At 70.9% G+C, this 56,036-nt stretch carries 56 protein-coding genes and 4 tRNA genes (2 of these 60 only partly in view); 17 read left to right on the top strand and 43 right to left on the bottom strand.

All coding sequences use genetic code 11. The features are described from left to right. A protein-coding gene (locus BLT36_RS12140; RefSeq protein WP_092095846.1) for an ABC transporter ATP-binding protein crosses the window boundary here: on the bottom strand, positions 1–1,516 show its 5' portion. 359 nt of this gene lie to the left of the window's left edge; only the first 1,516 of its 1,875 coding nucleotides appear in the window; its start codon is at positions 1,514–1,516; the stop codon falls past the left edge of the window. Positions 1,517–1,632: 116 nt separating this feature from the next. Between BLT36_RS12140 and BLT36_RS12135 the strand changes: the two genes are divergently transcribed. Together BLT36_RS12135 and BLT36_RS12130 are read left to right on the top strand one after the other, a co-directional pair. Beyond that, entirely contained in the window at positions 1,633–3,057 is a 1,425-nt protein-coding gene (locus BLT36_RS12135; RefSeq protein WP_092095433.1) for an amino acid permease, read from the top strand. Positions 3,058–3,661: 604 nt separating this feature from the next. Next, positions 3,662–4,204, top strand: coding sequence for a hypothetical protein (locus tag BLT36_RS12130; RefSeq protein WP_139166452.1), 543 nt, complete (start codon positions 3,662–3,664; stop codon positions 4,202–4,204). A 180-nt stretch (positions 4,205–4,384) separates the two neighbouring features. On the opposite strand, the gene rplL is transcribed toward BLT36_RS12130, so the two are convergent. From rplL to BLT36_RS12110, 4 genes are all read right to left on the bottom strand, one after another. Continuing rightward, the gene (gene rplL, locus BLT36_RS12125) at positions 4,385–4,768 is read right to left on the bottom strand and encodes a 50S ribosomal protein L7/L12 (RefSeq protein ID WP_071290685.1); all 384 of its coding nucleotides are present in this window, start codon (positions 4,766–4,768) and stop codon (positions 4,385–4,387) included. 51 nt (positions 4,769–4,819) lie between these two features. Next, the gene (gene rplJ / locus BLT36_RS12120; protein WP_017888663.1) at positions 4,820–5,335 is read right to left on the bottom strand and encodes a 50S ribosomal protein L10; all 516 of its coding nucleotides are present in this window, start codon (positions 5,333–5,335) and stop codon (positions 4,820–4,822) included. A 279-nt stretch (positions 5,336–5,614) separates the two neighbouring features. Continuing rightward, positions 5,615–7,162 carry a sensor histidine kinase gene (locus BLT36_RS12115; protein ID WP_092095430.1) on the bottom strand — a complete coding sequence of 516 codons (1,548 nt, stop codon included), beginning with the start codon at positions 7,160–7,162 and terminating at the stop codon, positions 5,615–5,617. Then, a complete protein-coding gene (locus tag BLT36_RS12110) occupies positions 7,159–7,893 on the bottom strand; it encodes a response regulator transcription factor (RefSeq protein ID WP_368086381.1) in 735 nt (244 codons plus the stop codon). The genes BLT36_RS12115 and BLT36_RS12110 overlap by 4 nt, the downstream gene beginning before the upstream one ends. A gap of 110 nt (positions 7,894–8,003) precedes the next feature. On the opposite strand from BLT36_RS12110, the gene BLT36_RS12105 reads away from it, so the two are divergent. The 5 genes from BLT36_RS12105 to BLT36_RS12085 all read left to right on the top strand — a co-directional run bounded on the left by BLT36_RS12105 (position 8,004) and on the right by BLT36_RS12085 (position 13,700). Beyond that, on the top strand, positions 8,004–9,032 hold the full coding sequence (locus BLT36_RS12105) for a hypothetical protein (protein ID WP_092095427.1): 1,029 nt from the start codon (positions 8,004–8,006) through the stop codon (positions 9,030–9,032). Further along, positions 9,026–10,399 (top strand): PIG-L family deacetylase, encoded by a 1,374-nt coding sequence (locus BLT36_RS12100; protein WP_092095425.1) that lies wholly within the window; start codon positions 9,026–9,028, stop codon positions 10,397–10,399. The genes BLT36_RS12105 and BLT36_RS12100 overlap by 7 nt, the downstream gene beginning before the upstream one ends. Continuing rightward, positions 10,396–11,124, top strand: coding sequence for a glycosyltransferase family 2 protein (locus BLT36_RS12095; RefSeq protein ID WP_254787599.1), 729 nt, complete (start codon positions 10,396–10,398; stop codon positions 11,122–11,124). Before BLT36_RS12100 ends, BLT36_RS12095 begins: the two co-directional genes overlap by 4 nt. 132 nt (positions 11,125–11,256) lie before the next feature. Continuing rightward, positions 11,257–12,786, top strand: coding sequence for an ABC transporter permease (locus BLT36_RS12090; protein ID WP_092095424.1), 1,530 nt, complete (start codon positions 11,257–11,259; stop codon positions 12,784–12,786). 182 nt (positions 12,787–12,968) lie between these two features. Then, complete coding sequence (locus tag BLT36_RS12085) at positions 12,969–13,700, top strand: ABC transporter ATP-binding protein (protein WP_254787597.1); 732 nt, start codon at positions 12,969–12,971, stop codon at positions 13,698–13,700. Positions 13,701–13,800: 100 nt separating this feature from the next. Here the strand turns inward: BLT36_RS12085 and BLT36_RS12080 are convergent, their stop codons facing one another. The 6 genes from BLT36_RS12080 to BLT36_RS12055 form a co-directional block, all read right to left on the bottom strand. Then, a complete protein-coding gene (locus tag BLT36_RS12080) occupies positions 13,801–14,817 on the bottom strand; it encodes a TolB family protein (RefSeq protein WP_175529625.1) in 1,017 nt (338 codons plus the stop codon). Positions 14,818–14,963: 146 nt separating this feature from the next. Then, positions 14,964–15,803 (bottom strand): carbohydrate ABC transporter permease, encoded by an 840-nt coding sequence (locus tag BLT36_RS12075; protein ID WP_092095420.1) that lies wholly within the window; start codon positions 15,801–15,803, stop codon positions 14,964–14,966. Beyond that, complete coding sequence (locus BLT36_RS12070; RefSeq protein WP_092095418.1) at positions 15,796–16,791, bottom strand: carbohydrate ABC transporter permease; 996 nt, start codon at positions 16,789–16,791, stop codon at positions 15,796–15,798. The genes BLT36_RS12075 and BLT36_RS12070 overlap by 8 nt, the downstream gene beginning before the upstream one ends. Positions 16,792–16,973: 182 nt before the next feature. Continuing rightward, a complete protein-coding gene (locus BLT36_RS12065) occupies positions 16,974–18,275 on the bottom strand; it encodes an ABC transporter substrate-binding protein (protein ID WP_092095416.1) in 1,302 nt (433 codons plus the stop codon). A 126-nt stretch (positions 18,276–18,401) separates the two neighbouring features. Continuing rightward, a complete protein-coding gene (locus BLT36_RS12060; RefSeq protein WP_092095414.1) occupies positions 18,402–19,553 on the bottom strand; it encodes a Gfo/Idh/MocA family protein in 1,152 nt (383 codons plus the stop codon). Continuing rightward, positions 19,550–20,296: a sugar phosphate isomerase/epimerase family protein gene (locus tag BLT36_RS12055; protein WP_092095412.1), complete on the bottom strand. Its 747-nt coding sequence runs from the start codon at positions 20,294–20,296 to the stop codon at positions 19,550–19,552. Before BLT36_RS12055 ends, BLT36_RS12060 begins: the two co-directional genes overlap by 4 nt. Positions 20,297–20,440: 144 nt before the next feature. Here BLT36_RS12055 and BLT36_RS12050 point away from each other — a divergent pair, with 144 nt between their 5' ends. Together BLT36_RS12050 and BLT36_RS12045 are read left to right on the top strand one after the other, a co-directional pair. Then, positions 20,441–21,652, top strand: coding sequence for an ROK family transcriptional regulator (locus BLT36_RS12050; RefSeq protein ID WP_175529624.1), 1,212 nt, complete (start codon positions 20,441–20,443; stop codon positions 21,650–21,652). Positions 21,653–21,815: 163 nt separating this feature from the next. Further along, positions 21,816–22,415, top strand: a complete 600-nt coding sequence (locus tag BLT36_RS12045; protein WP_254787625.1) for a YqaJ viral recombinase family protein — start codon at positions 21,816–21,818, stop codon at positions 22,413–22,415. Here BLT36_RS12045 and BLT36_RS12040 read toward each other — a convergent pair. The 6 genes from BLT36_RS12040 to BLT36_RS12015 all read right to left on the bottom strand — a co-directional run bounded on the left by BLT36_RS12040 (position 22,412) and on the right by BLT36_RS12015 (position 26,013). After that, a complete protein-coding gene (locus tag BLT36_RS12040) occupies positions 22,412–23,020 on the bottom strand; it encodes a Pr6Pr family membrane protein (RefSeq protein ID WP_092095409.1) in 609 nt (202 codons plus the stop codon). The genes BLT36_RS12045 and BLT36_RS12040 overlap by 4 nt on opposite strands. Positions 23,021–23,106: 86 nt before the next feature. Further along, complete coding sequence (gene rplA / locus BLT36_RS12035) at positions 23,107–23,796, bottom strand: 50S ribosomal protein L1 (RefSeq protein ID WP_070418374.1); 690 nt, start codon at positions 23,794–23,796, stop codon at positions 23,107–23,109. A gap of 89 nt (positions 23,797–23,885) precedes the next feature. After that, positions 23,886–24,317 (bottom strand): 50S ribosomal protein L11, encoded by a 432-nt coding sequence (rplK, locus tag BLT36_RS12030; RefSeq protein ID WP_056118868.1) that lies wholly within the window; start codon positions 24,315–24,317, stop codon positions 23,886–23,888. Positions 24,318–24,460: 143 nt separating this feature from the next. Then, the gene (gene nusG, locus BLT36_RS12025) at positions 24,461–25,510 is read right to left on the bottom strand and encodes a transcription termination/antitermination protein NusG (protein WP_092095407.1); all 1,050 of its coding nucleotides are present in this window, start codon (positions 25,508–25,510) and stop codon (positions 24,461–24,463) included. Between the two features lie 131 nt (positions 25,511–25,641). Continuing rightward, on the bottom strand, positions 25,642–25,920 hold the full coding sequence (gene secE / locus BLT36_RS12020; RefSeq protein WP_071290700.1) for a preprotein translocase subunit SecE: 279 nt from the start codon (positions 25,918–25,920) through the stop codon (positions 25,642–25,644). A gap of 20 nt (positions 25,921–25,940) precedes the next feature. Next, positions 25,941–26,013 (bottom strand) — tRNA-Trp (locus tag BLT36_RS12015). A gap of 196 nt (positions 26,014–26,209) precedes the next feature. On the opposite strand from BLT36_RS12015, the gene BLT36_RS12010 reads away from it, so the two are divergent. Continuing rightward, positions 26,210–27,391, top strand: a complete 1,182-nt coding sequence (locus BLT36_RS12010; RefSeq protein ID WP_092095839.1) for a pyridoxal phosphate-dependent aminotransferase — start codon at positions 26,210–26,212, stop codon at positions 27,389–27,391. A 68-nt stretch (positions 27,392–27,459) separates the two neighbouring features. Here BLT36_RS12010 and BLT36_RS12005 read toward each other — a convergent pair whose 3' ends face one another. From BLT36_RS12005 to BLT36_RS11995, 3 genes are read right to left on the bottom strand one after another with little or no spacing between them, the layout of a single operon-like run. Then, a complete protein-coding gene (locus BLT36_RS12005; protein WP_175529623.1) occupies positions 27,460–28,488 on the bottom strand; it encodes a UDP-N-acetylmuramate dehydrogenase in 1,029 nt (342 codons plus the stop codon). Positions 28,489–28,490: 2 nt separating this feature from the next. Further along, positions 28,491–28,916 (bottom strand): MaoC/PaaZ C-terminal domain-containing protein, encoded by a 426-nt coding sequence (locus BLT36_RS12000; protein ID WP_092095405.1) that lies wholly within the window; start codon positions 28,914–28,916, stop codon positions 28,491–28,493. After that, the gene (locus BLT36_RS11995) at positions 28,913–29,362 is read right to left on the bottom strand and encodes a MaoC family dehydratase N-terminal domain-containing protein (RefSeq protein WP_092095403.1); all 450 of its coding nucleotides are present in this window, start codon (positions 29,360–29,362) and stop codon (positions 28,913–28,915) included. The genes BLT36_RS12000 and BLT36_RS11995 overlap by 4 nt, the downstream gene beginning before the upstream one ends. Positions 29,363–29,519: 157 nt before the next feature. On the opposite strand from BLT36_RS11995, the gene BLT36_RS11990 reads away from it, so the two are divergent. After that, a complete protein-coding gene (locus BLT36_RS11990) occupies positions 29,520–29,909 on the top strand; it encodes a hypothetical protein (protein WP_092095401.1) in 390 nt (129 codons plus the stop codon). 463 nt (positions 29,910–30,372) lie between these two features. Here BLT36_RS11990 and BLT36_RS11980 read toward each other — a convergent pair. The 5 genes from BLT36_RS11980 to BLT36_RS11960 form a co-directional block, all read right to left on the bottom strand. Continuing rightward, positions 30,373–30,446, bottom strand: a tRNA-Met gene (locus BLT36_RS11980). Between the two features lie 32 nt (positions 30,447–30,478). Then, positions 30,479–30,550 (bottom strand) — tRNA-Thr (locus tag BLT36_RS11975). Between the two features lie 90 nt (positions 30,551–30,640). Further along, complete coding sequence (locus BLT36_RS11970) at positions 30,641–31,825, bottom strand: M23 family metallopeptidase (protein ID WP_092095398.1); 1,185 nt, start codon at positions 31,823–31,825, stop codon at positions 30,641–30,643. A 147-nt stretch (positions 31,826–31,972) separates the two neighbouring features. Then, a complete protein-coding gene (locus BLT36_RS11965) occupies positions 31,973–32,794 on the bottom strand; it encodes an inositol monophosphatase family protein (RefSeq protein ID WP_092095396.1) in 822 nt (273 codons plus the stop codon). 146 nt (positions 32,795–32,940) lie between these two features. Next, positions 32,941–33,022 (bottom strand) — tRNA-Tyr (locus BLT36_RS11960). Positions 33,023–33,169: 147 nt separating this feature from the next. On the opposite strand from BLT36_RS11960, the gene BLT36_RS11955 reads away from it, so the two are divergent. Then, positions 33,170–33,658: a YajQ family cyclic di-GMP-binding protein gene (locus BLT36_RS11955; RefSeq protein ID WP_092095394.1), complete on the top strand. Its 489-nt coding sequence runs from the start codon at positions 33,170–33,172 to the stop codon at positions 33,656–33,658. 42 nt (positions 33,659–33,700) lie between these two features. Continuing rightward, positions 33,701–35,161, top strand: a complete 1,461-nt coding sequence (gene cls, locus BLT36_RS11950) for a cardiolipin synthase (protein WP_092095392.1) — start codon at positions 33,701–33,703, stop codon at positions 35,159–35,161. A 44-nt stretch (positions 35,162–35,205) separates the two neighbouring features. Here the strand turns inward: cls and BLT36_RS11945 are convergent, their stop codons facing one another. The 4 genes from BLT36_RS11945 to BLT36_RS11930 form a co-directional block, all read right to left on the bottom strand. Beyond that, complete coding sequence (locus BLT36_RS11945) at positions 35,206–36,330, bottom strand: heparan-alpha-glucosaminide N-acetyltransferase domain-containing protein (RefSeq protein WP_092095391.1); 1,125 nt, start codon at positions 36,328–36,330, stop codon at positions 35,206–35,208. Positions 36,331–36,346: 16 nt separating this feature from the next. Beyond that, positions 36,347–37,717, bottom strand: coding sequence for an FAD-dependent oxidoreductase (locus tag BLT36_RS11940; protein ID WP_092095389.1), 1,371 nt, complete (start codon positions 37,715–37,717; stop codon positions 36,347–36,349). Between the two features lie 119 nt (positions 37,718–37,836). Beyond that, a complete protein-coding gene (locus tag BLT36_RS11935) occupies positions 37,837–38,916 on the bottom strand; it encodes a polyprenyl synthetase family protein (RefSeq protein ID WP_092095387.1) in 1,080 nt (359 codons plus the stop codon). Between the two features lie 30 nt (positions 38,917–38,946). Then, positions 38,947–39,765: a demethylmenaquinone methyltransferase gene (locus BLT36_RS11930; RefSeq protein ID WP_092095386.1), complete on the bottom strand. Its 819-nt coding sequence runs from the start codon at positions 39,763–39,765 to the stop codon at positions 38,947–38,949. Between the two features lie 83 nt (positions 39,766–39,848). Between BLT36_RS11930 and BLT36_RS11925 the strand changes: the two genes are divergently transcribed. Beyond that, positions 39,849–41,108: an isochorismate synthase gene (locus tag BLT36_RS11925; RefSeq protein WP_092095384.1), complete on the top strand. Its 1,260-nt coding sequence runs from the start codon at positions 39,849–39,851 to the stop codon at positions 41,106–41,108. A gap of 127 nt (positions 41,109–41,235) precedes the next feature. Here the strand turns inward: BLT36_RS11925 and menD are convergent, their stop codons facing one another. Further along, positions 41,236–42,930 carry a 2-succinyl-5-enolpyruvyl-6-hydroxy-3-cyclohexene-1-carboxylic-acid synthase gene (gene menD / locus BLT36_RS11920; protein ID WP_368086380.1) on the bottom strand — a complete coding sequence of 565 codons (1,695 nt, stop codon included), beginning with the start codon at positions 42,928–42,930 and terminating at the stop codon, positions 41,236–41,238. 46 nt (positions 42,931–42,976) lie between these two features. Beyond that, positions 42,977–43,375, bottom strand: coding sequence for a PLD nuclease N-terminal domain-containing protein (locus BLT36_RS11915; protein ID WP_175529622.1), 399 nt, complete (start codon positions 43,373–43,375; stop codon positions 42,977–42,979). A gap of 64 nt (positions 43,376–43,439) precedes the next feature. Here BLT36_RS11915 and BLT36_RS11910 point away from each other — a divergent pair, with 64 nt between their 5' ends. Then, positions 43,440–43,763, top strand: coding sequence for a DUF4229 domain-containing protein (locus BLT36_RS11910; RefSeq protein ID WP_092095383.1), 324 nt, complete (start codon positions 43,440–43,442; stop codon positions 43,761–43,763). Positions 43,764–43,773: 10 nt separating this feature from the next. On the opposite strand, the gene BLT36_RS11905 is transcribed toward BLT36_RS11910, so the two are convergent. The 4 genes from BLT36_RS11905 to BLT36_RS11890 are packed head-to-tail and all read right to left on the bottom strand — an operon-like array spanning position 43,774 to position 47,361. Continuing rightward, positions 43,774–44,769, bottom strand: coding sequence for a 1,4-dihydroxy-2-naphthoate polyprenyltransferase (locus BLT36_RS11905; protein WP_092095381.1), 996 nt, complete (start codon positions 44,767–44,769; stop codon positions 43,774–43,776). Between the two features lie 46 nt (positions 44,770–44,815). Beyond that, positions 44,816–45,955, bottom strand: a complete 1,140-nt coding sequence (locus tag BLT36_RS11900; RefSeq protein WP_092095380.1) for an AMP-binding protein — start codon at positions 45,953–45,955, stop codon at positions 44,816–44,818. Between the two features lie 16 nt (positions 45,956–45,971). Further along, positions 45,972–46,901, bottom strand: coding sequence for a 1,4-dihydroxy-2-naphthoyl-CoA synthase (locus tag BLT36_RS11895; RefSeq protein ID WP_092095378.1), 930 nt, complete (start codon positions 46,899–46,901; stop codon positions 45,972–45,974). Positions 46,902–46,923: 22 nt separating this feature from the next. Beyond that, a complete protein-coding gene (locus BLT36_RS11890) occupies positions 46,924–47,361 on the bottom strand; it encodes a hypothetical protein (protein ID WP_139166449.1) in 438 nt (145 codons plus the stop codon). Between the two features lie 281 nt (positions 47,362–47,642). Here BLT36_RS11890 and BLT36_RS11885 point away from each other — a divergent pair, with 281 nt between their 5' ends. Then, on the top strand, positions 47,643–48,623 hold the full coding sequence (locus tag BLT36_RS11885) for an o-succinylbenzoate synthase (protein WP_254787593.1): 981 nt from the start codon (positions 47,643–47,645) through the stop codon (positions 48,621–48,623). A 244-nt stretch (positions 48,624–48,867) separates the two neighbouring features. Here the strand turns inward: BLT36_RS11885 and ccsB are convergent, their stop codons facing one another. From ccsB to BLT36_RS11855, 6 genes are all read right to left on the bottom strand, one after another. Beyond that, a complete protein-coding gene (gene ccsB / locus BLT36_RS11880) occupies positions 48,868–49,863 on the bottom strand; it encodes a c-type cytochrome biogenesis protein CcsB (protein WP_092095833.1) in 996 nt (331 codons plus the stop codon). A gap of 5 nt (positions 49,864–49,868) precedes the next feature. After that, positions 49,869–51,617, bottom strand: coding sequence for a cytochrome c biogenesis protein ResB (locus BLT36_RS11875; protein ID WP_092095373.1), 1,749 nt, complete (start codon positions 51,615–51,617; stop codon positions 49,869–49,871). After that, positions 51,601–52,299 carry a cytochrome c biogenesis CcdA family protein gene (locus BLT36_RS11870; protein ID WP_092095831.1) on the bottom strand — a complete coding sequence of 233 codons (699 nt, stop codon included), beginning with the start codon at positions 52,297–52,299 and terminating at the stop codon, positions 51,601–51,603. Before BLT36_RS11870 ends, BLT36_RS11875 begins: the two co-directional genes overlap by 17 nt. Before the next feature lie 45 nt (positions 52,300–52,344). Continuing rightward, positions 52,345–52,959, bottom strand: a complete 615-nt coding sequence (locus BLT36_RS11865) for a TlpA family protein disulfide reductase (protein ID WP_092095372.1) — start codon at positions 52,957–52,959, stop codon at positions 52,345–52,347. Then, positions 52,956–53,612, bottom strand: coding sequence for a histidine phosphatase family protein (locus BLT36_RS11860; protein WP_092095370.1), 657 nt, complete (start codon positions 53,610–53,612; stop codon positions 52,956–52,958). Before BLT36_RS11860 ends, BLT36_RS11865 begins: the two co-directional genes overlap by 4 nt. A 68-nt stretch (positions 53,613–53,680) precedes the next feature. After that, positions 53,681–55,171: a SulP family inorganic anion transporter gene (locus BLT36_RS11855; protein ID WP_092095369.1), complete on the bottom strand. Its 1,491-nt coding sequence runs from the start codon at positions 55,169–55,171 to the stop codon at positions 53,681–53,683. 53 nt (positions 55,172–55,224) lie between these two features. Between BLT36_RS11855 and BLT36_RS11850 the strand changes: the two genes are divergently transcribed. Beyond that, the gene (locus tag BLT36_RS11850) at positions 55,225–55,599 is read left to right on the top strand and encodes a MerR family transcriptional regulator (RefSeq protein ID WP_092095830.1); all 375 of its coding nucleotides are present in this window, start codon (positions 55,225–55,227) and stop codon (positions 55,597–55,599) included. On the opposite strand, the gene BLT36_RS11845 is transcribed toward BLT36_RS11850, so the two are convergent. Together BLT36_RS11845 and BLT36_RS11840 are read right to left on the bottom strand one after the other, a co-directional pair. Further along, positions 55,576–55,797, bottom strand: coding sequence for a hypothetical protein (locus BLT36_RS11845; RefSeq protein WP_092095367.1), 222 nt, complete (start codon positions 55,795–55,797; stop codon positions 55,576–55,578). The two genes, BLT36_RS11850 and BLT36_RS11845, sit on opposite strands and share 24 nt — an antisense overlap. Continuing rightward, positions 55,794–56,036, bottom strand: the 3' portion of a protein-coding gene (locus tag BLT36_RS11840; RefSeq protein ID WP_092095366.1) for a hypothetical protein. The gene runs 99 nt beyond the window's last position; only the last 243 of its 342 coding nucleotides appear in the window; its start codon lies off the right edge, out of view — the gene reads right to left on this strand; the stop codon is at positions 55,794–55,796. Before BLT36_RS11840 ends, BLT36_RS11845 begins: the two co-directional genes overlap by 4 nt.

Below are 56,036 nucleotides of genomic sequence, written 5' to 3'. Positions count from 1 at the left end.
AGCCGTCCGGGAAGGACGCGATCGTCTCGTGGATGTTCGCCGCCCGCGCCGCCCGCTCGAGCTCCTCGTCGGTGGCGTCCGGCTTGGCGTACCGGAGGTTGTCGCCGATCGTGGCGTGGAACAGGTAGGTCTCCTGGCTGACGATGCCGACGTGCGCCATCAGGTCCTCGTGCACGATGTCGCGGACGTCCTGCCCGGCGAACCGGACCGACCCCGAGGTCGCCTCGTACAGTCGCGGCACCAGGTAGGACACCGTCGTCTTGCCGGCACCGGAGGGCCCGACGAACGCCGCGAACTGGCCGGGCTGCAGCTCGAACGACACCCCGCGGAGGGTCGGCTTGTCCGCCTCGCCGTCCGGGTAGGTGAACGTCACGTCGTCGAAGGCCACGTGCCCGACGCGGGACTCGTCGACCGGTCGCGCCGTCGGGGAGTCGGTGATCGCCGGCTTCAGGTCCATGTACTCGAAGATGCGGGCGAACAGGGCCCCGGAGGTCTGCAGGTCGAGCACCACGCGGAGGAGCCCCACCGTCGGGAACAGCAGGCGGGACTGCACCGTGGTGAAGGCCACGATCGTGCCGGCCGTGATCGGGACGTCGCCGATGATCAGGTACGCGGCGACCACGTAGATGATCGCCGGGATGATCGACAGGAAGATCTGCACGATCGCGAAGAACCACTGGCCGGACATCTGCTGCCGCACCTGCAGCCGGATCTGGTTGCGGTTCTCGTTGCCGTAGCGCTGGGTCTCGCTGCGCTGCTGGTTGAAGCTCTTCGCCAGGAGGATCCCCGAGACGCTCAGCGCCTCCTGCGTGATCGCGGTCATGTCGGACAGCGACTCCTGCGTCTGCGCGGCGATCCGGGCGCGGACCTGCCCGACCCGGCGCTGCGCGATCACGAGGAGCGGCAGCAGCACCACCGCGACGAGGGTCATCTGCCAGCTGAGCAGCAGCATCGCGACGATCGCGGCGATGACGGTGACGGTGTTGCCGAGGACCGACGAGATCGTGTTGTTCAGGACGCTCGCGACACCGCCGACGTCGTTCTGCAGGCGCGACTGGATCACACCCGTCTTCGTGCGGGTGAAGAACGCGAGCTCCATCCGCTGCAGGTGCCCGAACAGCCGCATCCGCATCGAGCCCATGACCTTGTTGCCCACCGTCGCGGTGAGGTAGGTCTGCCAGACGCCGACACCCGCGCTGGCGATCCAGAGCCCCACCATCGCGCCGACGAGTTCGTAGAGCACGGGGAGGTCCGGGCGGCCCGACCCGGGGAACAGCCCGAGGTCGAACGCCTTCTGCGTGAGGAGCGGCGGGATGACCGAGATCGCGGCGCCGACCAGGACGAGCGCCACGGTCAGGATGATCGCGTTGCGGTGCGGGACGAACAGCCCGGAGATGCGCTTGAGGAGGTGCGGGACGGTCGGCGCCTCGGCGTTGGCGGCCTTCTGCGCCGCGAAGTCCCCGCTCGAGATCCTGCCGCCACCGCGGCCGCCACCGCCGTGCATCCCGCCGCCCATGCTCATGGTGCAAACCTAACCCCGCGGGGCGACATCGGCTCCCGCGGCCGTATTTGACCCCGTTCAGGGGCCATGCGACCATGTGCCGTCCCCTTCCCCGCACCACTCGAGGTCCCATGACGTCCGCGCCCACCCGCCCAACGTCCCTCCGCACGCAGCTCGCCCGGCGCAAGCCGATCGAGCAGCTGCAGGCCGAGGCCGCGACGGGCGTCGACGGCGCACCGCTCCGCCGGTCCCTCGGGGTGTGGCACCTCACGATGATCAGTGTCGGCGCGACGCTCGGCACCGGCATCCTCGTGGTGCTCGGCACCGCCGTGCCGCTCGCCGGCCCCGCCGTGTGGATCTCGTTCGTGGTCGCCGGCGTCGCCGCGCTGCTCTCGGCCCTGTCGTACGCCGAGATGGCCGGAGCGGTCCCGACCTCGGGATCGAGCTACTCGTACACCTACGCCACGATGGGCGAGGGCATCGCCTGGGTGTGCGGGTGGTGTCTCGTGCTCGAGTACGCCGTCTCCGTGGCCGCCGTCGCGGTCGGGGCGAGCGAGTACGTCGACGAGACGCTCCGGGTGTTCGGGCTGCACCTGCCCGCCGCGCTGTCCGCTCCTCCCGGCGACGGCGGTGTGGTGAACCTGCCCGCTGCCGTCCTGGTGCTCCTCGCCACCGCGATCCTGCTGCCCGGCGCCCGCGAGAGCGCCTGGGTCAACACGGTCATGGTCATCGTCAAGATCGCCCTGCTCGTGTTCTTCGTCGTCGTGGCGTTCTCGGCGTTCCAGGCGCAGAACTTCGAGCCGCTCGCCCCGATGGGCGCCGCCGGGGTCACCGCCGCGGCGTCCCGCCTGTTCTTCTCGTACATCGGGTTCGACGCCGCCTCGACCGCGGGCGAAGAAGCGAAGAACCCCCGTCGCGACCTGCCCCGCGCCATCATCGGGTCGATCGCGCTCATCACGACGCTCTACATCCTCGTCGCGATCGCCGCGATCGGGGCCCGCTCGTGGACGTCGTTCTCGTCGTCGGAGGCCTCGCTCGTCCGCATCGTCGTCGACGTCACCGGGCAGCCGCTCGTCGCCCTCGTGTTCTCGATCGGCGCCGTGGTCGCCATCGCCAGTGTCGTGCTCACCGTGCTCTACGGGCAGACACGCATCCTGCTGACGATGGCGCGGGACGGGCTGGTGCCGAAGGTGTTCGGCCGGGTCTCGCGGCGGACCGGCACCCCGGTCGCGAACACCCTCATCATCGGGCTCGTCGTGACCGTCGTCGCCGCACTCGTCCCCCTCGGTGAACTCGCGGACGCGACGAGCATCGGCACGCTCGTGGCGTTCGCCCTGGTGAACGTGTCCGTCATCATCCTCCGACGCACCCGGCCCGAGCTCGAGCGGTCCTACCGCGTGCCGCTGTTCCCCGTCGTCCCGATCCTCGGCGCGCTCTGCTGCGTGCTGCTCGCGGTGTTCCTCGGCGTCGGCACCTGGATCGCCTTCGGCATCTGGATGGTCGCCGGCGCCGCGCTCTACCTGGCCTACGGCCGCCGTCACAGCACGCTGCGCTGACGCGCGCGCCGCCCGCCGCGCCCGCGCCGCCCGCCGCCCGCCGCCCGCAGGGCCGAGTCTCGGCCTGAGCGACAGTTCTCGCGCCACGGAGCCCGAGGATCGTCGCTCAGCCCGAGTCTCGGGGCGGACGGGTGAGACTCGTCCACAGCCCTGGAGGCACGGCACACCATCCACAGCTCGCCAGCCTTCGACCACGAGTCTGGTTCATGACCGAGATCCTGCGGGCATGACGACTCGCCACGTACACCTGCTCAGAGCCACGGAACACGATCGGGCAGGAGCGCGGTCCCTCCAACGACGGCACCGTTCCGGTCTGCTCGTGAAGGTGACCGACGGGGTCTTCGTCGATGCCGCAGCGTGGCGCGACCTCGGACCGGCTGAACGACACCTGCTCGTGGCGAGAGCGGTCGCTCCTCGCGTCCGACCCACTGCGGCGTTCTCCCACCGCACCGCTGCCTTGGCGTACGGATGGCCGGTCATCGCGACTCCCCCAGCCCGCGCGCACGTCACCGACGGCGCGACCTTCCGGACCGAACACCGAGCGAACCTCGTCAGACACGCCGGGGCTCCGGAGACGGGCGCTCAGCCGAACACGTTCGCAGGGGTGCCCCTCACCTCGGTCCGACGCACCGCAGTCGACCTCGCCACCACACTCGAACCGGCGCAGGCCGCGGTCGCCGTGGACCATGCGGTGCGGACAGGCACCCTGACGGTGGACGAGTTCATCGCCGCGTTGCCCGAAGGCCCGCGACGAGGTTCGGTCCGGAGCCGGACCGTCGCCGATGCCCTCGATCCCCTCCACGAATCGGTCGGAGAGTCGTACACCTCGATCCGGATGGTCGAACTCGGACTCCCACGTCCGACCGCACAGCACCGGTTCCGCCACGACGACGGGCAGCTGGACCGAGTCGACTTCTGGTTCGAGAGCCTCGGGGTGGTCGTCGAGTTCGACGGGAAGCAGAAGTACACCGACCCGCAGATGCTCGGCGACCGCTCGGCAGGGGATGCCGTCTGGCACGAAAAGCTCCGCGAGGACCGGCTGCGATCCCTGCCCGAGGTCCGCACGGTCGTCCGACCGACCTGGTGGCACCTCGTGGACCCCGACCGACTGAGCGCACTGTTCCGCCAGCACCGAGTCGCGTTGTGAACGATGCGGCCGATCGAGACTCGGGCTGAGCGACATCTCGTGGGCCTCAAGCCGCGAGAAGTGTCGCTCAGCGCGAGACTCGGCCCGGCGACGCTCGGCGAGCCGCCCGGCGCGCCCCGCACGCGACGAAGGCCGCCACCCCCGAGGGGGCAGCGGCCTTCGTGACCGGAACGGTCGAGACTACGCGAGCTCGATCGTGGCGCCGGCGGCCTCGAGGGCCTCCTTCGCCTTGTCGGCCGTCTCCTTGTTGACACCCTCGAGGATCTTGGCGTCGGCGGTCTCGACGAGCGCCTTGGCCTCACCGAGGCCGAGCGACGTCAGGCCACGGACCTCCTTGATGACCTGGATCTTCTTGTCACCGGCCGACTTGAGCACGACGTCGAACTCGGTCTTCTCCTCGACCTCCTCGGCGGGGGCAGCAGCGCCACCGACCGCAGCAGCGGCGACGGGGGCGGCAGCGGTGACCTCGAAGACCTCTTCGAACTTCTTCACGAAGTCCGAGAGCTCGATGAGCGTGAGCTCCTTGAAGGCCTCGATGAGCTCGTCCTGCGAAAGCTTCGCCATGATTTTCTCCTACTACTAGCTAGTACGTGTGGTTGATGAACGCGAGCCTGATCAGGCCGCGGACTCCTGCTTCTCGCGGAGGGCGTCCACCGTGCGGACGGCCTGCGAGAGGGGTGCCTGGAACAGGTACGCAGCACCGAACAGCGAGGCCTTGAGGGCGCCGGCGAGCTTGCCGAGCAGCACTTCACGGGACTCGAGGTCGGCGAGCTTGTCCACCTCGGTCGCGGTGAGCGGGTTACCGTCGAAGTAACCGCCCTTCACCACGAGCTCGGGGTTCGCCTTGGCGAATGCACGCAGCGACTTCGCGACGGCGACGGTGTCACCGTGGACGAAGGCGAGAGCGGACGGACCGGCGAGCTCGTCGTCGAACGACGAGATACCGGCGTTGTTCGCCGCGATCTTGGTCAGCGTGTTCTTCACCACGGCGTACGTGGCGTGCTCACGGATCGAGTTGCGGAGCTCCTTGAGCTGCGCGACCGTGAGACCGCGGTACTCGGTGAGCAGAACGGCGTTCGAGCTACGGAAGGACTCCGTGAGCTCGGCGACCGCAGCTTCCTTGTTCGCCATGGTTCTCCTTGGGGGTCTTGCCGGCAGCCCCAGGTCCACGAACGAGAAAAGCTCCGGCGCAGAGGCTCGGAGCTGCTTCCACCAGGAGGCGGGAGTGGTTCGGAACACCTGCGCGGGATGCCTCACGAGTGAGGACCTTCGGTCACGATGTTCACAAACACGTTGCGAGCAACACGACATCCGGCGGTCTTTGGCTTCGAGAACTGTACCAGACGCGGTGGACGGGACCAAACAGCGGACTGGAGGCGCGTGGCGGGCCCGCCACGCGCCTCCAGTCCGTCAGTCGCGCGGCGCCGGGACCGTCGGTGTCTCCGACCAGTCCTCCGCAGCCGCGGGAGCGGCCGCAGCAGCAGCCGCCGCAGGAGCGGCGGCGGACGCGACAGCCGGCTGCTCGCCGGGCAGGTGCACGGTGAACACGGTGTCCCCCGGCTCGCTCGTGACCTCGACGGACCCGCCGTGCGCCTGCACGACCGCGTCGACGATCGCGAGCCCGAGCCCCGTCGACCCCGCGGTGCGGGAACGCGAGCTGTCCGCACGGGCGAACCGCTCGAACAGCTTCGGCAGGAACTCCGGGTCGATCCCCTGCCCGGTGTCGCGCACGGTGAGGTCCACGCCGGACCCCGACGCCGACGGAGCGATCCCGACGGTGATCCTCGTGCCGTCCGGGGTGTGCGTGCGGGCGTTCGTGACGAGGTTGACGATGACCTGGTGCAGGCGTGCCGCATCCCCGGGGACCACGACGGGTGAGGAGGGGACGTCCACCTCGATCGGGTGGTCGGGCGAGGCCGCGTGCGCGTCGTTCACCGCGTCGAGCACGAGTCCGGTGAGGTCGACGTCGTCGAACTGGATCTCGCGGCCCTCGTCGAGACGGGCGAGGAGCAGCAGGTCCTCGACCATCGACGTCATCCGGATCGACTCCGACTCGATGCGGCTCATCGCGTAGACGACGTCCTTCGGTAGGTCGCCGCCCATCCGGCGGGTGAGCTCGGCGTACCCGCGGACCGAGGCGAGCGGCGTGCGGAGCTCGTGGGAGGCGTCGGCGACGAACTGGCGCACCTTCTGCTCCGACCTCTCACGGGCCTGCATCGCGCTGGCGATGTGCCCGAGCATGCGGTTGAAGGCGCTGCCGACGCGACCGACCTCGGTGCGGGGGTCGGTGTCCGGCACGCGGACGTCCTGCAGCGCATCGCTCCGCTCGAGGGGCATCCGGGCGACGGTCGACGCGGTCTCGGCGACGCGTTCGAGCGGGCGCAGGGACCGGCGGACGACGCCGGCGGCGACCACGGACGCGGCGACGAGGGCGGCCCCGACGACGATGATCACGACCCAGAGCAGCGACCAGACGCTCTCGTAGACGGGCAACATCGGCAGGCCGACGACGAGCACGGCGTTGCCGAGCACCGGGTTGTCGACCTGGACGGCGGCGACGCGGTACTTCCCGAGCGTCCCGCCGAGGTTCATCGTGGCGGGGTCGACGCCGACCTTGACGTCGCCGAGGCGCTTCAGCTGTGCGGCGGTGAGCTGTGCGCGTGACCCGTCCTCCTGCAGGACGAACCCGCCCGCACCGCCCGACACGTAGTAGGTCGTGAGGGTGCCGGCCGCCTGCCCGAGCGGCTGGAGCCAGTCGTCGGCGGGACGCTGCCCGTTGGGTGATCCCTGCCCTTCGCCGAACTTCGTGCTGGCGCGGTCCGTCGCCTTCTGCAGCTGCCCGTCGATCGATGCCGTCTGGATGGACGCGAGCGCGATGATGCTGCCCGCGCCGATCACCGCGCTGACGGCGACGACGAGGGCGACGATGCTCAGGACGAGCCGGCGCCGGAGGGTCACGAGGTGGGCTTGATGACGTACCCGACGCCGCGCACCGTGTGGATCATCGGGGTCTCACCGGCGTCGATCTTCTTGCGCAGGTAGGAGATGTAGATCTCGACGACGGAGGACTTGCCGCCGAAGTCGTACGACCACACGCGGTCGAGGATCTGCGCCTTCGACAACACGCGACGGGGGTTGCGCATCAGGAAGCGCAGCAGCTCGAACTCGGTCGCGGTCAGCTCGATGGGCCGACCCGCCCGGGACACCTCGTACGACTCCTCGTCGAGCACGAGGTCCCCGACGACGATGCGCGAGTCGCCGGCCTCGGAGATCGAGATCTGCGAGCGGCGGATGAGGCCGCGGAGCCGGGCCACGACCTCCTCGAGGGAGAAGGGCTTCGTGACGTAGTCGTCACCGCCGGCGGTGAGGCCGGTGACGCGGTCCTCGACGGAGTCCTTCGCGGTGAGGAACAGCACCGGGGTGTCGTCGTTGTTCTGGCGGAGGCGGCTGAGCACCTGCAGCCCGTCGAGGTCCGGCATCATCACGTCGAGCACCATCGCGTCCGGCTTCCACTCGCGTGCCGTCGTCAGGGCGTCCTGGCCGCCGTTCGCGCTCTTGACGTCCCAGCCCTCGTAGCGGAGCGCCATGGACAGGAGGTCGGTGAGGCTGGCCTCGTCGTCGACGACGAGGATGCGCAACGGGGTTCCGTCGGCACGGGTGAGGCGCGGGGCTGCTGCAGGCTGGGAGATGGTCACGTCTTCGAGTATCGAGAGATTCCTATGAGCCGTCTGTGGAGCGGCCCATGGCGGTCTGTGGATGATCGGCACCAAGATGGTGACGCGTCAGTACCGTCCGGATCATGTTGCGTTCTGCAGGGTGGCCGACGAGTGCGTGGACGGTGGACGTCGCCGCGGTGACGGCGATGGCCGGGAGGCACGGCTCCGCCCCGGCGGACCGGCTCGCGTTCGCGCGGGCGGTCGCCTCCACCACCCCGCCCCTGTCCGCGGGCACGGCCGGCGGGTCCTTCGCGACACTCGCCGCGGTGGCCGCGGCGGACGTCGCGCTCGCCCGCACCGTCGAGCCACACCTCGACGCGCTCGGGATCCTCGCGCAGGCGGGCGTGGCGGTGCCGGAGGGGTCGACCTGGGGTGTGTTCGCGGCGGAGGGGCCCGGGCTGCGGCTGGTGGGGTCGGCCTCCGGTGACGGCATCGTCCTCGACGGGACGAAGCCGTGGTGCTCGCTCGCGTCGACGCTCTCGCACGCGCTCGTCACCGCACACGTCGGCGACGACCGGCAGCTGTTCGCGGTGGACCTCCGCCAGACCGGCGTCACGGTGCACGACGAGGCATGGGTGTCCCGCGGGATGCCGGACGTGCCGAGTGGCCCCGTCGACTTCGCCGCCGTCCTGGTCGAACCGGTCGGCGGCCCCGGCTGGTACCTCCGCCGCCCGGGCTTCGCGTGGGGCGGCATCGGCGTCGCCGCGTGCTGGTGGGGTGGCGCCGTCGGGCTCGCTCGGGTCCTGCGATCGCTGGCTGCCGAGCACCCGGACTCCGAGCTGCTGCAGGCCGCACTCGGTGCCACGGTCACCGACCTCGCCGACGCGGAGGACGCCCTCGCCGATGCCGCGGCACGGATCGACGACCCGGCCGACGACGACGTGGACTGGTCCCTGCTCGCCCAGGTCGTGCGCTCCCGCGTCCGCCGTGCCGTCGACGCCGTGCGGGAGCGGGTGGTCCGGACGATCGGGCCCGCCCCACTGACCTCGGACCCGGCGGTCGCCGCGCGGGTCGCCGACCTCGAGCTGTACGTGCTGCAGGACCACGGCGAGCGGGACCTCGCGCGCATCGGCCGGAAGGTCCTCGCCGACGACGGAGGTGTCGCATGGTGAGCTTCGACCACCGCGAACCGGGCACCGACCCCGCCGCGTGGACGACGTTCCTCGAGTCGGTCGCCGCTGTGCCGCTGTCCCTCGAGGGCGTCGGTTCGGTCGTGGTGGTCGCGCCGCACCCCGACGACGAGACGCTCGGCGCAGGCGGGCTCATCGCCGCTGCGGCGGACGTCGGTATCCCCGTGCACGTGGTGCTCGTCACCCGCGGCGAGGGGTCCCACCCGGACTCGCCGACGACCTCGCCGGAGGCCCTCCGGTCGATCCGCGAGGACGAGTTCCGGCGGGCGCTCCGCGTCCTCGACCCCTCGGCGAGCGCCACGGTCCTCGACGTGCCGGACGGCGGGATCCGCGAGCAGCCCGACGTCCTCCGAACCGCCCTCGCCGAACGCCTCGCCGGCGCTGCTCGCCCGACGCTCGTGGTCGCACCGTGGCGCGGGGACGGGCACCGTGACCACCGCATCGCGGGCGAGGTCGCCGAGGAGGTGGTCGCCGGGAGTCCCGCAGCCCGGCTCGTCGCGTACCCGATCTGGGCCTGGCACTGGGACGCTCCGGACGCGCCCGCGGCGCCGTGGGAGGCCGCCGTGGCGCTGCCGCTGTCCCCGGAGCAGCTCGACCGGAAGCGGCGTGCACTGGACGCGTACGGCTCGCAGACCCGCCCCCTCTCGACGGCGGCCGGGGACGAGGCGATCGTCGACGACCGGCACGCCGCGCACCACCTCCGCCCCACCGAGTGGTTCTTCGAGGTCGCACCGACCGAGGACGGCACCGCGACGTCCCGTTCCCGCGAGTCCTTCGACGCGCACTACGCCCGGAAGCCCGAGGGGTGGGACTTCGAGGGCTCGTGGTACGAGCGCCGGAAGCGTGCCGTCACGGTCGCCGCGCTGCCTCGTGAGCGGTACCGGTCCGCCCTCGAGCTCGGGTGCGCCACCGGGGTGCTCACGGCAGCGCTCACCGAGCGGGCGGACGCGGTGCTCGGCACCGACATCTCCGCCGCACCGCTGGAGCGCGCTCGGCTCCGCGCACCCGCGGCCCGCTTCGTGCAGGCCGCGCTGCCGTCGGAGTGGCCGGACGGTCGGTGGGACCTCGTGGTGATGTCCGAGGTCGGGTACTACCTCTCTCCCGCGGACCTCGACGCCACGATCGACCGGGTGCTCGCGACCCTCGACGACGACGGCGTGCTGGTGTCCTGCCACTGGCGGCACCCCGACGACGAGGCGGTGTCGGACGGCGACACCGTCGACGCCCGGCTCACCGCCCTCTGGCCGCGCCCGGCCGTCGTCCGGCACGTCGAGGAGGACTTCGTGCTGAGCGTGTTCCCCGGCGCCGCTGTCGTCTCGGTCGCCGCGGCCGAGGGATTGACGCCGTGACGCTGCCGATCCGCGTCGACGTGGTCGTCCCCGCGCACGACGAGGAGGACGGCATCGCCGGCTGCGTCGACGCCCTCGCCGCAGCCGTCCGAACGCTGCGCCGGGCCCACCCGGAGGTCGCCGTGTCCGTCACCGTGGTCCTCGACGGCTGCACCGACGACACCGCGACGGTGCTCCGGCAGACGGTGTGCGACGACCCGGTCTGGAACACGGTACCGATTGACGTGGTGGCGACCGAGCACCTCGGCGTCGGACGCGCGAGAGCCGCGGGGACGACGCGCGCGCTCGCCTCCGGGCCGCGGGTCCGGGACCGGTGGCTCGCCCACACCGACGCCGACTCCCGGGTCGACCCGGGGTGGCTCGTGCAGCAGGCCGAAGCGCACGCGGCCGGTGCCCACGTCCTCGTCGGCGCGGTGGTGCCGGACCCGGACGACCTCGACCCGGTGGTGCTCGCGCGGTGGACGCACGCGCACCCGCCGGGCTCGACGCTCGGCCACGTGCACGGCGCCAACCTCGGGCTGCGCGGCGACGTGTCCCTCGCGCTCGGCGGGTTCGACCCGGTGCCCGAGCACGAGGACGTCCGCCTCGTCGAGCGCGCCCGGGCGCTCGGGTTCGCCGTGCAGGCGACGACCGAGCTCCCGGTGGTGACGAGCGGTCGGTTCGACGGCCGGACGCCCGGGGGCTACGCGGCACACCTCCGCCGGACGTACGGCGACGCCAGCTGAGGAACGGTCGCTTAGGCATCTCATAGGAGCGGGCAGTGCTCGGCACAACCGCGCTGCCTAGGTTCTCCCCGTCGGCCCCGCCGTGCGCTCTGCACGGCCGGTGACCCCAGCCGGCCACCACCGAGGAGACCCATGTTCCTGACCTACCTCAGGCGCGAACTCACGAACCGCAAGAAGCAGACCGTCATCATCGCGATCGGCATGGCGCTCGCCATCGCCCTCGTGGTCATCGTGTCGTCGATCGCAGGTGGCGTGAAGGCCGCGCAGGCGAGCGTCCTGCAGTCCGTGTACGGCGTCGGCACCGACATCACCGTGACGAAGACCGAGACGCCGAGCTCCTCGGCGACGGGCCGGCCGAGCTTCGACTTCGGCGGCCAGAGCGGGTCCGGCAGCAGCGGGTCGACCGACCTGTCGCAGTCCCGCCTCGCCGTGTCCCGCGGCGCGAGCACGCTGAGCGCCGCGGATGTCACGACCGTCACCGGCACGAGCGGGGTCAAGGCCGCCACGGGCGTCCTGACGCTCGAGAACACGACCTTCTCGGGCCAGGTGCAGTCCGGCAGCAGCTCGACGAGCAGCAGCAGCAGCGACAGCACGTCCACGCAGCCGGGCCCACCGAGCGGAGGAACGGAGGGCGGCGGCGGCTTCGGAGGCGGCTCGTTCAACGTCGACTCGTTCACCGTCGCGGGGATCCCCGTCACCGGGGACACCGTCGGCCCACTGACGAGCACCGAGATCACGAAGGGGCGCACCTTCACCTCAGCCGACGCCTCGAAGGACGTCGTCGTGCTCGACGCCGCCTACGCGAAGAGCGAGTCGAAGGCCGTCGGCGACACCCTGTCGATCGGTGGCAAGGACTTCGAGGTCATCGGCATCGTCTCGTCGACCGGTTCGTCGTCGACCACCGGCTCGAACACGTACATCCCGCTCGACACCGCCCAGTCGCTGGCGGACCTCGCCGGCAAGGTCACCACCATCTACGTCTCCGCCGACTCCTCGTCCGACGTCAGCACGATCAAGTCGTCGCTCCAGCAGCAGCTCACCAGCGCGACCGTCTCCACCGAGTCCGACCTCGCCTCCAGCGTCTCGGGATCGCTGAGCACCGCGTCGAGCCTCGTCTCGAACCTCGGCACGTGGCTGTCGATCGTCGTGCTCATCGCCGCGTTCCTCATCGCCATCCTCTTCACGATCTCGGGTGTCACCCGGCGCACCCGCGAGTTCGGCACCCTGAAGGCCATCGGCTGGTCGAACGGCCGCATCACCCGGCAGGTCGCCGGCGAATCCCTCGTGCAGGGCATCATCGGCGGCGTCATCGGTGCTGCCGCAGGCCTGATCGGCATCCTCGTGGTGAACGTCATCGCCCCGACCATCTCGGCGAGCGCCACGAGCAGCACGAACCGTGGCTTCGGCGGCGGCGTGCCCGGCGGCGCGGCGACCGCGGCAGCCGGCAGCGGCACGACCGGCGGCGCTCCCGCGGGCGGGTTCGGCGGCGGCGGTGCGAGCACCGCGTCGACGACCGACGTCGTCCTGCACGCCCCGGTGACCGTCGAGGTGATCCTGCTGGCGATCGGCCTCGCGATCCTCGGCGGACTCATCGCCGGTGCCCTCGGTGGCTGGCGTGCTTCGCGCCTCCGCCCGGCCGAGGCACTCCGGAGCGTGGCGTGATGACCGGCCCGAGCACCGGCACGACGCCCGTCGTCGGACCGACCGACGCGTCCACCGCCGCACCGTCACCGACGGCCGCCGCCCCCTCCGCACCCGCACCCGCACCCGCACCCGCACCCGTGAACGCTTCCGCACCCGTGAACGCATCCGCACCCGTGAACGCACCGACGACAGGAACCACCGTGACCAGCACCGAGACCGCACCGTCTTCGGCGGACGCGAGCCGCGCCTCCAGTCCGATCTACCGTCTGCAGAACGTGAGCAAGACGTACAAACAGAAGAACCGGACCGTCACCGCCCTGACGAACGTCGACCTGACGATCCCGCAGGGGCAGCTCGTGGCGATCCAGGGGCCGACCGGCGGCGGGAAGTCGACGCTGCTGCAGATGCTCGGCGCACTCGACCGGCCGAGCGTCGGGTCGATCCACCTCGGCGAGCGCGACGTCGCGAAGCTCGGCGACCGGGCACTGACCGACCTGCGAGCGACCGAGATCGGGTTCGTGTTCCAGAGCTTCAACCTCATCCCGACCCTGACGGCGCTCGAGAACGTCGAGACCGCGTTCGCCGGGTCGCTGGCGAACCGCTCGCGTGCCGACATCCGCTCCCGGGCCACCGCTGCCCTGCAGGAGGTCGGGCTCGGGGAACGCCTCGACCACCTCCCCGCCGAGTTGTCCGGCGGCCAGCAGCAGCGCGTGGCGATCGCCCGGGCGCTCGTGAAGAACCCGAGCGTGCTGCTCGCGGACGAGCCGACCGGCGCGCTCGACGAGGGCACCCGCGACGAGATCATGGGGCTCATCGAGAAGCAGTGGAAGGAGCGCGGGCTGACCGTGGTCATCGTCACGCACGACTCGTGGGTGGCGAAGCGTGCGGAGCGACGGCTGCACCTCAAGCAGGGGCAGGTGCGGGAGCTGTAGACGCGGCGTCGGCGGCAGCTGCTGTTGCTACTGCGGCTGCTGCTGCCGCTGCCGCGCTGCTGCTGCTGCCGCTGCCGCGCTGCTGCTGCGCTGCTGCGCGCTACCGAGCGACCGGGTAGTCGCAGTACGCGAACCAGGTCGAGTCGGGGGCCCACGGGGGCACGTTCACCGTCCCCTGCCCGCCGTCGAGCGCCACGAGGGTCTCCGGTGCGACGGCGATCCGAGCGCCGCGGACGAGGGACCCGGGCAGCAGCCGGAGTTCCACGCGGTGGTCGGCCGGGTGCCCCTGCACGCCGGGCTCGTACGACAGGTAGAGCAGGTGCGAACCGTCCGGCGACAGGTGCGGGAACCAGTTCACCCGGTCGTCGTTCGTGATCCGTACCGGGTCGTCGTGCCCCGGCCAGAGCGTCGCGAGCTGTGCGGTCCCGGGCGTGAAGCGCTCGGTGTTCCAGAGCAGCATCCCGCCCTCGGGGGTGATCGTGCAGCCGTCGTCGGGGTGCTCGTCGCGGGTGAGGAACGTCGTCTCCCCCGTCGTCGGGTCGACGAGGGCGACGTCGGTCGTCCAGACGCCGTCCTCGGAGAGCTCCCCCACGATCGCGGCGAGCGAGGACCCGTCCGGCGCGATGCCGTGCAGGTAGTACTTCCGTTTGACGGGCAGCACCGCGGTCGCGTCGGTGAGCTGCTCGGCCGCACCGCCGGCGGGGAGGGGGACGCGGTAGAGCTCGCCGTTCCGGGCGCTCACCACGATCGACGTGCCGGAGGGGTCGAGCACGTGGTCGTTGTTGATCTCGTCGACGCCCTCCATCGGCACCCGGACGAGGTCGGTCTCGTCGAGGACGGCGGCGGGGGCGGAGGCGCCGCCCGCGGCGGAGGCGGAGGCACCGCCCGCGGCGGGGGCGGGGCCGCCGCCCGCGTCCGGCCCGGCAGCGGGAAGCCGCAGCAGCCAGAGGTCGCCGTCGCCGTTCAGCACGAGCGTCTCGTCGTCGAGGACGTTGGGCGCCTCGACGAGCAGCGTGCTCGACTCGAACACGAGCCGGCTGGTGCGGGCCGCGACGTCGTACACGTGCACGCGGCTGGTCTGGCCGGGCAGGAGCTGGCGGCCTCGGGGTTCGCTCATCGTTCCATCCTGTCGTCCGGGTGGTCGTCGTGCGCGTGGAGGGGTGGGGGCAGCAAAACACCGGTGCTCGTGCACCACACCGCGGGATGCGGGGGTTCGGCGCACGAACACCGGTGTTTTGCGAAGGCGGGTGCGGAGAGACCCGCCTACTTCACCGCACCGGCGGTCAGGCCGGCCACGAACTGGCGCTGCACGATGAGGAACGCGATCACCACGGGGATCGAGACCACGAGCGACGCCGCCATGATCTGGTTCCAGTAGACGTTCGTCTGCGTGGAGTACTGCTGCAGACCGACCGCGAGCGTCTGCCCGTTGCCGTTCGTCATCACCGAGGCGAAGAGGACCTCACCCCAGGCCGTCATGAACGAGTAGATCCCGACGGCGACGAGGCCCGGGCGGGCCGAGGGCAGGATGACCCGGAACAGGGCACCCATCGGGCCGGACCCGTCCACCATCGCGGCCTCGTCGAGCTCCCGGGGGATGGTCTCGAAGTAGCCCGCGAGCATCCAGATCGAGAACGGGAGCGTGAACGTCAGGTACGTGATGATCAGGCCGGTCCAGCTGCCGACGAGCTGGATGCCGAGGCTGTTCCCAAGGTTCGTGAAGATGAGGAACAGCGGGAGCAGGAACAGCACGCCGGGGAACATCTGGGTGGAGAGCACGGCGGTGGTGAAGGTGCTCTTGCCCTTGAAGTTCCAGCGCGAGACACCGTAGGCGGCGAACGTCGCGATGATCAGCGAGAACACCGTCGCGACCGTGCAGACCACGAGCGAGTTGATGAAGTACTGCCCCAGCGGGACGGTCGTCCACATGTCGATGAACGGCTGGAAGGTGATGTTCGTCGGGATCCACGTGAAGTTGTTCTGCACGTCGCCGAGCGGCTTGATCGCCGTGGTGATCATCACGTAGAGCGGGACGACCGTGAACAGCGTCAGGACGACCAGGGTGATGATCTTGAAGGACTTGGCGCCAGTTGTCTCACGCACGGACGGACCTCCGGTTGGTCACGGCGAGGTAGATGCCGGTGACGATGAGCAGGAAGATGAGGAGCAGGACGCTCATCGCGGCACCCGAGCCGAAGTTCCAGGTGATGAACGACGCGTTGTAGATGTGGAAGCTCAGCAGGTCCGCGGCCGGTGGCTGCGCGGTCGAGCCGAACAGCACGAACGGCGTGTTGAAGTCGTTGAACGTCCACAGGAACATCACGAGCACGAGCGTCACGTTGACCGGGCGGACCATCGGCAGCGTGATCGAGCGCCACTGGCGGAACGGCTTCGCACCGTCGACCGAAGCGGCCTCGTACACGTCGTTCGGGACGGACTGCAGACCGGCCATCAGCATGAGGAAGGCGAAGGGCCAGGTCTTCCAGATCGCGACCACGACCACCGCGACGAAGGCGTTGTTGCCGATCAGCCAGAACGGGGCGTTCCCGCCGAACAGGTGCAACTGGTCGACCAGCAGGTGGTTCAGCGCTCCGGAGTCACGCTGGAACATGAACTTCCAGGTGATCACACCGGCGTACATCGGCAGCGCGTAGGGCACGAGGAACAGGGTGCGGAAGAGCCCGCGTCCGGCGAACGGCTTCTGCAGCGCGACCGCTGCGGCCATGCCGAAGGTCCAGGAGAGCCCGACCACGAGCACCGTGAAGGCGCAGGTGATGAGGAACGAGTTGAGGACGCCCTTGCCGATCGCCTGGTTGAAGTCGACGACCACCGAGTAGTTGTGCAGGCCGGCGAACGGCGCGGCACCCCAGTTGGCGATGAAGTACTTGGTGAGCTGGATGAACGAGATCCAGATGCCGGTGAGCATCGGCACGATGTGGATGAGCAGCTCGAACAGGATGGCCGGCGCGACGAGCGCGTAGGGCAGCCAGTGGGTCTTGCGCTTGCGGCCTGGCGGACGGCCCGACGTGGTCGGGGCCTTCGTGTGGCTCAGGTCGATGCGCTCCGAGTCGGGCAGGACCGTCGTGGACATGGGCGGGGCCTTTCGGCAAGAGGAGAGAGCAGGTGCGGTGTGCGCGGGGCCGTGGCAGCGGCCTGGAGGCACGGGGTGCGTGGGGCGTGAGCCTCACGGCCGACGGGTGGTCGGCACTGGAACCGAGGGGGCGGAGGCCCGAGGCGCGTCCGTGGGACGCGACCCCGGGCCTCCAGGGTGGATCAACCGGCGGCCTGGGACACCTGGTCCTGGGCGGTCTGGAGCGCCGACTTGATGTCGGAGTCCGAGATGGTCGAACCGGTCGCGATCTTGGCGAACATGTCGTTCATCGCCTTGCCGACCGTGGACTCGAACTGGTCCTCGGCGGGCACCAGCGGGAGCGGCTTCGCCTTGTTGTTGTAGATGTCGAGGAACGTCTTCGTCTGCTCGTCGGTGACCGAGTCAGCAGCGGCGGCGAGCACCGGCAGGGCCGAGTACGGCTTGTCGAGCGTCGTCTGCGTGTCCATGCTCGTCATGTACTTGACGAACTTGAGCGCGCCGTCCTTGTTCTTCGTGTTCTTGAAGATCGACAGGTTGATGCCGGCCGGGAAGCTCGCGATGTCCTTCGCGCCGGTCGGGGCGGGCAGTGCGACCACGCCGTACTCGTCCGACTTCATCCCGAGGGAGTCGATCGTCGCGTTGGCGTTGTTCTGGTTGAGGATGAACGCGGCCTTCTTGTTCGCGAAGTCCGTCACCGACTGCGTCGCGTTGTCGTACTGCGCGTTCGACGGGTTCGCGACCTTGGAGACCTGCATCAGGTCGAGGTAGCGCTTGATGCCGTCGACGTTCGCCTTCGACGTGAACGTGGGCTTGCCGCTCTTGTCGAACCACTCGCCACCGTTCTGCGCCGAGTTGATGAACGCGAAGTGCGAGTTCTCGGTGTACGAACCGCCCGCGAGGCTGAACCCGTAGGTGCTGCCGGTCGTCAGCTTCTTGGCGTCCGCGACCAGGTCCTCCCACGTGGTGGGCGGGGTGATCCCGGCGTCCGAGAGCATCTTCTTGTTGTAGTACAGGCCGTAGGCGAGGCCGTAGAGCGGGACGCTCGTGACGGTCTTGCCGGGCGCGCCACCGGTGGAGAGTGCGACCTTGCCGAACTTGTCGGAGCCGCCGATCGCCTTCATCTCCGAGGAGCCGAACTCCTGGAAGGCACCGGTGGCCTGGAGCGAGGTCGCCCAGGTGTTGCCGATGTTGACGACGTCCGGGCCCTGGCCCGAGGTGACGGCGGTCTGGATCTTGTTCTGCAGGTCGTTCCAGCCGATGACCTGGAGGTTGACCTTGATCCCGGTCTCCTTGGTGAACTTCTTGAGGACGGGGGTGAGCACCTCCTTGTCGTTCTGGAGCGAGGTGCCCTGGTTGGACGCCCAGTAGGTGAGCGTCTTGGAGTCTCCGCCGGAGCCGGAGGACCCGGAGGAGCAGGCTGCGAGGCCGGTCACGGTGAGTGCCGCGGCCGCGGTGATGGCCAGTGCGCGGATGGCAGTGCGCATGACTCTCTACTTTCTCGTCGTTGAGATGGTGCAGGGGATGGAACTGTCGGGTGCTGCTGTGGTGGTGCTGGTGCAGTGCTGGTGCGGTGTCCGCTCCCGGTCGTCACCGACCGGGAGCGCCGTCCGTCAGGACAGGGTCGACGCCGCGGGGTCCCAACCCTCGGGGAGGGTCGGGGAGGGTGCGACGGTGCTCTCGACGAGCACTGCCTCACCACGTTCGGCTGCCTCGGCGATGGAGACCATCACGTCGAGGACGTGGAAGGCGAGGGCACCGGGGACCCGGTTCTCCTCACCGGCGCGGAGGGCACGGGCGAGGTCGACCACGCCCGTTCCGCGCGAGTACGTGGACCCCACGGCGGGGATCGTCTCGGGCTCCTCGGCGCCGAGCGCGTAGAGCTCGGTGTCGCCGTCGAAGTTGTTCGGGTCCGGGAACACGACGGTGCCGGTCTCACCCGCGATCTCGACGAAGCCGGTGCGGCCACGGTCGGACTCGAACGAGAAGACGCTCTGCGCGCTGCCGCCGTTCTCGAACTCGATGAGGGCCGAGTGGTTCGTCGGGACCTCGACGGGGAACTCGGTGCCCGCCTTCGGGCCGGAGCCGATCGTGCGCGTGGCACGGGACTTCGACGCGGTGGCGGTGACCTTCTTCACCGGGCCGAACGTCTGCACGAGGGTGGTGATGTAGTACGGGCCGATGTCGAACAGGGGGCCGGCGCCGTACGCGAAGAGGAACTCGGGGCTCGGGTGCCACGACTCCGGGCCGGGGCTCTGGAAGAGCGTCAGGCCGTTCAGGGGCTTGCCGATGCGGCCGTCGCGGATCGTGCGGAGGGCCGTCTGGAGGCCGGCGCCAAGGAACGTGTCCGGGGCGACGCTGACCGTCTTGCCGGCGGCGGCCGCGGCGTCGCGGAGCTGCGCGGCGCTGTCGCGGTCGAGGGCGTAGGGCTTCTCGCCCCAGACGTGCTTGCCGGCGGCGAGGGCCTGCAGGGCGACCTCGACGTGGGCGGCCGGGATGGTGAGGTTCACGACGATCTCGATGTCGTCGTCCGCCAGCAGCTCCTCGACGGTGCCGGACCCGGCGACGCCCCACTTCTCGGCCTGCGCGGCGGCGCGCGGCAGGTCGATGTCCGCGATGAAGCGGACGGTGACGTCGGGGAAGACGGTGAGGTTCGAGAGGTACTGGTCCGAGATGACCCCGGCGCCGATGACGCCGACGCCGACCGGGCCGGTGCGCTTGGTGTCGTCGGCGGTGGCCTGGGTGGTGGTCGTGGTGTCGGTCATGCGCGGGCCCCCTCGAGGAACGTGTAGGAGTCGGCGACGGCCTGGAAGACGTCACCCTCGTGGTCGTCGAGCTCGACGACGTGCAGTGCGTCGGGCGCGGCGGCGATGATCTCGCGGATCGGCATGATGCCGTTGCCGACCGCGACCTGCTTCTTGTCGTCGTGCGAGCCGTCGCCGTCCTTGACGTGCAGGAACTGGACCTTGTCGCCGTACTTGCCGATGATCGCCACCGGGTCGTCACCGCCGACCGTCACCCAGTAGGTGTCGAGCTCGAGCACGACGTCGTCGGACAGTGCGTCGGCGAAGACCTCGTACGCGCTGACGCCGTCGATGCGGTTCGAGAACTCGAACGCGTGGTTGTGGTAGCCGAGGGTCAGGCCGTGGTCGGCCGCACGCGGGGCGAGTGCGCTGAGTTCCCGGGCGATCGCCTCGACGTCCTCGCGCGTGGTCCAGCGGGCCTCGTCGATGTGCGGGTCGATCAGCGTGCCCATGCCGATGGTGGCGCTGGCGTGGAAGATGCGCTCGAGGTCCTGCTCGCCGGCGTCCAGCAGACGGGCGTGTCCGCTCGGGCTCTGCAGCCCGGCGTCCTTGAGCGCGGCGGCCAGCTCGTCGGCACGGTCGACGAAGCCGAAGGCCTCGACGTTCGTGTAGCCGATGCCGGCGATGCGCTGCAGCGTGCCGAGCAGATCGGCATCGAGTGCGTCACGGACCGTGTAGAGCTGGACGGAAAGCGGTTGGGTCACCAGGGGGTCTCCTCGTCGAGATGGTGGGGTCTTCTCTGACCGAGCGCCACACTACGAGGACTTTTGTCGGCGGTCAAGCAGAAGTTCGTGGAAAGTCGACGGACTTCATTGCGTGCCGCGTTCGATGTGTGCTTCACTCCCCCCATGGTCGACTTGACTCGGACGGCAGCGTCGCCGCCGGTCGGGACGAGCGAGCTCTTCCAGATCCTCCGCGACGGCGTGCCGCGGACCCGGGCCGAGCTCGCCGCACTGACAGGACTCGCACGCTCGACGATCGGCGTGCGCCTCGATGCCCTCATCGAGGTCGGACTCGTCGGACCGGTGGACACCGCAGCCTCCACCGGTGGGCGCCCGCCTGCCCAGGTGGCGCTGATCCCCCGCTCGAGGCTCGTGATCGCCGCCGACCTCGGCGCCTCGCACGGCCGCGTCGCGGTGACTGACCTCGTCGCCGCGCCCCTCGCTACCCGCGAGGCCAGCATCGACATCGCCGCCGGCCCGGTCCCCACGCTGACCTGGCTCGTCGAGACCATCGACGGGCTGCTCGACGAGGTCGGCCGCTCCCGCGACGACGTCATCGCGATCGGCATCGGCGTCCCCGGTCCGGTCGAGTTCTCCACCGGTCGCCCGGCGAACCCGCCGATCATGCCCGGCTGGGACGGCTTCGACGTGCCCGGCTGGCTGCGCGCACACATCGCCGCGCACGTCCTGCTCGACAACGACGTGAACATCGCGGCCCTCGGCGAACGGGAGCACGGCTGGCCGGACGTCGACCACCTGCTCTTCGTCAAGGTCGCCACCGGCATCGGCTCCGGCATCGTCTCGGACGGCGAGCTGCAGCGCGGCGCCCAGGGCACCGCGGGCGACATCGGGCACGTCCGGGTGTCCCGCGCCGGGGACGTGCCGTGCCACTGCGGGAACACCGGGTGCCTCGAGGCCGTCGCCTCCGGCCCCGCGATCGCCCGGGGGCTCCGGGCGAAGGGGCACGACGTGCACACCAGCGCCGACGTGATCGACCTCGTCAACCGCTCCGATCTCGACGCGATCTACGCCGTGCGGCAGGCCGGCCGGGACATCGGCGAGGTCCTCGCCACCTGTGTCTCGCTCATGAACCCGTCGGTGATCGCGCTCGGCGGCTCGATCACGCAGGCCGGGGAGCACCTCCTCGCCGGCGTCCGCGAGGTCGTCTACTCCCGCTCGATGCCGCTCGCCACCGAGCACCTCGTCATCGCGCAGTCCCGCGCCGGCTCCGTCGCAGCACTGCAGGGCGCCGCGGCGCTCGCGATCGGGTACGCCCTCTCCCCCGCCGGGGTCGACGAGCTCGTCGCGTACGCCGAGGGTCGGCAGCTGGTCTCCTGACGCGGATCGGGTGCGGCCCGGCGGCCGCTCCCCGGTGCGTCGGTTTCCCGACGTCGGTGCGCGGGGGGACAATCGTCTGGTGACGATCGTGCAGCCCACCCTGTGGGGCGACCTGGATCCCGGCCTGGAGGCGCACCCCGCCCCCGGCGCGCGGGCAGCGGTCGTGCACGACTCGTTCACCGCCCTCCGTGGCCACACCGAGCGGATCGTCGCGCACGCGTCGGACCGGGTCGCCTGGCTCCGCGCCCGCGCGGCCGGCATCACGGCGACCGACGTCGCCCGGCTCGCGTCGCTCCGCGCCGTCGACGCCGTCGTGATGGACAAGCGCTACGGCTCGCGGTTCTCCGGCAACTCGTTCACCGAGCACGGCAAGGAACGCGAACCGGTCATCGCCGCGTGGGTCGCCGCGACGCACGGCATCCAGCCGTCCGCACACCTGTTCCACGCCGCGTCGAACCGGGCGCACCTCGCCACCCCGGACGGCGTCGGCGTCGACGGGTCCTCCCGCGTGGTCCTCGCCGAGATCAAGACCACCGGCAAGGCGTGGAAGAGCATCCCGCGGCACTACCTCCGGCAGGTCTGGTGGCAGCAGTACGTCCTCGGTGCCGACCGCACCCTGTTCGTCTGGGAGCGCCACGACGCGTTCGTGCCGGTCGCCGACGAGCCCGAGTGCCGGTGGGTGGACCGCGACGACGACCAGATCCGCGGCCTCATCCAGCTCGCCGACCTCGTGCTCGACCGGCTCCGCGACTTCCGGTCCTAGACCTTCACGATCCGTAGGCGGCTCATCCCCACGACGAGCACGCCCATGAGCGCGATGAAGACCGCGACCCCGAGGCAGTACAGCGCGACGACGCCGTACCCGAGGTCGGGATCGAGGAACGGGTACGGCACCCACCCGTCGGTCGCACCGCGGATGAGGATGACCACGAGCCAGACGGCCGGGTAGAGCAGGAACCACCAGATGTGCCGGAAGAGCAGCCGTGCCCGGTCCGAGAACAGCAGCCAGTCGAGGACGGCGTACACCGGCATGATCTTGTGCAGGACGTCGTTCGACCACTGCACGGAGGTCTGCACGTCGACGCTCACGAGGAGCGTGTTGTAGACGATGCCCGTCGTGGCGATGTACACCGTCGATGCACCGCGGAACACACTCAGCCCGACGGCCCCGCGCTTCCGCTGCACCGACGCCACCAGCGTCGCGGCGAGCGCCAGCGCGATCATGATGTTCGACTGGATCGTGAAGTACCCGAAGAAGTTCCAGAACAGGTAGCTGTCGAGCTTCGAGCTGACGAGCCACTGGGCGAGGATCGCCGCGACCACCGCGATCACGGCGATCAGGCGGAGCGAGTTCACGATGATGCGCACGGAGCCACGCTATCGGGACATCGTGCCCGGCACGCGAAAGGACCCGCACCGAAACCGGTGCGGGTCCTTTCGGACTGATCAGGGGATCAGATGCTGTTGACGTCCAGCGGGATGCCGGGGCCGAAGGTCGTCGAGACGGCGCCCTTCATGATGTAGCGGCCCTTCGAGGCGCTCGGCTTGAGGCGGTTGATCTCCTCGAGCGCGGTCGAGATGTTCTCGTCGAGCTGCTCCGGCGTGAACGAGGCCTTGCCGACGACGAAGTGCACGTTGGCGTGCTTGTCGACGCGGAACTCGATCTTGCCGCCCTTGATGTCGTTGACGGCCTGCGCCACGTTCGGGGTCACGGTGCCGGTCTTCGGGTTCGGCATGAGGCCACGCGGGCCGAGCACCTTGCCGAGACGACCGACCTTGCCCATGAGCTCCGGCGTCGCGACGGCGGAGTCGAAGGCGGTGTAGCCCTCGGCGACCTTCGCGATGAGCTCGTCGCCACCGACCTCGTCGGCACCGGCGGCGATGGCGGCCTCAGCCGCAGCGCCGACGGCGAAGACGATGACGCGGGCGGTCTTGCCCGTGCCGTGCGGCAGGATGACCGTGCCGCGGACCATCTGGTCCGCCTTGCGCGGGTCGACACCGAGCTTGAGGGCGACCTCGACGGTGGAGTCGGTCTTGGTGGAACCGGTCTCCTTCGCGAGGGCGACTGCCTCGGTGGGGGTGTAGAACTTGTCGGCCTCGATCTTCGCGGCCGCGGCCTGGTAGGCCTTGGACTTCTTCGCCATGGTGATCTCCTTGGGAGCTACGTGGTTGACGAGCCGGCGCGGCTCTCCCACGGAAGGGTGTGTGGGTGTGTGCCTGAGGCGGTTGGGGCTTACGCCTCGACCGTGATGCCCATCGAGCGCGCAGTGCCGGCGATGATCTTCGCGGCCTGGTCGATGTCGTTGGCGTTCAGGTCGGCCTGCTTGGTCTCGGCGATCTGACGGACCTGGTCCATCGAGATCTTCGCGACCTTGACCGTGTGCGGGGTCGCGGACCCCTTCTGCACACCCGCAGCCTTCTTGATGAGCTCGGCGGCCGGCGGGGTCTTCAGGACGAACGTGAACGAACGGTCCTCGTAGACGGTGATCTCGACCGGCACGACGTTGCCACGCTGCGACTCGGTCGCGGCGTTGTACGCCTTGCAGAACTCCATGATGTTCACGCCGTGCTGACCGAGCGCCGGACCGATCGGGGGTGCCGGGTTGGCGGCGCCCGCGTTGATCTGCAGCTTGATCAGGCCCGTGACCTTCTTCTTCGGTGCCATGTTGTGCTTCCTCCTGGAATCGAACGCACGGGGATCCGTGCACTCTCCCGCTGGCCCGGCCGTTCCGGACCGCGGTGCAGCCCCGCACACACGAGGCGTGCGGGGCCAAACTCGATGAGTCTACCCGAACGGGGAGACCTGGACTAGAGCTTCGTGACCTGGTCGAAGCTGAGCTCGACCGGGGTCTCGCGCTCGAAGAGCGAGACGAGGACGGTGAGCTTGCCGCTCTCCGGCTTGATCTCGGAGATCGAACCCGGGAGACCCGCGAACGAGCCCTCCTTGATGGTGATCGTCTCGCCGACCTCGAAGTCGACCTCGGCCGCGGGCTGCGACTGGAGGCCGCCGCCCTTGGCGCCGCCCTTCGTCGGAGCGGCCTCGGCGACCTGCACGAGGGACTTCAGCATGCCGAACGCCTCGTCGAAGCGGAGCGGCGTGGGGTTGTGCGCGTTGCCGACGAAGCCGGTGACACCCGGGGTGTGCCGGACGACGGACCACGAGTCCTCGTTGAGGTCCATGCGGACGAGCACGTACGAGGGGATCCGGACGCGGGTGACCAGCTTGCGCTGCCCGTTCTTGATCTCGACGACGTCCTCCATCGGGACCTCGACCTGGTAGATGTAGTCCTCCATCGACATCGAGACCATGCGGTTCTCGATGTTCGACTTCACGCGACGCTCGAAGCCCGCGTAGGAGTGGATGACGTACCACTTGCCCGGCTTCATCCGCAGCTCGGCCTTGAACGCCTCGTACGGGTCGACCTCGGCCGCTTCGGCCTCGTCGTCGTCCGCGTCGAGCGCCTCGTCTGCGGCGAGGGTCTCGTTCGCCTCGGCGGCGGACTCTTCCTCGAGCTCGGTCTCTTCCTCGTCCTCGACCGCTTCGACGGCGGCCTCGGCCTCGTCGAGGGTGTCGACCTCGAGCGCGTCGTCGACGACGGCGTCAGCTTCGGGGTCGCGGGCTTCCTGGAGGGCGGTGAGGGCTTCGTCGAGGCCGGCGTCGACCGTGCCGTCGTCGGGCTCGTCGCTCAGACCGAGGGACGGGTCGTTCTCGTCCTCGACCTCGATCGCGCGCTCTTCGGCCGACTCGACCGAACGCCCCTCGCCGGTCTCGACGTCGCCTTCCTGGTTCTCCTCGACTTCGGAGGACTGCTCGGCAGCCGTGGCGAGGTCGATGTCGTCGCGGGAGTTGTCAGACACTGTCGATTCTTTCCGTTCGGTGGTTCGGATCGGGTTGGCGGGCGGATCGACTCACGATCACCCTTGTCTCCGGCGACCGTACTCCTGTCCGCACGGGGTCAGGAGTCCAGCAACGGCGCAGAGGGTCGGGGTCAGGCCGTCGGCCCGTTGCCGAACACGTACCCGACGCCGAGTCCGAACGCGAAGTCGAGGATCGACACCAGGATCATCATCACGACGACGAAGACCAGGACGACGCCCGTGTAGCTGAAGAGTTCCTTGCGGGTCGGCGTGACCACCTTGCGGAGTTCCGCGATGACCTGCCGGATGAAGAGCACGATGGCAGCGAAGGGCCCGCGGCGCTCGGCCCGGTCCTGCTTCGCCTTGGCGACGACGTCGTCCGCCGTCGTCTCCATGTCTTTGCTCGCCAACTTCTACCCTTCCAGATGAGCAGGGCGGACAGGACTCGAACCTGCAACCTGCGGTTTTGGAGACCGCTGCTCTACCAATTGAGCCACCGCCCTTCGGACACGGTTCGTCACCGATCCGTGTTCCGGTGGTCGAGTGTACGGGAGTCCGTCACACGGTGTCCACTTGACGGATGCTCCGGCGTGCCGCGCCGATAGGCTGGGCCCCGTGAGCACCGCAGCCCCCGGCCCCGAGTCCACCGCCCACCCGTCCCAGGACACCACCGACGCAGCCCGCACCGACCGGCCGCGCATCGCGTCCCGGATCGCCGCGATCGCCGAGTCGGCGACGCTCAAGGTCGACGCGAAGGCCAAGGCGCTCAAGGCAGCCGGGCGCCCGGTGATCTCGTTCGCCGCGGGTGAGCCCGACTTCGCAACGCCCGCGCACGTCGTCGACGCCGCGGTGCAGGCAGCGAAGGACCCGAAGAACCACCGGTACACGCCCGCGACCGGCCTGCCCGAGCTGAAGCAGGCGATCGCCGAGAAGACCGCGCGCGAGTCCGGCACCACCGTCGACCCGTCGCAGGTCATCGTCACGAACGGCGGGAAGCAGGCCGTCTACCAGGCGTTCCAGACCATCGTCGACGAGGGCGACGAGGTCCTCCTGCCGGCGCCCTACTGGACCACCTACCCCGAGGCGATCCGGCTGGCCGGCGGCGTCCCCGTGGACGTCTTCGCCGGCAGCGAGCAGGACTACCTCGTCACCGTCGAGCAGCTCGAGGCCGCCCGCACCCCCAAGACCAAGGCGCTGCTCTTCTGCTCCCCCTCGAACCCGACCGGCTCGGTGTACACCGCCGAGCAGACCAGGGCCATCGGCGAGTGGGCGCTCGAGCACGGCATCTGGGTGATCAGCGACGAGATCTACCAGGACCTCGTGTACGACGGTGTCCGGTTCACCGGCATCCTCGAGGCCGTCCCCGGTCTCGCCGACACCACGATCCTGGTGAACGGTGTCGCCAAGACGTACGCGATGACCGGTTGGCGGGTCGGCTGGTTCATCGGCCCGGCGGACGCCGTGAAGGCCGCGTCGAACCTGCAGTCGCACCTGTCCTCGAACGTGTCGAACGTGTCGCAGCGCGCCGCGATCGCCGCCCTCACCGGGCCGCAGGAACCCGTGACGGCCATGCGCGAGGCGTTCGACCGCCGCCGGAAGTCCATCGTCGCCGGGCTCAACGCGATCCCGGGCTTCGTCACGCCGACGCCGCAGGGCGCCTTCTACGTCTACCCCGACGTCACGGCGCTGCTCGGCCGTCAGTGGGCGGGCACCACCCCGACGACGACCCTCGAGCTCGCGGACCTCATCCTCGAGCACGCCGAGGTCGCCGTCGTCCCGGGTGAGGCGTTCGGCCCCTCCGGCTACCTCCGCCTGTCGTACGCCCTCGGCGACGACGACATCGCCGAGGGCGTCGCGCGCCTGGCGAAGTTCTTCAGCTAGTCACGTCGACGGAACGGGTCGCCTCGGACGAGGCGGCCCGTTCGTGCGTCCCGGAGGCGCGTGCTGGCTCAGGCGAGCAGGTCGCCGACCACGACGGGTTCCGGCACGAGCGCCACCCCGAAGCGGTTCAGGACCGTCACCTGGACGTAGCGGGCGAGCTCCGCCACCTGGGCGGCGGTCGCTCCCCCGCGGTTCGTCAGCGCGAGCGTGTGCTTCGACGAGATCGCGGCGCGGGACCCGGGGACGGCGTAGCCGCGGTGCACCCCGGCGTGCTCGATCAGCCAGGCGGCGCTGAGCTTGACGTCGTCGCCGGCGGGCCAGCGCGGCGCCTCGGCGGGCAGCGTCTCCGCGAAGGCCGCCGAGACGATCGGGTTCGTGAAGAACGAGCCGGCGCTCCAGGTGTCCGGGTCGTCGGCGTCGAGCACCATGCCCTTCGAGCCGCGCAGTCGCAGCACCTCGGACCGCACGGTCGAGGGTGCCACGAGCGACCCGAGCTCCACGCCGAGCGAACCGGCGAGCTGGGGGTACCGGACCGGCACCCCGCCGTCCGGGGCGGTGCCGAGGCGGAACTCCACCGTCAGGACCACACCGCGGCGTCCGTGCTTCAGCGTCGACGTGCGGTAGCCGAGCGCCAGCTCAGCCGCGGGCACCCACGCGCGCTCCCCCGTGGCCGCGTCGAGGAACTCGATCCGGGTGAGCACGTCGGAGAGCTCGACCCCGTAGGCGCCGATGTTCTGCACGGGGGCGGCACCGACCGTTCCCGGGATGCCGCTCAGTGCCTCCAGGCCGGTCCAGCCGTTGTCGACGGTCGAGGCGACGAACGCGTCCCACGGTTCGCCGGCCGCGACGCGGACGGTGACGCCGTCGGCGTCCTCGCTGGCCTCGACGCCCGTCGTCCGGACCAGCACGACGGTGCCGTCGAAGCCCTCGTCGGCGACCAGCAGGTTGCTGCCACCACCGAGGACGAGCCACTCGTCGTCGTCCCACGCGGTCTGCGCGTGCGCGACCAGCTCGTCCGTCGTCGTCGCGGTGAGCAGCCGGGACGCCGGGCCACCGACGCGCAGCGTCGTGAGGTCGGCGAGCACGGGCTCCGACACGGTCAGCGGAACGCCACCGTGACCTGCGCCTTGCCGAGCACGGTCTGCCCGGCGGCGGTCACGGTGAGGTCGATGCGCTGCGGACGGCCCTCGTCGTCGACGGTGCCGACCTTCGCGACGATGCCGATCGTGGCGCCCTGCTCCGGGTCGACGACCACGGGACGGGTGAACCGCACGCCGTAGCGGACGACGTGGCCGCGGTCGCCGAGCCACTCGGAGACCGGCTGGACCGCGATGCCCATCGTGAGCATGCCGTGCGCCAGGACGCCGGGGAGCCCCACGGAGGCGGCCACGTCGTCGCGGTAGTGGATCGGGTTGAAGTCGCCCGAGGCCCCGGCGTACCGGACGAGCGAGTCGCGGGTGATGTGGACCTCGCGCTCGGCGACGACGGTGCCGACCTCGAGCGCGGTCACGGCTGCGGCGGTCATGCGTCGTCTCCTCGGACCACGAGGGTCGACGTCGCCGTGACGACGTGCTCCCCCGCGGCGTCGTTCATCGTGCTCTCCGCCGTGACCATGGCGTTGCCGCCCAGGGTCTTCACGCTCGTGACGGTGAGGGTGGCCGTGAGCTCGTCCCCGGCGACGATCGGCCGGTCGTACGCGAACGCCTGCTCACCGTGGACCACCCGGGAGAAGTCGATTCCGGCGTCCGGCTCGGCCAGGAGCTGGGCGAGGGTCGCCTCCTGCAGGACGACCGCGAAGGTCGGCGGGGCGACGACGTCGTCGTAGCCGGCGGCGCGGGCGGCCTCGGGCTCGTGGTGGATCGGGTTCGTCGCGAACACGGCGCGGGAGAACTCACGCACCTTCTCACGACCGACCAGGTAGGGCTGGGCCGGCGGGAACGTCCTGCCGACGAGCTCGGGGTTCACAGACACGTCCGGCAGTCTAGCGACGCCCGACTGGGGGCCTGCGGTTCATGAGTATGCATCGGGTATGCTGGGCGGGCGCGCTTCGGGGGAACGCGCAGGGCTCGGCGATCTGCCGCGGAGCACTTCGAGCAGCACGGACTTCCGGGGACGGGGAGGAACGACGATGGACGCGACGACCGAGTTCGCAGTGCACACGGGCGACCGGTGCACCGCCATGGAGGTCGCCGGCGCAGCACTGCGCCAGGCGGGGCACACGGTGGAGACGACCGGCGGCACGCTGACCGCCACCACCGGCAGCCGGGCGCTGACGATCCTGCTCGGGGCGCTCGTGCACCCCTCCCGGGAGTTCCGCCGGTACGAGCTGTCCACCACGGTCAGCGGGACGGCGACGACGATCACGCTGCGGCACGCCGGGCACGGCACCGCGGTCTCCGGCGGGGGCATCGGCGCGGGACGGCGGCAGACGGCGTGGCAGCAGGTGAACGCGACGCTCGAGGGAGCGCTGCGGTCAGCAGGCGTGCTCGTCGCGCGGACCGAGCACCGGCCGTTCTGAGGTCCGCTCGCCGTGCCACGGTGCGACCTTCGCCACCCGGTGCGCGGTCGTCGACCTGGTGCGCGGCTGCAGCGGGGCACCGAGCGACGAACGCGGCACGGTGCGACGAACGCGGCACGGTGCGACGAACGCAGCACGGTGCTGACGCACCACGAGACGGCCTGGAGGCGCGGCGCGGGTCCGGCACCGCGCCTCCAGGCCGGAGCGCGGTCGCGCACCGTGCGCCGATCGCCACTCCGTGCGAGGGTGCACACCCGGTGGCGCTGCAGCGCCGCACCGCGCCGTCACCGTCGCACCGGGTGACGAACGCGTCACGGTGCGGCGCGGCGCGATGCGCCGGAGGCGCGCTGTGCTGGCGGGCGGTGCGCCGCCGTCTCGCCCAGCGCATGCCGCTCCGCGCATGCAGCGCCGGCAGGACCCCGGGAACGACGAAAGCCCGGCGATCAGATCGCCGGGCTTGCGGTAGCGAGGGCGGGACTTGAACCCGCGACACCACGATTATGAGCCGTGTGCTCTAACCAACTGAGCTACCCCGCCAAGGATCCGGAGCCACAACGGCGCCGGGTCTGAGCCCCGAGTCAGGATTGAACTGACGACCCCTTCCTTACCATGGAAGTGCTCTACCACTGAGCTATCGGGGCATGTGCCGCGAACGGCACCACACGAGGATAGCAGACCCGCGACGGTGGTCCGGAACCGAGCGTGACGCCCGGGCGTGCCGCGTGGGACCGCTAGTTCGCGTTGGCTCGGAGCCACGCCAGCGGGTCCACCGGGACGCCGTCGACGTGGACCTCGAGGTGCAGGTGCGGGCCGGTCGAGTTGCCCGTGCTGCCGACCAGACCGAGCTCGTCGCCCACCTCGACGTGCTGCCCGTTGACCACCTTGAACGAGTTGTCCTGCATGTGGCCGTAGACGCTGACGAACTGCTTGCCGTCGACGTCGTGCTGGACCCAGACGTCGTTGCCGAAGCCGCCGTCGTTCGGCTGGACCTTGATGACCGTGCCGGCGGCGATGACCCGGATCGGGGTGCCCGCGCCGGGGGCGAAGTCGATGCCCATGTGGTTCGTGGAGCAGAACGAGCAGCCGGCGACCTGGCGTCCGCCGAAGCCCGAGGTGATCGGCACACCGGTCAGGAACGGCCACTGGATGGTGCCGGTCGGGTCGTTGGAGAAGCTCGAGGCGTCGACGTTCTTGTACTGGGTCGCGTCGGACACCGAGTACTGGTCGCGGTTCGTCTCAGCCTCGACCGCTCCGGTCCCGACGCTGAGCGACTGGGACGCACCAGCGGCCTGGCGCTCGGAGGTCGAGTTGGTCTCCGGCGTGTAGAGCGCCTGCGCGGGCAGCGACGTGGACACCACCAGGCCGGCGGCGAAGAGCAGCGCACCGACGGCGGTCACGCGCGACGCGGCACGGCGGAACGATGCGCCGTGTCCGGTCGTCGTGGTCGTCGTCGCGGGCCGTGCGGCGCCGAGGTGGCGGGTGGCGCGGTCGACGTGCAGGGTGGCCGTAGCGGGCGTCGCCGTGACGGGACGGCCGGCGCGACGGGAAGCCGGCACCTGGCCGAGGACCCGTCGGGTGCCCGGCGCCGTCGTGCTGGCCGGCGACGTCGTGCTGGCCGGCACGGCCGCGCGGACCGACGCCTCGGCGACGACGGGCGATGCCGGCGCGGGCGGCGTGACGGGCGACGCGCTCGAGGCGGGCATCACCGGCGAGGCCGGCGCGAGGTCGATGGGCGACGCGGGGGCCGGCGGGGTCGTGGGCGACACCAGGTCGTCGAAGGCGCGGTCACCCGTGCCCGCCACAGCAGCAGCTGCTCGCTCGGCCTCGATGCGCGCCCGTCGGGTCATGTGGACGACCGGTGCTGCGTCGTCGACGGGGCCGTTGGTCTGCACGGGCGAGAGGGAGGAGTGGGGCATGCGTTTCGGTGGCGATCCTGATCGGGGCGAGGTGCGCTCGTTGGTAACGAGCAGATAACGGGACTGGAGAACGGTAGCAAAAGCCCTAGCGTGTCGCCAGTCCTGGTCATGACCACACGGCTCCCCCAGAGCGAGGGGTCAGGCCGTTCACACCGCCAGGACGGCTCCCTCGAGACGCTGCACGAGCGCGGTGAGCTCGTCCGCCACGGCAGGGCTCGCGAAGAGGAACGACCGTGTGCCGCCGGCCTCCCAGATGCGGACCTCGGCGCCGGACTCCTGCGCGACGATCGACCCGGCGGCCATGTCCCACGGGTTGATCCCCCGCTCGTAGTAGGCGTCGACCGTCCCCGCTCCGACCGCGCAGCAGTCCAGCGACGCCGCTCCCCCGCGCCGGATGTCGCGGACCTCGCCGATGAGCCCGGCGAGCACCTGGACCTGCTGCCGGCGCCGTTCGGCGGTGTACCCGAAGCCGGTGGCGACGAGCGTCTCGGCGAGGGACTCGGGCGCGCCGACGCGCAGCGGGTCGCCGTCGCGGGTCGCCCCGGCGCCGGCCGCCGCTCGGTACACGGTGCCGGTCGCCGGGGCCACGACGACACCGGCCACGGGCTCCCACGTGGTCGGGTCGGCGCCACCGCGGACGACGCCGATGCTGACGCCGTACTCCGGGCTGCCGTAGAGGTAGTTGACGGTCCCGTCGATCGGGTCGACCACCCAGGTGATGCCGGAGGTACCGGTCCCGGTCCCGGACTCCTCGCCGTGGAAGGCGTCGTCCGGTCGGGCCTCGGCGATGCGGGTGCGGATGAGTGCCTCGACCTCGCGGTCGGCGGCGGTGACGACGTCGACGATGCTCGACTTGCGGTCGGCGACCTCGACACCCTCGGCCCGGCGACGCGCGGCGAGTGCCGCTGCTTCGCGGGCGATCGACTCGGCGAGGTCGGCGAACTGGGACGGTGTCGGGTCTGCGGCCATGCCCCGATCCTGCCAGGAACGACGAAAGCCCCGTCCGAGGACGGGGCTTTCGTTCCGGTGTCCCCACGCACTGATCTTCCTTCAGCGTCGTGCGAACACCCTTCAGCGTCGTACAAACACCCTTCAGCGTCGTGCAACAAACACAGTGGCAAGTGAGGGATTCGAACCCCCGAAGGCTACGCCGGCTGATTTACAGTCAGATCCCTTTGGCCGCTTGGGTAACTTGCCATGTGCGCACCCGGCCCGTGTAGTCACCAACCGAAGGCGCGCAAGAAAGCATAGCCGATCACGGGCAGTGGTCGTGACCATCACGTCCACCGCACCCCGTGCGTGGGGGTCGAACCGCGCCTCCCGTCCGCCGATAGGCTGTCCGGCATGGCAGACAGCTCCTTCGACGTGGTCAGCAAGGTCGACAAGATGGAGGCGGAGAACGCCCTCAACCAGGCCGCCAAGGAGATCGAGCAGCGGTACGACTTCAAGGGTGCCGATGCGTCGATCGCGTTCAGCGGTGAGGACGTCCTCATCAAGGCGAACTCGGAAGAGCGCGCGAAGGCCGTCCTCGACGTCCTGCAGAGCAAGGCGATCAAGCGCGGCATCAGCCTGAAGAGCCTCGACGCCGGCGACCCCTACCCCTCTGGCAAGGAGTACCGCATCGAGGTGAGCTTCAAGAACGGCATCGAGCAGGACGTGGCGAAGAAGATCGGTGCGTTCCTCCGCGCCAATGCGCCGAAGAGCGTGAAGAGCCAGATCCAGGGCGACGAGCTCCGTGTCTCCTCGAAGAGCCGAGACGACCTGCAGAACACGATCCAGCTCCTCAAGGGTGAAGAGTTCGACGTCCCGCTGCAGTACATCAACTTCCGCTGACGCCGCGGTCCCCCGCACAACAGAACACGACACCGGCACCCCGTGGAGCACTGGCTCACCGTCACGATCACCGTCCTGCTCGTCCTGCTGGACCTGGCGATCCGCGCCTTCTCGATCATCTACGTCCCGATCAACCGCAAGCCGCAGACCGCCACCGCTTGGCTGCTGGCGATCTTCCTCATCCCCTACATCGGGTTCATCGTGTTCCTGGTCATCGGGTCGACGAAGCTCCCCCGGTCGCGGCGTGAGAAGCAGACGGAGATCAACGCGTACATCCTCGAGCAGACCGAGGGCATCGAGCGGGTGCGACGCGATCACCCGTGGCCGCTGTGGCTGGAGAGCGTCACGCGGCTGAACCGGGAGCTCGGCGCGATGCCCCTGGTCGGCGGCAACTCGGCTGAGCTGTACCCGGACTACGACGAGTCCATCGCCGAGATGGCCAAGTCGATCGACGATGCGCGCCGGTTCGTGCACGTCGAGTTCTACATCGCGACGCTCGACGACACCACACGCCCGTTCTTCGAGGCCCTCGCGCGAGCACAGGCCCGCGGAGTGACGGTTCGGCTGCTCCTCGACCACTGGGCGAGCCGCGGCTACCCGGGCTACAAGGACACCCTGGCGTTCATGGACCGCGCCGGCATCGAGTGGCACCTCATGCTGCCGCTCCTGCCGCTGCAGGGGAAGTTCCAGCGCCCGGACCTCCGGAACCACCGGAAGATCGTCGTCATCGACGGTTCCGTGGCGTTCACCGGCTCGCAGAACCTCATCGACAAGTCGTACGACCTCAAGTCGCACCTCGACCGGGGCATGGTCTACAAGGACCTGTTCGCCCGGTTCGAGGGGCCGGTCGTCGCAGGACTCAACGCCCTGTTCGTGACCGACTGGTACAGCGAGACCGACGAGCTGCTCCTCCGCGAGAGCGACCCGGTGCAGCGCGCCGACCGCGGTGACGCGCTCGACTGCCAGGTCGTCCCGTCCGGCCCCGGGTTCGACGGCGAGAACAACCTGCGGCTCTTCAACGCACTGCTCTACTCGGCGCAGGAGAAGGTGTCGATCACGTCGCCGTACTTCGTGCCGGACGACTCGATGCTCTACGCGATCACCACGACGGCGCAGCGCGGGGTCGAGGTGGAGCTGTTCGTCGGTGAGATGGGCGACCACGCGATGACGTGGCACGCCCAGCGCTCCTACTACGAGGGGCTGCTGAAGGCCGGGGTGAAGATCTGGCTCTACCGCGCGCCGACGATCCTGCACGCGAAGCACTTCACGATCGACGACGAGGTCGCCGTGATCGGGTCGAGCAACATGGACATGCGGTCCTTCAGCCTCAACCTCGAGGTCTCCGTCATGGTGCGCGGCCGCCGGTTCGTGAACGCGCTGCGCGAGGTGCAGGGCGCCTACAAGGAGCACAGCTTCGAGCTCTCGCTCGACGCGTGGGAGACGCGGCCGCGTCGGTCCAAGGTGCTCGACAACGTCGCGCGGCTCACGGCGGCGCTGCAGTAGCGATCGGACTGGAGGCGCGGCTCGCCTCCGCCTCGCGCGTGCGGTCAGCGGGCGGGAGCGTCGGGGACGAGGCGTGTCAGCCGAGCGGTGAGCTGCTCGAGGGGGCCGCGCCCGACGAACCGGCGCCAGAGCATCGCGAACAGCACCGACCCGGCCGCGAACCACCCCCACGCCGCGCCGGAGTCCGGAGACACGGGCAGGACCGCCAGCACCACGAGGTGCCCCGCGTACACCGTGAGCGGCATCGATCCCACGGCGGCCAGCGGGAACGCGATCCGTGCGGCCGACCGCCCGCGGCCGTCGAACACGAGGGTGCAGAGCGCGATCACGGCGACCGCGACCCCCGCGGTGCCGACGACGTCCACGACGGAGGACGAGTGGTCACGCGGTGACAGGAACAGCTGGGCGAACGCCTCGGCTGGAGTGCTCCCCTCGCCGGCGTACGGGACACCGGGGAACGCGAACGCGGCGTCGACGGGCACCGGGGCGAGGGCGTTCCCGACCAGGTACGCGGCCAGGGCGACCACCGCACCGGACGCGAGGAGCACGACCTGCGCACCCCGTTCCTCCAGGCCGGTGCGGGCGACCGCCAGACCGACCAGCACGTACGCCAGGAAGGTGACGACGGGGTAGACCAGGCCGAGCTGCACCTCCCACATGCCCGCGTCGGCGTAGAGCGGGACGATCGCCAGCGCGACGACCGGCGAGGCCACCGCACACGTCGCAGCGAGCACGAGGAGCCACCGCGCCCGTAGCCGCAGCACCGGGATCGCCAGCACGAAGAGCGCGCCGTACGTGGGCAGGATCACGTACACGGGCGTCTGCAGCGCCATGAGCAGCAGGCCGATCGCCACGACGACCACGGCCCGGACGGCGAGCCGGGCCCGGATACGTCCGATCGCCGGCGGACCAGGCGGGGCCGTTCGCCCGCTGGTGAGGCCGATCGACACGCCCGCCAGCACCGCGAAGAGCGACGACGACCGGCCGTGCGCGATCGCCGTCCACGTGCTCGGGTCCGACCAGTCCACCTGGTCCGCGATGCCGCCGACGTGCGTCGCCATCATGCCGAGCAGCGCCAGCGCGCGGGCGACGTCCACACCCTGCAGCCGGACCCCGGAGACGGGCGCGCCCCGCACCGCGGTGTGCGGTGCGGGGCGTGCGGTCGCCATGACGATCGGCTCGGCGTCAGCTCGTGCGCGCGTCCGCGCGACCGAGGGAGACGTCGACCATCTCCTCGCGCGGCACGACCTTGATGCGCTCGCGACCCTCCGCCGCGCCGAGGGCGAGTTCGTGGGCGTCGAGGTTGTGCCAGCCGTCGAGGTCGGTGTACTCGACACCGCGCTCGGCGAGGAGCGCCGGGATCGCGCCCTCGGACGGGTCCTCCGGCGTCCACCAGCTGGCCTGGTCGTTGACGATGTGCTGGACGGTCTCCATCGCGTCGGACTTGGTGTGCCCGATCAGGCCGACCGGTCCGCGCTTGATCCAGCCGGTGGCGTAGACGCCGGGGATCTGCTGGTTGTCGTCGTCGAGGACCTGGCCCTCGTGGTTCGGGATGACGCCGTGGCGCTCGTCGAACGGCACGCCCGGCAGCGGCGACCCGAAGTAGCCGACGGCGCGGTAGGCGGCCTGGATCGGGATCTCGCGGACCTCGCCGGTGCCCTCGACGCCGCCCTGCCCGTTCGGCCGGGTGCGCTCGTACCGGATGGCGGTGAGCGTGCCGTCCTCGCCGACGAACTCGAGGGGCTTCGCGTAGAAGTGCAGGTGCAGGCGACGGCTCGCCTGCCCGGTCTCACGCGTGCGCCACTGCTCGAGCACGCGGTTCATCACCATGATCTGCTTGTTCGTGGCGATGGCGTTCTTCGAGGCCTCGTCGTGGTCGAAGTCCTCGTCGTAGACGATCATGTCGACGTCGCGCAGCTCCCCGAGCTCACGGAGCTCCAGCGGGGTGAACTTCACCTGCGCCGGCCCGCGACGGCCGAACACGTGCACGTCCGTGACCGGTGACGCCTTGAGACCCTCGTACACGTTCGCCGGGATCTCGGTCGGCAGCAGGTCGTCGGCGTGCTTCGCGAGGATGCGGGACACGTCGAGGGCGACGTTGCCGTTGCCGATCACCGCGACGCTCGAGGCGGTGAGTGGCCAGGTGCGCGGGACGTCGGGGTGTCCGTCGAACCAGCTCACGAACTCGGCCGCGCCGTAGGACCCCTCGAGCTCGACACCCGGGACGTCGAGGTCGGCGTCCTTGATCGCCCCCGTCGAGAACACCACGGCGTGGTAGTGCTTCCGGAGGTCGTCGAGGGTGATGTCCTCGCCGAAGCGGACGTTGCCGAACAGCCGGACCACGCCCCGGTCGAGCACGTCGCGCAGCGCGTTGACGATGCCCTTGATGCGCGGGTGGTCGGGCGCGACGCCGTAGCGGACCAGGCCGTACGGGGCCGGGAGCTGTTCGAACAGGTCGATCGACACGTCGTGGCCGTGGGCCTCGCGCAGCAGGATGTCCGCGGCGTAGATACCGGCGGGGCCGGCGCCGACGATGGCGACTCGGAGGGTGGGCACTGATCGTCTCCAGTTTCGTTCGGGTCGGGTGCTCCCGGCGGTCGGTGTCCCGGCGGGGTTGCGGCTGGTCCGGGCGGGGTTCCGGCGGTCCCGGGCGGATCCGGCCGGGACCTGCCGCGTCAGCGGCTTCGTTCGACGACGGACTCGGCGAAGCGGATGAGGGCCCGCTTCACCGTCCCGTCGGGCAGGGGTGCGAGCGCGTCGACCGCCTCGGTCGCCCACCGGACCGCGACGGCCCGGGTGGCGGTGGTGGCCTCGTGCTCGCGGAGCGCGGCCACGGCGGACTGGTACGGCGCGGAGTCCACGACGTCGTCCGGTGCCGCGTTGACGTCGCGCTCGATGCGTTGGAGGAGCGCGACGGCGTCCGGAGCCCCGGTCGCGGCGAGTCGACGGAGCTGCAGCAGCGGCAGCGTGTCGACACCGGCCCGGAGGTCGTTGCCGGCGATCTTGCCGGTCTTGTCCTTCGCCGGCGCGAGGTCGATGACGTCGTCGACGAGCTGGAAGGCCACGCCGACCTTCTCGCCGAAGGTCCCGACGGCGTCGAGGTAGGTGCGGTCGGCTCCTGAGAACATCACACCGGCGCGGGCGGCCGTGGCGATGAGCGAGCCGGTCTTGTCGCTGAGCACCTGGATGTAGTGCTCGACCGGGTCGTCCTCGGGCTGCGGACCCGTGGTCTCGTGCAGCTGACCCATGCAGAGCCGCTGGAAGGTCTCGGCCTGCATCCGGATGCCCTCGGTGCCGAGGTCGGCCGTGATGAGGCTGGCGCGGGCGAAGAGCAGGTCACCGGTCAGGATCGCCACGTTGTTGCCGTAGGTCACGTGCGCTGCCGGGACGCCGCGCCGGACCGGCGCCTCGTCCATCACGTCGTCGTGGTAGAGCGACGCCAAGTGAGTCGTCTCGATGCTCACAGCGGCCTTCACGACCGCGTCCGTCACGCCGTCGCCGAGCTGTGCGATGAGCAGGGTCAGCGTCGGCCGGATGCGCTTGCCGCCCGCCGACAGGAGGTACCGGCTGGTGGTGTCCGCCAGGGTGTCGGTCGAGCGCATGGCTTCTTCGAGGCCCTGCTCGACGAGCTCGAGCCCGTCGTCGACGGCAGCGATGAACCGCCGCTCCGAGGGCGTGGCGAACAGCCGCTCGCCGATGCCCAACGATGCGCGGAGACTCGGTGCGCGACGTGCGACCGGGACGCTCGGGTTCAAGTGCTGCTCCGTGGTTCGGGGGTGGACCGGTCAGCCGGCGGTGGGGTCGACGCTGGGCTGCTCGCCGGTGGGGTCGATGCTCGGCTGCTCGCCGGTGTGCTGGTGCTCGCGACGTGCCTTGGCGCGACGGGCGACCGACTCGCGGACCGTGCCCGCCACGGGCTTCCGGCCGCGGTGCAGCGCCACGATGCCGGCGGTCAGGTTGCGGTAGGCGACCATCGTGAAGCCGACGCCGCGGAGCCACTGGCTGAGCACCTGCTGCTCGGGCCACGCCTCGATCGACTCGGCGAGGTAGCGGTAGGCCGCCGGGTTGCTCGACGACAGCCGGGCGACACCGGGCAGCACCCGCTTGAGGTAGGCGCCGTAGCCGAAGCGCAGGAGCGCGATCGGCGGGGTCGAGAACTCGCAGATGACGACGCGGCCGCCGGGCTTCAGGACGCGGAGCATCTCGCCGAGGGCCTGCATCGGGTCGTTGACGTTGCGGAGCCCGAACGAGATCGACACGGCGTCGAAGGTGTCGTCGTCGAAGGGCAGGTGTTCGGCGTCACCCTCGACGAAGGTGATCTCGGGGTGGCGCTCTCGGCCGACGGCGATCATCCCCGCGGAGAGGTCGAGCGCGGTGACCTCGGCGCCCTTCTTGGCGAAGGCCGCAGCGCTCGTACCGGTGCCCGCGGCGATGTCGAGCACGCGCTCGCCGGGCTGGGGGTCGACCGCGCGGACCGTCGCGACACGCCACAGCGGGGCGTTGCCCGCCGAGAGGATGTCGTTCGTGAGGTCGTACTTCGCGGCGACGTCGTCGAACATGGCCGCCACCTCGTCCGGCCGCTTGTTCAGGTCCGCTCTGCTCACCCACAACATCCTAGAGGTCCCGGCCGAGCGTTCCCCCGAGCGCATCGCAGGTCCGGGCCGAACGCGGCGCGTACGATCGGTCCGTGACCCGAACCACCACGGCGGCCCCGCCGCTGACGGTCTCGACCCGGATCCTCGACGACCCGGGCGCCGTCCTCCGCCACACCCTCCGGGACAACCCGCTCGCCTTCGTGCGGAACGGCGACGGCATCGTCGGGATCGGCGAGGCACTGCGCCTCACCTTCTCCGGACCGGAGCGGATGCGGGACGCCTCGAAGGCCTGGCACGCGCTGGTGCAGGACGCCGTGGTCGACGACCCGGTGCAGCTCCGCGGCACCGGACTCGTGGCGTTCGGCGCCTTCACCTTCGCCGACGACTCCGCCGAGACGAGCGTCCTCGTCGTGCCGCGCGTGGTGATCGGCCGACGCCGCGGCAAGGCCTGGCTCACCGCCGTCGACACCACCCTCGACCCGGCGCCCCTCGCGTTCACCCGCACCTCGGCCCCGGTCCCGCAGGTCGGCGAGCACGTCTCGGTGCGCCTCTCCCCCGGGCGCATCGACGAGGACGCCTACGCCGCGCGCGTCGCCGACGCCGTGCGCCGCATCGCCGCGGGCGACGCCGAGAAGGTCGTCCTCGCCCGCGACCTGGTCGGGCAGCTCCCCGCCGGCGCCGATCGCCGGGCGCTCCTGCTCGACCTCGCCGAGGCCTACCCGCAGTGCGTCACCTTCGCGGTCGACGGGCTCGTCGGGGCCACGCCGGAGACGCTCGCCCGGACCGACGGCACCCGTCTCACCGCGCGGGTCCTGGCCGGCAGTGCGGCCCGGGGCGCCGACGCCGTGTCGGACCGTGCCGCCGCCGAGGCCCTCGCCGCGAGCCGGAAGGACGTCGAGGAGCACGCCTTCGCGATCGACAGCCTGCTCGCAGCGCTCCGGCCGATCGCGTCCGACCTGCGCGCCGATGCCGAGCCCTTCCGACTGCAGCTGCCGAACCTCTGGCACCTCGCCACCGACGTGCAGGCGACGCTGCCGACGGGCACGACCTCGTTGGACGTCGCGGACGCCCTGCACCCGACCGCCGCGGTCGCCGGCACCCCGACCGACGTCGCCGTCCGGCTGGTCGCCGAGCTCGAGGGCGTGGACCGCGGGCGCTACGCCGGGCCGGTCGGCTGGCTCGGTGCCAACGGCGACGGCGAGTGGATGCTCGCGCTGCGCAGTGCCCAGCTGTCCGACGACGGAGCGGTCCGGGCGTGGGCCGGGGCCGGCATCGTCGCCGGGTCGGACCCGGCGCGTGAGGTGGCCGAGACGGCGCTCAAGTTCCGGCCGATCACCGACGCGCTCGCGTAACGCGCGCTCCCCGGCGCGCCGGGGAGCGCGCGAGCACCGACGCGACCGCGGAGCGCTTCCGAGCACCGACGCGACCGCGGAGCGCTTCCGAGCACCCACCCGCTGACGCGGACCGGCGCGCGCCCCGTCAGTCGGCCAGCGGGACCTCGATGACGACCCGCTCGGCGGGGTCCGTCAGTACCCGCTCGAGGTCGCCCCACGTCCCCGCGCGCCGGTACTCCCAGCCGAGACCGGTTACCACGCGCTCGACGTCGACGAACTGCGGCGTCGTCATCATCCGGCGCATGTCCGCCTCGGGCGTGGTCGCCGCGACCTCGAGCCCGCGGAAGATCGCTCCCCCGCCGTCGTTGCCGACGACGACCTGCACGCGGTGCCGTGGTTCCTCGGTCCCGGTGACGAACGCGCCGAGGTCGTGCAGCAGCGTGAGGTCGCCGAGGAGCACCCGGGTGGTGCCGACCGAGGCCGAGGACCGTTCGAGCGCCGCGGCGATGCCGAGGGCGGTGGACACGGTGCCGTCGATCCCGGCGAGCCCGCGGTTCGCGTGCACCCGGATCGCCTTGCCGGCGACGTGCGCGTCGGCGACACGGATGATCTGCGAGGCGCCGAGGACCAGGCGGTCGTGCGGCCACGTCGCGCCCCACACGGCCTCGGCGAGCATGGCGCGGTCGACGGAACGGCGGCGGAGCGCCACTTCGTCGCGGAGGAACTTGTTGCGCTCGGCGCGGTCGTCCGAGCGCTTCGCGTCGAGGTCGGGACCGGCGTCGCCGTCGCCGAGCAGGGCGCGGCTGGTCGCCACCCAGCGGCCGACCCACGCGCGGTGCTCCGGGCGGGTCCGGCCCGTCACGCGGACGTCGGAGACGAAGGTGGTCGCGGCGTCGGGCCTGGAGGCGCGTGCCGGGTCGAAGGGGTCGGCGCCCGGTCCGCGGACCACGATGGTCTCCACGTCGTCCCGCTGCAGGAGCGCGGGGACCTCACGGCTGAGGGTCGGGTGTCCGAGCACGACGGCGCGGCGGACCGCACCGCCGAAAGCCGGGTCGCGGAGCAGCTCGCGGTAGGTCACGACGAGGTTGCGGCCGAAGCGCGCCCCGCTCGACACCTCGGCCACGAGCGGCGCACCGAGCTCCCACGCGATCCGTTCGGCGTCCGCACCGGCGTCGTGCCCGGCGATGACGACCGTCGCGGGTTCGTCGTCCGGCGCGAGGTCGATGACCGGCAGCCCCGAGTGCACCCGGCGGGTGGCGAACGCCAGGTCGACCTCGTCGTCGGGCACCGCGTGCACGTGATCAGCACGGAGGCCGGCGGAGAGCGGTTCGCGGAACGCCACGTTGAGCTGCACCGGACCCGGCTGCCCCTCGTGCCCGGCGGCCGCGGCGACGGCCTGACGGACGAGCGCCCGCACCGTGTCGGTCGTGCTGGCGTCCACGCTGTCGGCGGTCGGCGCCTGCACGTCCCGCACGAACGAGACGGCGGCCGCGAAGATGCCCGGCTGCACGGTGGTCTGGTTGCTGCCGATGCCGCGGAGCTCGTCGGGACGGTCGGCGGTGACGACGATCATCGGGACACCGGAGTGGTGGGCCTCGAGCACGGCGGGGTGCAGGTTCGCGACGGCGGTGCCCGAGGTGGTGACGACCGCGGCGGGCCGGCCGGACTCGACCGCCAGTCCGAGGGCGTAGAAGCCCGCGGTCCGCTCGTCGAGGCGCACGTGCACGCTGATGCCGCCGGCGCGTTCGAGGGCGACCGCGGCGAGGGCCAGGGCCTGCGAGCGGGAGCCCGGGCTGACGACGACGTCGGTCACACCGGCGCGTGCGAGTTCGCCGAACAGGGCGAGGGCGAAGTCGGTGGCCGGGCTGCCGGAGCCGGCGGGGCCGTCAGCGATCGGAGCGGCCGTCGTCGCCGGGCTGGTCGCGGTCGCGTCGTTCCCGGTCGCGTCGGTCGCGTTCGCGGAACTGCTGTTCGAGGTCTCGGAGGGTCTCGTCGTCCTGGTCCTTGTCCGTGCGGTGCTGCTCGGGGCCGTGCGGGCCGCCGAGGAAGTCCGGGTCGTCTTCGGGTCCACGGTACCCGGAGCCACCGCCCGGTTCGGTCGCCGGGGCACGGCCGAGCAGGAACCAGAGGACGGCGCCGAGCACGGGCAGGACGATCACGAGGAGGATCCAGACGCCGCGTCTGAGGGAACGGACACGCTCGCGGGGCATCGTCGCGCAGTCGATCGCCGCGTAGACCGTGAACGCCACGGCGGCCACGACGACGATCAACCACAAGCGGATCATGGCCGGGAGTCTAGGTCGAGAGCCTGTGGGGTCCCTGCAGCCTGCGGTTCCGTAGACTTGCCGGGTGAAAGCGTGGCTCGTGTACACCCTGGCCCGTCTCGGCATCTTCGCCGCGGCGCTGGTCGTCCTGTTCGTGATCGGCCTGCCGTGGTACTGGGCGACGATCGGGGCCGCGCTCATCGGCCTGCTCGTGTCGTACATCGCGCTGCCGAAGCTGCGGTCGAACGTGACCCAGAGCCTGGCGAACCGCCGCGGTGTCCCGGAGCGCGACGCCGACAGCGACTTCGAGGACGACTTCGTCGACGCGGCCGACTCCGACGCCCCCGACGTGCGTCCGGTGTCCGACGCGGACCGCCACGCCGCTCGCCGCGAGCACGACGAGGACTGACGGCCGGAGGCTACGGCTGGATGGCGAGCGTGATGCCGAGCACGACGCCGAACACCAGCGACGCGAACGACGACAGCTGCAGGGCCGTGATGAGTTCGCGCGGCTTCCGCGACGACACCCCGATGGCCAGGGCCGGCAGGGCGAGCAGCAGCGAGAAGTACGTGAAGCCGGTGCGGAAGTAGAGCAGCACGAACCACAGCAGCACCACGTAGGGCAGCAGCAGGAACAAGCCGAACAGCACGCGGGCGACCGGGCGCCCGACGACGACCGCCAGGGTGCGCTTGCCGGCGAGACGGTCCTCGTCGATGTCGCGGATGTTGTTCACCATGAGCACGGCGCAGGCGAAGAAGCCGGCGGCGACCGCTGCAGCCCAGCCGCTCAGGGTGACCTGGTCGATGAGCACGTACTCGGTGCCGAGCACGGCGACGAGGCCGAAGAACACGAACACGAAGACCTCGCCCAGGGCGTTGTACCCGTAGGGCTTCTTGCCGCCGGTGTAGAACCACGCGGCGACGATCGCGGCGGCGCCGACGAGCAGCAGCCACCACAGCTGGGTGAGCACCACGATCACGATGCCGGCCACGGCGGCGAGGCCGAAGAACGTCAGTGCGACGGTGAGCACCGTCCGGGGCTTCGCGAGACCGGCACCGGTGAGACGAGCCGGGCCGACGCGGAACTCGTCGGTGCCGCGGACGCCGTCGGAGTAGTCGTTGCTGTAGTTCACGCCGATCTGCAGGAACAGCGCCACCAGGAGCGCGAGCACCGCGATGAGCGCGTGGCCGTCCTTCGCCAGGAAGCCGCCGAAGTCGCCCGCGAACCCGCTGTCCACGAAGCCGACGGTGGTGCCCATCACCACGGGCACGACGCCGAGCGTCAGGGTGCGGAGCCGGGCGCCGCCGATCCAGTCGCGTGCCGTCGCCCGGCGCTTCGTGCGCTGCGGCGCGGCGGCCTTCGCGGGGTTGCCAGAGCGACCCTTGGACTGCTTCGAGTTCTTCGTTCGTGCCACGACCGACCATCATATTCGCGACGGCACGCGCCGCGGGCGCCCGACCCTATGAAGGTCCTGGTGCACCCAGCGCCTGGATCGCCCGGCGGTCGGGCTTGCCCGACGGGAGCATCGGCAACCGGTCCACGACGACGACGTCGGCCGGGCGGGCGGCACGTCCGAGGGCGGCAGCCACGTGGTCCCGCACCCGGTCGAGGTCGAGCGGCACCGCCGTCACGACGACCGGCACCTCGCCCCACTCCCCCGACGCCCGCCGCGTGACGACCGCCGCGTCCTGTCCGGGGAGCTCGCGGACGAGTCGTTCGACGAGCCCGAGCGGGACCTTCTCACCGCCGGAGATCACGACGTCGTCGAGGCGTCCGAGCACCTGCACGACCCCGTTGGTCACGGTCGCGGCATCGCCCGTGCGGTACCAGCGGAGTCCGTCGTGCTCGACGAACGTGGCGGCCGTGCGCTCGTCGTCACCGAGGTAGCCCTCCGCGAGCATCGGTCCGTCGAGCCACAGCTCCCCGTCCACGACCTCGGTGCGGACGGTGCCGAACGGGACGCCGTCGTACACGCACCCGCCGCTCGTCTCGCTCGCGCCGTACGTGGTGACGACCCGGATCCCCGCCGCACGCGCGCGCTCCCGCAGCGGCGCAGGGGTCGCCTGACCGCCGACGAGCACCGCGTCGAAGCCCGCGAGCGTCGCGGTCGCCCGGGTGTCCTCGAGCACCCGCGCCAGCTGCACCGGGACGAGCGAGGTGTACCGCCGCGGGGCAGCAGGCCCGGTCACCAGCTGCTCGGCCGCATCGGCGAAGGCGCCCGCGTCGAAGTGCCCGGACGGGACGACGACGGGCGACGTCCCCGCGGCGATCGACCGGGTGAGGACGTTGAGGCCCGCGATGTAGTGGGTCGGCAGCGCGAGCACCCACGCGCCGGGGCCGCCGAGCGCTGCGTCCGCCGCGGCGGCACCGGCGAGGAGTGCCTCGGACGAGAGCGCCACCCGCTTGCCGGTCCCGGTGGACCCGCTCGTCTCGACGACCAGGGCGACCCGCTGCGGGACGCTGGCCGGAGCTGGCGTCGGCAGCGCCGGAGCGCCCTCCGCGACGGGGAGCAGCGCGGGGCCGCCCGCGAGTGCTGCCTCCAGGCCGCGGAGCACCGCGATCGGGTCGGACGTACCCAGCGCGACCAGGGGACGGGTCATGCCGCCACCCGACCGGTCAGTAGTGCCACGGGAACGACGTCCACTCGGGGGCCCGCTTCTCGAGGAAGGAGTCACGCCCCTCGACCGCCTCGTCGGTGCCGTAGGCGAGCCGGGTCGCTTCGCCGGCGAAGACCTGCTGGCCGACCATCCCGTCGTCGACCGCGTTGAAGGCGTACTTGAGCATCCGGATCGCCGTGGGCGACTTGCCGAGGATGATCTCGCCCCAGCGGATCGCCTCGCGCTCGAGGTCCTCGTGCGGGACGACGGCGTTCACCGCACCCATCTCGTACGCGCGCTGCGACGAGTACTCCTGCGCGAGGAAGAAGACCTCGCGCGCGAACTTCTGCCCGATCTGCTTCGCGTAGTAGGCGCTGCCGTACCCGCCGTCGAACGAGCCCACGTCGGCGTCGGTCTGCTTGAACCTGCCGTGCTCAGCGCTCGCGATCGTGAGGTCGCAGATCGCGTGCAGCGAGTGCCCACCGCCGGCCGCCCACCCGGGGACGACGGCGATGACGACCTTCGGCATCATCCGGATGAGCCGCTGGACCTCGAGGATGTGCAGCCGGCCCATCGACGCCTGCGCCGCGGCCGGGTCGACCCCCTCCGGCGGAGCGCCCTCGTCACCGACGTACTGGTAGCCGCTCCGCCCGCGGATGCGCTGGTCGCCGCCGGAGCAGAACGCCCAGCCGCCGTCCTTCGGGCTCGGACCGTTGCCGGTGAGCAGGACGACCCCGACGCGCGGGTCCTGGCGCGCGTCGTCGAGTGCCCGGTAGAGCTCGTCGACGGTGCGCGGACGGAAGGCGTTGCGGACCTCGGGACGGTCGAAGGCGACGCGGACGATGCCCGTCGAGACGTGCTTGTGGTACGTGATGTCGGTGAAGTGCTCGGCGACCGGAGCCGCTGTCCAGACGTCGGGATCGAACAGGTCGGAGACGGGAGCAGCCATGCCCCAACGGTACCGCCCGGCGTCAGTTGCCCGTGCTGCTGGTAGCCGAGCCGCCCATGTCGGTCAGGAGCTCCGGCGCGACGATGACGAGCAGCACGATGAGGATCACCGGGTTCGCGAAGAACGCCACGACGACCCCGACCGCCCCGTACCAGCGGCCGAACGAGCCGACGGCGGCGACGAAGCCGAGCACCGCGGCGATCAGGGTCAGGAAGACCACGACGAAGCAGATGCCGAACGCGAAGTCGGTGTCGCCGCCCATGAAGACCGCGAAGGCGCTGGCGTCGACCGCGGCCGAGACGACGGCGAGGCCGAGGGCGATCTTGCCGACGACGGGGTTGCGCTTCTTGCGGCCGGCCTGGTTCTGCTGCCGGACGTCGACCGTGTTCCGCTGCATCAGCCGGGCGAAGTCGTCGGTGTCGCGGCCGGGCGTCCGGGCGGTGGCGGGAGCACCGGTCACCGGTCGGACCGGAGCCGCGCTCCGGGCGGTCGTCGGTGCGGTGGGGCGCTGGACGGGAGTGGCGGACGGGCGGTTCGTGCCAGGGGTCGACGGTCGCTTCGCGGCGGGCGTCGACGGACGCTGCGACGCGCGCTGCTGCGGATCCGGCGCCACCGAGCCTCCCTCGTTCGATCCTCACCCTGCTGCCGACCGAGGCCGACCGGTGCATGCTAATGCCCTGCCCTGGCGGTCCCCTCCGAGGAACCGTGAGGTGGGCTGGACGCCGCTGGCAGGATGAACCCGTGCTCCCCGACCTCGCCGAACTCCTCGCCGACGCGCACGTGGTCGCCCTCCCGATGCGGGTACGGTTCCGCGGCATCACCACCCGCGAGGCACTCGTCCTCCGGGGCCCTGCGGGCTGGACCGAGTTCTCGCCGTTCGTCGAGTACGACGACGCCGAGTCCGCAGCCTGGCTCCGCGCGGCGATCGACTTCGGGTGGACGTCGCACGAGCCCGCCGCGGACTCCGTGCCGGTGAACGCCACCGTGCCCGCCGTCGCGCCCAACGCCGTCGCCGCACTCCTCGCGCGCTACCCCGGCTGTACGACCGCCAAGGTGAAGGTCGCCGAACCCGGCACCACGATCGACGACGACGTCGCGCGGGTCGCCGAAGTCCGCCGCGTGATGGGCGACGACGCCGCCGTCCGCATCGACGCCAACGGGCTGTGGACCGTCGACCAGGCGACCGAGGCACTCCGGCGGCTCGCACCGTTCGGGCTGCAGTACGCCGAGCAGCCCTGCCGGACCGTGCCGGAGCTCGCCGCACTGCGGGAGCGCATCGCGGGGCTCGGCGTCCCGATCGCCGCCGACGAGAGCGTCCGGAAGGCCTCCGACCCGCTGGCCGTCGCCCGGGCCGGAGCGGCGGACGTGCTCGTCGTGAAGGCGCAGCCCCTCGGCGGCATCACCGCCGCACGGGCGATCGTCGCCGGGACGGGACTGCCGTGCGTCGTCTCCAGTGCGCTCGACACCTCGGTCGGACTCGGGATGGGGGCGTTCCTCGCCGCCGCCGCGATGTCGCCCGGGTACGCGGCCGGGCTCGGGACGGCCGCGATGTTCACGTCCGACGTCTCCGCCGACCCGCTCCTGCCGGTGGACGGTCGGGTACCGGTGCGGCGGGCGTCGGTGTCGCGGGAGCTCCTCGAGCAGAACGCGGCCGCGCCGGAGCGCACGGCGTGGTGGCGTGCCCGGCTGGAGCGCGTGCACGCGCTGCTCGCCGCGGGCTGAGCGCGCGACGGTGCGCAACGCGCCGCTCGCGTTCGTCGAGCTGACGAAATTCGTCACGCTGGCACGCCGAGAGCGGCACGTCCTGCTCGCTCAGTGACACGCCCACGGCACGTCGTGACCGGTCGTCGACAGCGGCGGACGGCAGGACGACTCGACTACAGGACGGACTGGAGGCGCGGTGCCAGCTGGCACCGCGCCTCCAGGACGTCCGTGGTCGCGTCAGTGACGCGCGCGCGTCACCGCGTCACAGACCCGAGTAGCTGTGCAGGCCCTTGAAGAAGACGTTCACGACGGAGAAGTTGAACATCACCGCGGCGAAGCCGATGAGCGCCAGCCACGAGGACCGTGCCCCGCGCCAGCCGCGCGTCGCACGCGCGTGGATGTACCCGGCGTAGACGACCCAGATGATGAAGGTCCAAACCTCCTTCGTGTCCCAGCCCCAGTAGCGGCCCCAGGCCCGCTCGGCCCAGATCGCACCGGCGATGAGCGTGAAGGTCCAGAGGACGAAGCCGACGAGGAGGACACGGTAGGTCAGGACCTCGAGCCGGTCGGCGTCGGGCAGCGTCTCCATGAACCGGATCTTGTTCGAGGTGGTCCGGCCCTGGCGGTAGGTCTGCACCAGCTGCGCCACGGCGAGCCCAGCGCCGAGGGCGAAGAACCCGGTGCCCGAGATCGCGACGAACACGTGGATGACGAGCCAGTACGACTCGAGCGCGGGGACGAGCGGACGCACCGGGACGTAGTAGTTCACCGTGGCGATGCCGAGCAGGATGATCGTCAGACCGGTGATGAACACCCCGAGGAACTTGAGGTTCTGCCAGAGCTGCACGAGCAGGAAGATCAGGATGATCAGCGCCGTGCCGGTCAGGGAGAACTCGAACATGTTGCCCCACGGCACACGGTCGGCCGCGATCCCGCGGAGGACCACCGAGCCGACGTGCAGCACGAGCGCCAGGATCGTCATCGCCATGCCGACCCGCTCGAAGCGGGTGCCACGGCGGGACGAGCCGTCGCCGTCGGAGGACTGCGCGACGCGCTCCAGGACGACCGTGCCGCCTTGGACGGTCGCGACGGTCTTCTGCTCGGCGGCGGCCTTCGGTGCCCCGGCGCCCGAGGCGGCCGCGGCGACCTCGCCGGAGCGCTTCGCCATGTCGAGGGCGAACGTGATGAACGCGACGACGTAGACCGCCATCGCGGAGTACGTCAGCACGACCGAGTAGGTCGCGAGGTTCGTGGTCATGTCGTTCACTGGGGCATCCTAACTCCGAGGTCCGACGTGTGGCGCTGGGCGATGTCCGCCACGGCTCGTTCCAGGTTCGGGTCCTCGCCGCGCGCGAGGCCCGCGTACTCGAGGTCGTACTCCCCCGGGCCGGTCGCGTCGGGCGTCCCGTCCGGACCGGTGGCCACCGCCGTGCGCGGAACGACCTTCACCCACACGCGTCGGCGCGGGACGAAGAGCGAGGTGAGCAGGCCCAGGACGGACAGCACGGCGAAGCCGGCGACCCACGCCTGCGACGGGTCGTGGTGCACGTCGAGCGACACGTACCGCTTCACACCGTCGAAGGTGATCGACCCGGCACCGTTCGGCAGGGTCTTCGTCTGCCCGGGCTTCAGCTCGATGCTCGCCGCGTCGGACTGGCGGCCGGCGATCTGCTTGAGGCCCGACGTGTCGAGCGTGTAGACGCTCTGCGGCACACCGTCGTCGAGGCCGAGGTCGCCGGTGTAGACCTGCAGCGTCAGGAGCGGGTTCTGCGAGTCCGGGTAGGCGCTGGTGAACGCGCCGGTCGACAGCTTCGAGGCCGTCGGGTAGAAGAACCCGACCATGCCGAGCTGGTCCGGCACGGCGTCCGGCACCTTGATGACGCCGGTCGAGGTGTAGTTCGAGTCCTCCGGCAGGAACGGCACGACGTCCTTGAACGCCACGTCGCCCTTGCCGTCGCGCACCGTCACGCCCATGGCGTAGCCGTTGCCGAGCAGGTACACGTTCGTGCCGCCGACGCTGAGCGGGTCGTTGACGCCGAGGCGGCTGGTCTTCGCCTCGCCGCCCTTCTCCCTGCTGGTCACCGTGGCGGAGTAGTCGAGGGCCTGGCCGAGGGCGTCGAGGTTCCGCTCCTCGTACTTCGTTACGAACTTGTCGAGCGTCAGGTTGTAGCCCTTCAGGTCGGTCTGCTGGAACCAGCGACCCGGGTTGAACGAGTCGTACGAACCGAGCACGTTCGAGAAGGTCTGTCCCTCCACCAGGAGCCGCTGTCCGGTGTAGCCGAACCCGCCGCCGACGCCGACGGCGAGCAGCACGCCGACGAGGGCCGCGTGGAACACCAGGTTGCCGGTCTCGCGCAGGTAGCCGCGCTCCGCGCTCACCGAGTCGCCGAACCGCTCGACGCGGTAGCCGGAGCGCTTCAGGATCGCCATCGCGCGCGTCACGGCGTGCTCGACGGACGGGAGGCCCGTGGCCGCGTTCGTCCCACCCGCTGCGGTGGTGACCGTGTCCGGGTTCACGGCGACGCTGCGGTAGCCCGCCAGACGCGTCAGGCGCGCGGGCGTCTTCGGCGGACGGGTGCGGAGGGCCTGCCAGTGGTGTTTCGTGCGGGGCACGATGCAGCCGATCAGGGAGACGAAGAGGAGCAGGTAGATCGCGGAGAACCACACCGAGGTGTAGGTGTCGAAGACCTGCAGCTTGTCGAGGACCGGGAAGAGCTGCGGGTGGTCCGCCTTGTACTGCACGACGCCGTTCGGGTCCGCCGTGCGCTGGGGCACGAGGGAGCCGGGGATCGCCGCGAGGGCGAGCAGCATGAGGAGGAAGAGCGCCGTCCGCATGCTCGTGAGCTGTCGCCAGAAGAACCGGACGTACCCGATCAGGCCGAGCTTCGGCTGGTTGACCTCGCTGCCGCCGTCGGCCGGTCCAGCACCGTCGACGTGGTCGGAGGGCCGCATCGGGTCGGACGCGGTGCCGTTCTCGATCCGGCTGTCGTCGGTCTCAGACTGCCGGGACATAGCTCTGGATCACCGCCCCGACGCTCGACATGACGGCCGACCAGATTCCGGTGACCATGAGCAGACCGATGACGATCAGGATCGCTCCTCCGATGATGTTGACGGTGCGCATGTGGCGCTTCACGGCACGGATCGCTCCCGTGGCCCAACCGGCGCCGAGCGCGACGAGCACGAACGGGATGCCGAGGCCGAGGCAGTACGCGACCCCGAGCCACATGCCCTGCCAGGCGCTGCCCGACTGCACGCTGAGCAGGTTGATCGCGGCGAGGGTCGGGCCGAGGCACGGGGTCCAGCCGAGGCCGAACACGATGCCGAGGAGCGGGGCGCCGACCAGCCCGGTCGCAGGGGTCCACGCCGGCTTGATGGTGCGCTGCAGGAACGTGAACCGGCCGACGAACACGAGGCCCATCGCGATGACCACCACGCCGAGGATCTGCGTGATGAGGTCGCGCCAACGGACGAGCCAGAAGCCGAGCGCGCCGAAGACCGTCGTGTAGGCCACGAACACGGCCGTGAACCCGAGGATGAACAGCAGCACCCCGAGCACCACGCGGCCGCGGCGCTGCCCGCCCTCGGCGACGCCGCCGACGTAGCCGAGGTAGCCCGGCACGAGGGGCAGCACGCACGGGGACAGGAACGACACGAGCCCGGCGAGGGCCGCGACGGGGAGCGCCACGGCCATCTGTCCGCTGAGGATCGCGTCGGCGAAGGGGTTGCTGGACACGGGTCAGGACGCCTTGCCCGACAACTCGTCGGCGACGAGGGTGTTCAGGATGCCGGGGCCGTCGACGGCTCCGAGGACGCGCGCGGCGACCCGGCCCTTCTTGTCGAGGACGATCGTCGCGGGGACGGCGTTCGGGGCGATCTGCCCGGACAGCGCGAGCTGCATCGTGCCGGACTTCGCGTCGAGCACCGTCGGGTAGTCGACCCCGAACCGGCGCTCGAACGCCGCGGCCGTGGCCTGCTCGTCGCGGACGTTGACGCCGACGAACGCGACGTCCTTGCCGGCGAACTGGTCGTGCACCTTGTTGAGGTACTTCGCCTCGGCACGGCACGGCGGGCAGCCCGCGTACCAGAAGTTCAGGACGACGACCTTGCCGCGGAGGTCCTTCGCCGAGATCGTGTCGCCGTCGGTGTCCTTCGCCGTGAAGTCGACCGCGTCCGTGCGCTTGTCGGTGGCGACCTCGGTCACCGCTCCGTCGCCGGAGATGTAGTTCTGCGTGGTCCCGTTGCCGTACTGCTTCGACAGGGAGTCGTTGTCGGACGAGCAGCCGGTGAGGACCAGGGCCGCGGCGAGCGCGGTCGCCGCGATCGTCGCGAGTCGCTTGGTGGTGGTCCTCATACTGCTCCTTCGTCGACTGCGGTCGCGCGGAGTGCCTGCGCGGGGTCCGCGTACCCGACCTCGGTGAACCGGCCGGACGAGGTGGCGGGTACACGCTCGACGGTCGTGATGCTGGAGAGGTCGCAGCGGCGCTTCCTCGGGTCGTGCCAGAGGGACTCGCCCGCGAGCCGACGGTGCACCATCCAGATCGGGAGCTGGTGACTGACGAGGACGACGTCGCCCTCGTCCACGCTCTCCCAAGCGGTGCCGATCGCGGCGAGCATCCGGTTCGCGATGGACTCGTACGCCTCGCCCCAGCTGGGCCGGAACGGGTTCGCGATCCACGGCCACTCCGCCGGGCGTCCGAGCGAGCGCTTCGTGAAGCCCGGGGGCTGTCCCTCGTAGCGGTTCGTCGGCTCGATGAGTCGTTCGTCGAGGGCCAGGTCGAGTCCGAACGCCTCGGCCCAGGGCGCGGCGGACTCCTGCGTGCGCTGCAGCGGGGAGGCCACGATGCGACGGACGTCCACCCCGGCGTCCTTCCACGCGGTCGCCGACGCGAGAGCCATCCGCTTGCCGAGGTCGCTCAGGCCGAAGCCCGGCAGCCGCCCGTAGAGCACACGGTCCGGGTTGTGCACCTCGCCGTGACGGACGAGGTGGATTCGGGTCGCGGGCATGGGTTCCAGTGTAGGTCGCCCAGCTGTTCCCACCGCCCGCACAGCTGATTCACCGGATGCGGAACCGCTCAGCCGAGCTCGCCCGACAGCCGCCCGTGCAACGCCGTCGACCCGGTGTTGAGGTGCACGACCTCGACCGTGGAGCCGTGCTTCGCGAACCGCTGCTCGACACCGTCGAGGGCGGCGACCGTGCTCGCGTCGAACACGTGCGCGTCGGACATGTCGATGACGACGTGCTCCGGGTCCTCGGCGTAGGAGAACCGCGTGACCAGGTCGTTCGAGGAGGCGAAGAACAGCGCCCCGCGGACCCGGTAGCGGACCGTGTGCTCGTCCACCGGTTCGCGGACGACGGTCACCACGTGCGCCGCTCGTCGAGCGAAGACGAGTGCTGCGACGACGACCCCGACCAGGACCCCGGTAGCGAGGTTGTCCGTCGCCACGACGACCACGACCGTGATCACCATCACCGCGGTCTCGCCGAGCGGCATCCGGCGGAGGGTGCGGGGACGGATGCTGTGCCAGTCGAAGGTCGCGACGCACACCATGATCATCACCGCCGTCAGCGCGGCCATCGGGATCTCCGCGACGAGGTCGTGCAGCACGATCGTCAGCACGAGGACCGAGGCGCCCGCCACGAAGGTGGAGACACGGGTCCGAGCCCCGGCCGTCTTCACGTTGATGACCGTCTGGCCGATCATCGCGCAGCCGCCGGTGCCGCCGAAGAACGCGGAGGCGACGTTCGCGATGCCCTGCCCCCAGGACTCCCGCCACTTGCTCGAGCCGGTCTCGGTGATCGAGTCGACGAGCTGTGCGGTGAGCAGGGTCTCGATGAGCCCGACGACCGCGACGCCGAACGCGTACGGCGCGATGATCTGCAGCGTCTCGAAGCTGATCGGCGTGGTGATGCCGTTGAACCCCGGCAGCGCTGTCGGCAGGGCCCCTTCGTCGCCGACCGTCGGGACGGCGACACCGAACAGGAGCGTGATCGCGGTGATGACGACGACGGCGATGAGCGGCGCCGGGATCGCCTTCGTGAGGAAGGGGAAGCCGACGATGATCGCGACGCCGAGCGCGGTCAGCGGCCAGACGCTCACCGGCACGTCGCCGCCGAGGAGGTTCGGCAGCTGCGCGGTGAAGATCAGGATGGCGAGGGCGTTCACGAAGGCGACGTTGACGCTCCGCGGGATGAACCGCATCAGCCGGGCGACCCCGAGGAACCCGAGGACGATCTGGATCGCCCCGCCGAGGACGACCGTCGGCACGAGGTACGCGATCCCGTGGTCGCGCACGAGCGGGGCGATGACGAGTGCGACGGAGCCCGCGGCGGCGGAGATCATCGCCGGACGACCCCCGACGATCGAGATCACCACCGCGATGACGACGCTCGAGAAGAGCCCGACGGCGGGGTCGACACCCGCGACGACGGAGAACGAGATCGCCTCGGGGATGAGGGCCAGCGCGGTGACGATGCCGGCCAGGACCTCTCGCGTGAGGAGGCGCGGCGAGCGCAGGGCACTGAGGACGCTCGGCGCTGTGGGAGCGTGCGTGATCGCGGTCATCGGCAGGAACTCTACCCTGACGTGAGGGTAGAGTTCGGCACGTGAGCACCACGATGCACATCGGTGAGCTGGCCGATCGCGCCGGGATGTCCCTCCGGACGATCCGGCACTACGACGAGGTCGGGCTGCTCGTACCGAGCGGCCGGACCACCGGCGGGTTCCGGGTCTACACGGAACAGGACCTCGAGCGCCTGCTGGTGATCCGTCGGATGAAGCCGCTCGGGTTCACCCTCGAGGAGATGGCCGAGCTGCTCCGCGTCGTCGACGGCCTCGCTGCGGCGCAGCCCGCGGACGAGGCCGCGCTCGCCGCCCGGCTCGACGAGTTCTTGGCCGATGCCCGGGCACGCCACGCGAAGCTCGTCGAACGCGCCGGTATGGCCGAGGAGTTCATCGGCACGCTCGGGTCACTCCGCGCCTCGCTCCCCTGATCCCCCGCTCCCCGTCGTCCCCGCCCGCTCTGCCTGGAGCTCGCGCGTGCGCTCGTCGACGTACGCGCGCCATGCGGCGGCACGGACCTTCGCCCGTGCCCACATCGCGTCGAGTTCCGCATCGCTCAGCGAACGCGGCTCATTCCGGTCCAGCCACTGCACGATGCGCGTCCGTGCACGCCCGATCACCGTGGTCATCGTCTCCTCCTGTCGTCACCGAGCAGTTCCTTCATGACCCTTGCACTCGCTTCCTCGCCACGCGGAACTCTCTGTATGTCGCACATCGCGGCTGCGAGCGCGTACCCGAGCTCGTTTCGCCCGACGTCGTCCCCGGACACGAGTTCGAACACAACGGTCGCCCGCGCCCAGTACCGATCGCGCTCCTCCCTCGCGACGTCCCGCCGCCACCGCAGCACCGCCCACACACCCCCGACGAA

It is taken from the genome of Curtobacterium sp. UNCCL20, assembly GCF_900101675.1.
In the GTDB taxonomy this organism is placed as follows: Bacteria; Actinomycetota; Actinomycetes; order Actinomycetales; family Microbacteriaceae; genus Curtobacterium.
This window is presented reverse-complemented; position numbering and strand designations above follow the sequence as displayed.

Bases quoted from the DNA above. Each gene is read 5' to 3' on its own strand.
- BLT36_RS11990 (WP_092095401.1), top strand. From the start codon at position 29,520: ATGGACGCGACGACCGAGTTCGCAGTGCACACGGGCGACCGGTGCACC.
- BLT36_RS11965 (WP_092095396.1), bottom strand. From the start codon at position 32,794: ATGGCCGCAGACCCGACACCGTCCCAGTTCGCCGACCTCGCCGAGTCG.
- BLT36_RS12080 (WP_175529625.1), bottom strand. From the start codon at position 14,817: ATGAGCGAACCCCGAGGCCGCCAGCTCCTGCCCGGCCAGACCAGCCGC.
- rplA (WP_070418374.1), bottom strand. From the start codon at position 23,796: ATGGCGAAGAAGTCCAAGGCCTACCAGGCCGCGGCCGCGAAGATCGAG.
- BLT36_RS11845 (WP_092095367.1), bottom strand. From the start codon at position 55,797: ATGACCACGGTGATCGGGCGTGCACGGACGCGCATCGTGCAGTGGCTG.
- BLT36_RS12105 (WP_092095427.1), top strand. From the start codon at position 8,004: ATGTTGCGTTCTGCAGGGTGGCCGACGAGTGCGTGGACGGTGGACGTC.
- BLT36_RS12070 (WP_092095418.1), bottom strand. From the start codon at position 16,791: ATGTCCACGACGGTCCTGCCCGACTCGGAGCGCATCGACCTGAGCCAC.
- rplK (WP_056118868.1), bottom strand. From the start codon at position 24,317: ATGGCACCGAAGAAGAAGGTCACGGGCCTGATCAAGCTGCAGATCAAC.
- BLT36_RS12000 (WP_092095405.1), bottom strand. From the start codon at position 28,916: ATGACCGCCGCAGCCGTGACCGCGCTCGAGGTCGGCACCGTCGTCGCC.
- BLT36_RS11860 (WP_092095370.1), bottom strand. From the start codon at position 53,612: ATGCCCGCGACCCGAATCCACCTCGTCCGTCACGGCGAGGTGCACAAC.
- ccsB (WP_092095833.1), bottom strand. From the start codon at position 49,863: ATGACCACGAACCTCGCGACCTACTCGGTCGTGCTGACGTACTCCGCG.
- BLT36_RS11865 (WP_092095372.1), bottom strand. From the start codon at position 52,959: ATGAGGACCACCACCAAGCGACTCGCGACGATCGCGGCGACCGCGCTC.
- BLT36_RS11900 (WP_092095380.1), bottom strand. From the start codon at position 45,955: ATGACCCGTCCCCTGGTCGCGCTGGGTACGTCCGACCCGATCGCGGTG.
- BLT36_RS11855 (WP_092095369.1), bottom strand. From the start codon at position 55,171: ATGACCGCGATCACGCACGCTCCCACAGCGCCGAGCGTCCTCAGTGCC.
- BLT36_RS11970 (WP_092095398.1), bottom strand. From the start codon at position 31,825: ATGCCCCACTCCTCCCTCTCGCCCGTGCAGACCAACGGCCCCGTCGAC.
- BLT36_RS11955 (WP_092095394.1), top strand. From the start codon at position 33,170: ATGGCAGACAGCTCCTTCGACGTGGTCAGCAAGGTCGACAAGATGGAG.
- BLT36_RS12135 (WP_092095433.1), top strand. From the start codon at position 1,633: ATGACGTCCGCGCCCACCCGCCCAACGTCCCTCCGCACGCAGCTCGCC.
- BLT36_RS12060 (WP_092095414.1), bottom strand. From the start codon at position 19,553: ATGACCGACACCACGACCACCACCCAGGCCACCGCCGACGACACCAAG.
- rplL (WP_071290685.1), bottom strand. From the start codon at position 4,768: ATGGCGAAGCTTTCGCAGGACGAGCTCATCGAGGCCTTCAAGGAGCTC.
- BLT36_RS11850 (WP_092095830.1), top strand. From the start codon at position 55,225: ATGCACATCGGTGAGCTGGCCGATCGCGCCGGGATGTCCCTCCGGACG.
- BLT36_RS12050 (WP_175529624.1), top strand. From the start codon at position 20,441: ATGGTCGACTTGACTCGGACGGCAGCGTCGCCGCCGGTCGGGACGAGC.
- BLT36_RS11895 (WP_092095378.1), bottom strand. From the start codon at position 46,901: ATGGCTGCTCCCGTCTCCGACCTGTTCGATCCCGACGTCTGGACAGCG.
- BLT36_RS11870 (WP_092095831.1), bottom strand. From the start codon at position 52,299: ATGGCCGTGGCGCTCCCCGTCGCGGCCCTCGCCGGGCTCGTGTCGTTC.
- BLT36_RS11945 (WP_092095391.1), bottom strand. From the start codon at position 36,330: ATGGCGACCGCACGCCCCGCACCGCACACCGCGGTGCGGGGCGCGCCC.
- BLT36_RS11875 (WP_092095373.1), bottom strand. From the start codon at position 51,617: ATGTCCCGGCAGTCTGAGACCGACGACAGCCGGATCGAGAACGGCACC.
- BLT36_RS11915 (WP_175529622.1), bottom strand. From the start codon at position 43,375: ATGATCCGCTTGTGGTTGATCGTCGTCGTGGCCGCCGTGGCGTTCACG.
- BLT36_RS12090 (WP_092095424.1), top strand. From the start codon at position 11,257: ATGTTCCTGACCTACCTCAGGCGCGAACTCACGAACCGCAAGAAGCAG.
- rplJ (WP_017888663.1), bottom strand. From the start codon at position 5,335: ATGGCGAACAAGGAAGCTGCGGTCGCCGAGCTCACGGAGTCCTTCCGT.
- BLT36_RS12100 (WP_092095425.1), top strand. From the start codon at position 9,026: ATGGTGAGCTTCGACCACCGCGAACCGGGCACCGACCCCGCCGCGTGG.
- BLT36_RS12065 (WP_092095416.1), bottom strand. From the start codon at position 18,275: ATGCGCACTGCCATCCGCGCACTGGCCATCACCGCGGCCGCGGCACTC.